Origin of the sequence: Streptomyces sp. 378 (genome assembly GCF_030124145.1) — a bacterium.
Lineage (GTDB): Bacteria > Actinomycetota > Actinomycetes > Streptomycetales > Streptomycetaceae > Streptomyces.
Genome location: NZ_JASKMS010000004.1, coordinates 339,743 through 388,301, shown reverse-complemented (window position 1 = coordinate 388,301; position 48,559 = coordinate 339,743). Strand labels below are relative to the sequence as shown.

The window sequence follows — 48,559 nt, the reverse complement described above, 5'->3', positions numbered from 1 at the left end:
GCCCGGGCCGCGGCGCCGCCCGGCGCCGGTGCGAACCCCCGCGCGCCCCGCGCCCGCACCGGGGCCCGGCGCCGCCCGGCTGCCCAACCCCCGGCTGACCGGCCTGGGCAGCGGGCTGTTCTGCGCGGCGGTGATGTTCCTGCTCGGCGCGCTCTGCGCGGCGCTGTTCGGGGCGTCCCTGACGGCGTACGGCGTGCTGTTCCTGCCGGTGTGCGTGCTGACCGCCCTCTGGGTGCGCCCGGGGGACCTGATGACCGCGCCCGTCGTCGTACCGATCGCGTTCGCCGTGGGGCTGCTGCCGGTGGCGGACGGCGAGGGCGGGACGGGCGGCAAGCTGATGGGCCTGGTGACGGGGCTCGCCACACAGGCCGGCTGGCTGTACGGAGGGACTCTCATCGCCGGTCTGATCGTGATCGTCCGGCGGATCCGGCTGGTGCGCCGGCGGCGGACGGCAGGGTCCCGGCCACCGGTGTGACAGCCCTCGGCCCGGGCACCGATGTGACAGCTCTCGATCGACCGCCGGGTGGACGGCCGAGCCCTGCGTCCGACCGCCCTGATGTCCGGGCGTCCGGGCGTCCGGGCGTCCGGGCGTCCGACCGCCCTCGTGCCCGACCGTCCTGGCGTCCGACCGCCCGGACGTCCGACCGCCCTGGCCTCCGGCCGCCCTAGTGTCCGGCCGCCCGCATCGCCGCGCCCACGATCCCCGCGTTGTTCTGCAGCTGCGCCGGGACGATCTCGGCCTTGATGCCCTCGATGGAGGGCAGGAACTTGTGGGACTTGCGGCTGACTCCGCCGCCGATGATGAACAGTTCGGGCGAGAACAGCATCTCGACATGGGCGAGGTAGGTGCGCACGCGGTGCACCGCCCAGTGCTCCCACGTCATGTCGTGGTCCTCGCGGGCCTTGCTGGAGGCCCGCTTCTCCGCGTCGTGCCCGTCGAGCTCCAGGTGGCCCAGCTCGGTGTTGGGGACGAGGACGCCGTCGACGAAGACCGCGCTGCCGATGCCGGTGCCGAAGGTCAGCAGGATCACCGTGCCCCGGCGACCGCGGCCCGCGCCGAAGTTCATCTCGGCGACGCCCGCCGCGTCCGCGTCGTTGACCACCGTCACCGGCAGTCCGCCCAGCCGCTCGCCGAGCAGCGCACGCGCGTCGGTGTCGATCCAGCTGTGGTCGACGTTCGCCGCCGTGCGGATGGTGGCTCCGTCGGTGACCACGCCCGGGAACGTGACCCCGACCGGGCCCGTCCAGCCGAAGTGGTCGACGACCTGCTTGACGCCGTCGGCCACCGCCTCGGGCGTGGCCGGGTGCGGGGTGAGGACCTTGTGGCGCTCCTGCGCCAGGTCGCCCTTGTCCAGGTCCACCGGCGCACCCTTGATGCCGGATCCGCCGATGTCCACTCCGAAGATCTGCATGGCCCTACGTTACGACGAACGACTGACGGTCACAGGCCGGACGGCGGTGCTGCCCGGCCTGTACCCGATCATTCCCCGGAACGTTCACCGGATCCGGCGCCGCCGCGCTCGGCGACCAGGGCCGTCGCTTCCTCGCGCAGGTCGCGACGCAGCTCCTTCGGCAGGGAGAAGGTGATGGACTCCTCGGCGGCCTTGACGATCTCGACGTCCTCGAAGCCGCGCTGGGAGAGGTACTCCAGGACCTGCTCGACCAGGATCTCCGGGACGGAGGCGCCCGAGGTGACGCCGACCGTGGTCACGCCCTCCAGCCACGCCTCGTCGATCTCCTCGGCGAAGTCCACGAGGTACGCCTCGCGGGCGCCCGCGATCTTGGCGACCTCGACGAGCCGCTTGGAGTTGGAGGAGTTGCGCGAGCCGACCACGATGACCAGGTCCGACTCGGCGCCCATCTGCTTCACGGCCAGCTGGCGGTTCTGCGTGGCGTAGCAGATGTCGTCGCTGGGCGGGGAGATGAGCTGCGGGAACTTGTCCTTCAGGGCGTCGACGGTCTCCATGGTCTCGTCGACGGACAGCGTGGTCTGGGAGAGCCAGACGACCTTGGACGGGTCGCGGACCTCGACCTTCGCCACATCACCGGGGCCGTCCACGAGCTGGATGTGGTCGGGGGCCTCGCCGGAGGTGCCGATGACCTCTTCGTGGCCCTCGTGGCCGATCAGGAGGATGTCGTAGTCCTCGCTCGCGAAGCGGACGGCTTCCTTGTGCACCTTGGTGACCAGGGGGCAGGTGGCGTCGATGGTGGCGAGCTTGCCGCGCTCGGCCTCCTGGTGCACGACGGGGGCGACCCCGTGCGCCGAGAACATCACGATGTTGCCCGGCGGGACCTCCTCCGTCCGCTCGACGAAGATCGCGCCCTTTTTCTCCAGGGTCTGCACGACGTACTTGTTGTGGACGATCTCGTGGCGGACGTACACCGGAGCGCCGTACTGCTCCAGGGCTTTCTCGACGGCGATCACGGCACGGTCCACACCCGCGCAGTAGCCACGGGGGGCGGCGAGCAGGACACGGCGGCCAGGCGAAGCAGACATGCGTCCCATCGTAAGGCCGCGTGCGGCGGGTCGGAGATCGCCCGGCCCGTGGAGTCCCCGGGAAGGACGCCACGTCGCGCGGCGCGTTCGCCACCGGGCGGGCCGGTTGTCGGCGGTGGCCACTACGCTCGCGGGCATGGCTGTGAACACGACTCCGGAAGCCCCGTTGCCCGTCGGTGAGGTGTCGCGGCTCATCGGGGGCTGGATCGACCGGCTCGGGGCAGTGTGGGTCGAGGGGCAGATCACGCAGTTGTCGCGGCGGCCGGGTGCCGGTGTGGTGTTCCTGACGCTGCGGGACCCGTCGTACGACATCTCCGTGAGCGTCACCTGCTACCGGCAGGTCTTCGACGCCGTCGCGGACGTGGTGAGCGAGGGCGCCCGGGTCGTCGTCCTCGCGAAGCCCGAGTGGTACGCCCCCCGGGGGCAGTTGTCCTTGCGGGCCGCCGAGATACGGCCCGTCGGCGTCGGTGAACTGCTCGCGCGTCTGGAGCAGTTGAAGAAGGCTCTGACACGGGAGGGGCTGTTCGCGCCGGAGCGCAAGAAACCGCTGCCGTTCCTGCCGCAGTTGGTGGGGCTGGTCTGCGGTCGGGCCTCGGCCGCCGAGCGGGACGTCCTGGAGAACGCCCGGCACCGCTGGCCCGCCGTGCGCTTCGAGGTGCGCAATGTCGCCGTGCAGGGCGTGCACGCCGTGCCGCAGGTCGTGCAGGCCGTGAAGGAGCTCGACGCGATCGACGACGTGGACGTGATCATCGTCGCCCGGGGCGGCGGCAGCGTGGAGGACCTGCTGCCGTTCTCCGACGAGCAGCTGATCCGCACGGTCGCGCAGTGCCGTACGCCCGTGGTGTCCGCCATCGGGCACGAGCCGGACAACCCGCTGCTGGATCATGTCGCCGACCTGCGCGCCTCCACGCCGACCGACGCCGCGAAGAAGGTCGTGCCGGATGTCGGCGAGGAGTACGAGCGGGTGCGACTGCTGCGGGACCGGGCACGGCGGTGTGTGGCGGCGCTGGTGGAGCGGGAGGAGCGGGGGCTGGCGCACGCGCTCGCGCGGCCGTCGATAGAGGATCCGCACCGGATGATCGACGAGCGCGCCGACCAGGTGGCGGACCTGCTCGACCGGGGCCGGCGCTGTCTGCGGCACCAGCTCGACCGGGCCGACTCGGAGTTGACGCACACGCACGCGCGCGTGGTGGCCCTCTCCCCCGCCGCGACCCTGAAGCGCGGGTACGCCGTGCTGCAGAGGGCGGACGGGCACGCCGTCCGCGATCCCGGCGAGGTGACGGCCGGCGAGGCCCTGCGGGCGCGGGTCTCCGAGGGCGAGTTCTCCGTACGAGTGGACACATAGGGTGGGTGGATGACCAGCGAGGTTGATGAGACACCGGGCATGAGCGAGGCGCTCGGGTACGAGCAGGCGCGGGACGAGCTGATCGAGGTCGTCCGGCGTCTGGAGGCGGGCGGTACGACGCTGGAGGAGTCCCTCGCGCTCTGGGAGCGTGGCGAGGAGCTGGCCAAGGTGTGCCGGCGCCGGCTCGACGGGGCCCGGGCGCGGCTGGACGCGGCGCTGGCGGAGGAGGCCGCGGAGGGCGAGGACGTGGAGTAGCCGGGACCGTTCGGGTCAGGGGTGGCGTACGACACTTTCACATTAGTTGAACGTTGAACTTCAATCGCGTACGGTCGACGCTGTCAGCCGATCTTCCGGACCAGACGCGAGAAAGTGCATCGATGTCCCTCGTTCTTGACCCCGCCGCCCAGGACCTCCTGTTCCGTGAGGCCCGCACCGCCAACACCTTCACCGACGAGCCGGTGACCGACGAGCAGGTGCAGGCGATCTACGACCTGGTCAAGTACGGTCCGACCGCCTTCAACCAGACCCCGCTGCGCATCACCCTGGTCCGCTCGCCGGAGGCCCGCGAGCGCCTGGTCGCGCACATGGCCGAAGGCAACCGGGCCAAGACGGCGAGCGCCCCGCTGGTGGCGATCCTCTCCGCGGACAACGAGTTCCACGAGGAGCTGCCGCACCTGTTCCCGGCCTTCCCGCAGGCCAAGGACGCCTTCTTCGCCGAGCGCCCCGCGCGGGAGAGCGCCGCCGGGATGAACGCCGCCCTGCAGGCGGGGTACTTCATCGTCGGCGTCCGTGCCGCCGGTCTCGCCGCCGGCCCGATGACCGGTTTCGACTTCGAGGGCGTCCGCAAGGAGTTCCTCGACGACGACCACACCCCGCTGATGGTCGTCAACATCGGCCGCCCCGGCCCGGACGCCTGGTACCCGCGCTCCCCGCGCCTGGACTTCGACCAGGTCGTCACGACCGTCTGACAGTCATCACGACCGCCTGAGGGTCGTCACGACCGTCTGAGCGACGAACATGACGAAGACCCCCGGCACCCGCCGGGGGTCTTCGTCATGCGCGCTCACTTCGTCTCCAGCGCCTCCGCCATCTTCGTCAGCTGCGCGAACGACGCGGTGCCCGTCACGACCGTGGTCGAGCCCTTGGTGCCCTCGAGGACCAGCGCGTCGTACCGGTCGCCCTCGTAGCGGGTCCACGTCTCGCCGTCGATCTGCTCGGTCTTCCCGGTCTCCCGCGCGCCCTGCGTCGCCTCGTCGAGGAAGACCGGGCGCCGCTGGGTGGACTGCTCGACCGCCACGTACTCCCCCTCGGGATCATGGAAGCCGAGGTGCCAGGCGTCGAACTCGTCCCCCCGGAACCGGACGGAGGTGGCCTTCCACGCGTCGGGCAGCCCCTGGGGCGCAGCCACGGGGTACGAGGCGGCGCGGCGCGCCGTGAGCAGCTCGACCCGGTAGTCGACGGCCTTGACGTCGGGTGCGCTGTCGTCGTGCGGGATGAAGAGATATATGAAGCCCGCCACCAGGGTGATGACTCCCATGGAGAGGATCATGTCCCGCGCCGTCTTCTGCTTGCCGTTCTCGCCTGCCACCCTCCCATCGTCGCAGGTCCCTGCCGCGCTCATCCGTGGGGTCCCCTGCTCATTCAGCGGGCTCGGCGATAGAGTCGGGCGAAGAACACCCTCATCCGGCCGTCGTCGTACAGAAAGGTGCGCTCCGATGACCGAGCATCATCACTTGCCGTCCGAACTCGATGTGCCCTCCGAGGCCCCCGACCGCAACCTCGCCCTGGAACTCGTCCGGGTCACCGAGGCCGCGGCGATGGCCGCGGGCCGCTGGGTCGGGCGGGGAGACAAGAACGGTGCCGACGGTGCCGCGGTGCGCGCCATGCGCACCCTCGTCTCCACCGTCTCGATGAACGGCGTCGTCGTCATCGGCGAGGGCGAGAAGGACGAAGCCCCGATGCTGTTCAACGGGGAGCGCGTGGGCGACGGCACCGGTCCCGAGTGCGACATCGCCGTCGACCCGATCGACGGCACCACGCTGACCGCGAAGGGCATGACGAACGCGATCGCGGTGCTGGCCGCCGCCGAGCGCGGGTCCATGTTCGACCCGTCCGCCGTGTTCTACATGGACAAGCTGGTCACCGGACCCGAGGCGGCCGACTTCGTCGACATCAACGCGCCGGTGTCGGTGAACATCCGCCGGGTCGCCAAGGCGAAGCGGTCCGCGCCGGAGGACGTGACGGTGGTGATCCTCGACCGGCCGCGGCACGAGGGCATCATCAAGGAGATCCGGGAAACCGGGGCGCGCATCAGGCTGATCTCCGACGGCGATGTGGCCGGCTCGATCCTGGCGCTGCGCGAGGGCACGGGCGTCGATCTGCTGCTCGGCATCGGCGGTACGCCGGAGGGCATCATCTCGGCCTGCGCGGTGAAGTGCCTGGGCGGCACGATCCAGGGCAAGTTGTGGCCCAAGGACGACGAGGAGCGGCAGCGGGCGATCGAGGCGGGGCACGACCTCGACCGGGTGCTCACGACCGAGGACCTCGTCACCGGGGAGAACGTGTTCTTCGTGGCCACCGGGATCACCGACGGGGAGCTGCTGCGGGGGGTTCGCTACCGGGCGGAGACCGCCACGACCGACTCGATCGTGATGCGGTCGCGGTCGGGCACGGTGCGCCGGATCGACTCCGAGCACCGGCTGAGCAAGCTGCGTGCCTACAGCGCGATCGACTTCGACAAGGGGAAGTAGCCCCGAGGCGGAGCGGACCCGCACAGCGAAAGGGGCGTCCCCGGTGGGCGGTTTCCAGGGGGCGCCCCTTTCGCTGTGCCTTTTCGCAGGTCCTGTGCGCGGCCGTCAGCCCGCGGCCGCTATCCGGTTCTCCGGACGGACCGCCTTCTTCAGTTCCATGTCGCGGCGGCGGCGCCGGGCGAGGACCACCCGGCGCTCCGCGGCGGTGAGCCCGCCCCAGACGCCGTAGGGCTCGGGCTGGAGCAGGGCGTGCTCGCGGCATTCGACCATCACCGGGCAGCGGGCACAGACCCGCTTCGCCGCTTCCTCCCGGGAGAGCCTCGCGGCGGTGGGCTCCTTGGAGGGGGCGAAGAACAGGCCGGCCTCGTCGCGCCGGCACACCGCCTCGGTGTGCCACGGGGCTTCTTGGTCCCTGTCTCGCGCTGGCACCCGCGGGGCCGGAACGGCAGCGACCTGCAGGGACGAATGCGGCGATTGCGGCACGGTCTACTCCTGACGACGGCTTCGCGAGCGAGAGACGATGCAGCAAGGCCTACCCGCTGTGCGCGCGCCTATGCACTGAGTTCCGAACCGCCGGTTCCGGAGACTTCGCGACTGTCAATGGCCGAGGTGTTTGCGCAAACTCCTGTCGACCTGGCGCTGCACCCGGTCCAGGATGTCCGCGACGACCTTGCCGCGCCGGGCCCGCGCCTCGACGCTGCCCAGGACGGCCCAGCCGTCGACGTAGACGATGGGGGCCTCCGGTTCGCCCGAGTCGAGGGTGGCCACCTCGAAGCTGCCGAGGACGCCGCCGCCCATGCCGCGCAGCGACACGTTCTCCGGGACGCGGATCTCGACGCTGCCGAAGACCGCGAACGACTTGACGACCACCTGCTGGTGGTCGAAGAGGGCCTCGCTGAGGTCTATCTCGACGCTGCCGAAGATCGCGTACGCGTGGATCCGGCGGCCCGCGCGCCAGCGGCCCTTGCGGACGGCGCTGCTGAAGACCGCGACCACGTTGTCGTCGGGATCGATCGGGATGGCTCCGGCCGTGGGGCGACGGGGCGCCGGGGCGTGGGACGGGCCGGGGCCCCGGCGGTGGGCCGCGGGCAGGTCCCGGATGAAGACCTCCAGCTCGCCGACCGTCTTGGCGCGCAGCACCCCCTCGACGCGCTCGGCGTGCTCGTCGGCGGTGAGGCGGCCCTCGGCCAGGGCGTCGTGCAGGATGTCGGCGATACGGTCGCGCTCGGCGTCGGAGGCGCGGAGCGCGGAGTCGGCGGGCGCGGCCTGTGGGTGAAGGTCGTGCTTCTGAAGGTCCACGGCAGCAGCGTACCGAAACACGATAGATCGCGACACCCCCGGGTGCGCGGCCGAGTGTGACGAACTGAGCCTTACCTCACAAGCCCGCCGTGGGTGGCAGGTTCTACGCTGGTGGGCGCTCGCCAATGGAGGCGGGCCGCCGTCCGTCGAGTGAGGAATGGGCTGAGATGCCTGAGTTCGCGTACACCGATCTGCTCCCCCAGGGAGAGGACACCACCCCCTACCGGCTGGTGACCTCCGAGGGTGTCTCCACGGTCGAGGGGCCGGACGGGCGGACCTTCCTCCAGGTGGAGCCGGAGGCGCTGCGCAAGCTCGCCGAGGAGGCCGTCCACGACATCCAGCACTACCTGCGCCCGGCCCACCTCGCGCAGCTGCGCCGGATCATCGACGACTCCGAGGCGTCGGGCAACGACAAGTTCGTGGCGCTGGACCTGCTGAAGAACGCGAACATCGCGGCGGCGGGTGTGCTGCCGATGTGCCAGGACACGGGCACCGCGATCGTGATGGGCAAGCGCGGGCAGAACGTGCTGACGCGGGGCCGCGACGAGGAGCCCCTCAGCCGCGGCATCTACGACGCCTACCAGAACCTGAACCTGCGCTACTCGCAGATGGCTCCGCTCACCATGTGGGAGGAGAAGAACACCGGCTCCAACCTCCCGGCGCAGATCGAGCTGTACGCGACCGACGGCGGCGCCTACAAGTTCCTCTTCATGGCGAAGGGCGGCGGCTCGGCCAACAAGTCGTTCCTCTACCAGGAGACGAAGGCCGTCCTGAACGAGTCCTCCATGATGAGGTTCCTGGAGGAGAAGATCCGTTCGCTGGGCACCGCGGCCTGCCCGCCCTACCACCTGGCGATCGTGGTCGGCGGCACGTCCGCCGAGTACGCGCTGAAGACCGCCAAGTACGCCTCCGCGCACTACCTGGACGAGATCCCCGCCGAGGGCTCCGAGCTCGGGCACGGCTTCCGGGACAAGGAGCTGGAGGAGAAGGTCTTCGAGCTGACGCAGAAGATCGGCATCGGGGCGCAGTTCGGCGGCAAGTACTTCTGCCACGACGTGCGCGTGGTGCGCCTGCCCCGGCACGGCGCGTCCTGCCCGGTCGCGATCGCGGTGTCCTGCTCGGCCGACCGCCAGGCCGTCGCGAAGATCACCACCGATGGCGTCTTCCTGGAGCAGCTGGAGACGGACCCGGCGCGGTTCCTGCCGGAGACGACGGACGAGCACCTCGACGAGAGCGACGTCGTCAGGATCGACCTGAACCAGCCGATGGACACGATCCTCGCCGAGCTCTCCAAGTACCCGGTGAAGACCCGCCTGTCCCTGACCGGCCCGCTGGTCGTGGCCCGCGACATCGCGCACGCCAAGATCAAGGAGCGGCTGGACGCGGGTGAGGAGATGCCGCAGTACCTGAAGGACCACCCGGTGTACTACGCCGGTCCGGCCAAGACGCCCGAGGGCTACGCGTCGGGTTCCTTCGGCCCGACCACGGCCGGGCGCATGGACTCCTACGTGGAGCAGTTCCAGGCGGCGGGCGGTTCCAAGGTGATGCTGGCCAAGGGCAACCGCAGCAAGCAGGTCACCGACGCGTGCCACGCCCACGGCGGCTTCTACCTCGGCTCCATCGGCGGCCCGGCCGCCCGCCTCGCCCAGGACTGCATCAAGAAGGTCGAGGTCGTCGAGTACGAGGAGCTCGGCATGGAGGCCGTCTGGAAGATCGAGGTCGAGGACTTCCCGGCGTTCATCGTCGTCGACGACAAGGGCAACGACTTCTTCCAGGATCCCGCGCCGTCGCCCACGTTCACCAGCATCCCGGTGCGGGGTCCCGGCCTGGCGTAGTGGCTCGGGCGCGGCGGGAGACGGATCTCGCCCCCGCCGCTGTTACCCGTCCCGTCCCGTACCAGGGGCTGTCGGACGAACAAGCCGAACGACTTCCTCCGAGACCTTGCTTGCCGGCCGACGTTTCACCTCCATTCCGGTACCCGGTCCCGGACTCGCCTGAGAAGGGCGGTGACGATTCGCCTCCACGGGGAACAGTGGTCGCGGCGCTGACGCTGTGACACGTGGAGGTGATCGTCGATGACCGACGAGCAGGACAGGACCCAGTACCGCACCGAGCACGACTCCATGGGCGAGGTGCGGGTGCCCGCCCACGCCAAGTGGCGTGCCCAGACCCAGCGCGCCGTGGAGAACTTCCCGGTCTCCGGGCAGCGCATCGAGCGGGCGCACATCGAGGCGCTGGCCCGCATCAAGGGCGCGGCGGCCAAGGTCAACGCCGAGCTGGGGGTCCTGGACCAGGACATCGCCGGGGCGATTCAGGACGCGGCCGGGGAGGTCGCCGAGGGCGAGTGGGACGAGCACTTCCCGGTCGACGTGTTCCAGACCGGGTCCGGGACCTCGTCCAACATGAACACCAACGAGGTCATCGCCACGCTCGCCAGTGAACGGCTCGGGCGGCCCGTGCACCCGAACGACCACGTCAACGCCTCCCAGTCGTCCAACGACGTCTTCCCGTCCTCCATCCACATCGCCGCCACCGCCGCCGTGACGCGCGACCTCGTGCCGGCCCTGGAGCACCTCGCCGCCTCCCTGGAGCGCAAGGCCGAGGAGTTCGCGGACGTCGTGAAGTCGGGGCGGACCCATCTGATGGACGCCACCCCCGTGACGCTGGGTCAGGAGTTCGGCGGGTACGCCGCCCAGGTGCGGTACGGCGTCGAGCGGCTTCAGGCCTCCCTGCCCCGCCTCGCCGAGCTGCCCCTCGGCGGCACGGCCGTGGGCACCGGCATCAACACCCCGCCCGGCTTCTCCGCCGCCGTCATCGAGGAGGTCGCCCGCACCACCGGGCTGCCCCTCACCGAGGCCCGGAACCACTTCGAGGCGCAGGGCGCCCGGGACGGCATCGTCGAGACCAGCGGACAGCTGCGGACCATCGCGGTGGGCCTGACGAAGATCGCCAACGATCTGCGGTGGATGTCCTCCGGGCCGCGCACCGGCCTCGCCGAGATCGCCCTGCCCGACCTCCAGCCCGGCTCCTCGATCATGCCGGGCAAGGTGAACCCGGTCGTCCCGGAGGCCGTGCTCATGGTGGCCGCCCAGGTCGTGGGCAACGACGCCACCGTCGCCACCGCGGGCGCCGCCGGGAACTTCGAACTCAACGTGATGCTGCCCGTCATCGCGAAGAACGTGCTGGAGTCCATCCGGCTGCTCGCCAACGCGACGCGGCTGCTCGCCGACCGGACCGTGGACGGCATCACCGCCGACCGCGAGCGGGCGCGGGAGTACGCCGAGTCCTCCCCTTCCGTCGTCACGCCGCTCAACAAGTACATCGGCTACGAGGAGGCCGCGAAGGTCGCCAAGAAGGCGCTGGCCGAACGCAGGACGATCCGTCAGGTCGTCCTGGACGGCGGGTACGTGGAGCGCGGGGACCTGACCGCGGAGCAGCTCGACGAGGCGCTGGATGTCCTGCGGATGACGCATCCGTGACAAGGGGACGCGGGCGTGTGCCCGGCGCGTGAACCGTGACACGCGCCGCAGCGTCGTATGCCTATGGCACCTAATATCTGTTCATGGCAGAGGGTGAAGCGATGAGACGCGTGGAAACGGGTGGTGCGGCGGGCTTCTGGGCGCCCGGGAGCCGGATCCTGTGGCGATACCGGGAGAACGGCGGCACGCAGGTGCACATCGCGCGTCCCGTCACCGTCGTCCGGGACGACGCCGACCTGCTCGCCGTGTGGCTGGCCCCCGGCACCGAGTGCGTCAAGCCCGTGCTCGCCGACGGCACGCCCGTGCACCTGGAGCCGCTGGAGTCGCGCTACACCAAGCCGCGGACCGTGCAGCACGACCGGTGGTTCGGCACGGGCGTGCTGAAGCTGGCCCGGCCCGGCGAGCCCTGGTCGGTGTGGCTGTTCTGGGAGCCCGGCTGGCAGTTCAAGAACTGGTACGTGAACCTGGAGGAGCCACTGGCCCGTTGGGCGGGCGGGGTGGACTCCGTCGATCACTTCCTGGACATCTCGGTGCATCCCGACCGCAGTTGGCACTGGCGGGACGAGGACGAGTTCGCCCAGGCCCGCCGGGACGGGCTGATGGACGACCGGCAGGCCGAGAGCGTACGGGCCGCGGGGCGGGACGCGGTGCGGTCGATCCGCGCCTGGGGGCCGCCGTTCTCGGAAGGCTGGCAGCACTGGCGCCCGGATCCGTCCTGGGCGGTACCGTCACTGCCGGAGGACTGGGATCGTACGCCCGCGCATGTGTCCTCATGAGACCCTTGCTGCGCCCCCGGGCAAGAAACGTAGGATCGTCCTCCGCAAGGGCGCGCGGCGGCAACTACCGGAGCACGCGCTGGGCTTGACCGATCGTCACCGAGGGGCGGCAGGACGTGAGCGAGGGGTACGAGGGCAACACCGGCAGGGCCTGCGCCACAGGCCGCAGACGGCCTGCCGGTGGCACAGGAACAACCTCTGACCACGCGGGAATTCCGTTCCTGGGGCACGTATTCCGGGTATCGGAGTTTCGGCGGGACCCACTGCGCGCGCGGCGCGCAGCCCCGGACGGATGGATTCGACACGCGTGACGGAGCAGCCGACCTCGTTCGAACGCCCCCAGGGGGGCGTCGACCCCGCGGATCCCCGCGGGGCGTTCGCGCGCATACCCCGACACCGGCGCGTGCGCCGGGCGCGGGCACCTTACCGGTACAGGGCCGCCCCGGCGGCGACGTCACCGTTCCGGTCACGACGGCACACGGCACGCCGGGCACGTCGGAGCCGGGCACCTCCACGCCGTTCGGCAAGGGTAAGGACACCGTGAGCGACCCCGCATCCGAGCACTCCCAGCCGGGTGCCGAGCAGACCGCCGAGCGCGAGACCCCTCGGCCGCGCCCCGTGACCGAGGGCATTCCGGTCCAGCCCGCGGACGAGCAGGACCGGCCCGGGGTGAACGCCGACGGGCAGGAGCGCCGCAGCGGCCAGAGCCTGCCGCCCGGCCGGCCCACGCCCATGCGGCGGGACGGCGACCGGCTCCGGTTCGTGGGGGCCGCCACCCGGCGGATCGCCCGCGGCATCGACCTCGACGAGATCGTGATGGGGCTGTGCCGGGCCACCGTGCCGACCTTCTCCGACGCGATCCTGGTCTATCTGCGCGACCCGCTGCCCGTCGGCGACGAGCGGCCCACCGGCCCGCTGCTGCTGCGGCTGCGCCGCACCGACCGGATTCCGGCGGAGCGCGACACGGAGAACGGCTTCCTGCCGGCCGCGCAGCCCGAGCCGAACGAACTGGACACCGTCGGCGCCGAGCTGTGCGAGGTGCGGCCCGGCAGCGCGCTCGCGGAGGTCCTGCGGGGGGTGCGCCCGGTGTTCACCGACGCCCCCGCGGCCCGCGCCGCCCTGCCGGAGCTGCTCGGCGAAGGCGGCGAGTTCGCCGTTCCGGACGGACAGCGGGCGATCCTCGCCCCGCTGCGCGGCCGGCGCCGGGTGATCGGCGCCGCCCTGTTCCTGCGCCGTCCCGAGCGCAACGCGTTCGAGCCGGACGACCTGCTGGTGGCCGCCCAGCTCGCCACGCACAGCGCCCTCGGCATCGACAAGGCCGTGCTGTACGGCCGCGAGGCCTACATCGCGGACGAGTTGCAGCGCACCATGCTGCCCGAGACGCTGCCCCGCCCCACGGGTGTGCGGCTGGCCTCCCGCTACCTGCCGGCCGCGGAGACGGCCCGGGTCGGCGGCGACTGGTACGACGCGATCCCACTGCCGGGCAGCCGGGTCGCGCTGGTCGTCGGTGACGTCATGGGGCACTCGATGACGTCGGCCGCCATCATGGGCCAGCTGCGCACCACGGCCCAGACCCTCGCCGGCCTGGACCTGCCGCCGCAGGAGGTCCTGCACCACCTGGACGAACAGGCCCAGCGTCTGGGCGTGGACCGCATGGCGACCTGCCTGTACGCGGTCTACGACCCGGTATCGCACCGCATCACCATCGCCAACGCCGGCCATCCGCCGCCCGTCCTGCTGCACCTGGGCGGCCGCGCCGAGGTCCTGCGCGTGCCCGCCGGTGCCCCGATCGGGGTCGGCGGTGTGGACTTCGAGGCCGTGGAGCTGGACGCGCCCGCCGGTGCGACCCTGCTCCTGTACACCGACGGGCTGGTCGAGTCCCGACTGCGCGATGTGTGGACCGGCATCGAGCAGCTGCGGGAGAAGCTCGCCGCGGTCGCGCAGCTCACCGGGCCGGACCATCCGCCGCCCCTGGAAGCGCTGTGCGACGAGGTGCTCGACATGCTCGGCCCCGGCGACCGGGACGACGACATCGCGCTGCTCGCCGCCCGCTTCGACGGGATCGCGCCCAGCGACGTGGCGTACTGGTTCCTGGAGCCGGAGGACGCCGCCCCCGGCCGGGCCCGCCGCCTGGCCCGCCGCGCGTTGCAGCGCTGGGGCCTGGAGGAGCTCAGCGACTCCGTCGAGCTGCTCGTCAGCGAGGTCGTGACGAACGCCGTGCGCTACGCGTCCCGGCCGGTGACCCTGCGGCTGCTGCGCACGGACGTGCTGCGGTGCGAGGTCGGTGACGACGTGCCGCAGCTGCCGCGGCTGCGCCAGGCGCGGGCCACCGACGAGGGCGGGCGCGGGCTGTATCTGGTCAACCGGCTGGCCCGGCGCTGGGGCGCGACCCGGCTCAGTACCGGCAAGGTGGTCTGGTTCGAGCTCAACCACGGCTGACGGAGCCGCGGGAAGCGGGGCCGTACGCACACAGCCGATGGGCGCCCGGTGTGCACCGGGCGCCCATCGGCGTCTCCTACGCGTCGTCGCCCGGCTTGATCGGGTCGAACGGGTCACCGCCGTCGCCCGGCGGTGTCGTCTGCGGGGCCGTGGGCGGGGTGCTGGTGGGCGGTGTCGTCGACGGACTCGGCGGCGGGGACGACGACGGCTTCTCGGACGTGGGCGGCGGGGACGACGACGGTTCCTCGGTCGTCGGCTCCTGCGTCGGCTCCTTGGTCGGCGTCTGCGAAGGCGTCGGCGTCCAGGTCGGCTGGACGGCCGCGCCCTGCTCGGTGTCCAGGTCGAACTTGCTGACCTCGCCCATCACACCGAAGGTGTACGCCGCCCAGATCTGTGCGGGGAAGCCACCGCCGTTGACGCGCGGTTCGCCGCCCGCCTTGTACATCGGGACGTGCTTGTACGGGGGTTTGTTGTCCTCCCCGAACAGGCCGACGGACGTGACCAGGTCGGGCGTGTAGCCGGTGAACCAGGCCGACAGGTTGTCATCGGACGTACCGGTCTTGCCCGCGACCTGCTGACCGTCGCGCTGGGGGTTGTTGCGCACGGACGCCTGGGCGGTTCCGTCGTCGACCACGCCGGTCAGCACCGAGGTGACGGAGTCGGCGGCCTCGCGGCTGATGACCTGGTCACCGACCGGGTCGGGCATGGTGACGGTACGGTTCAGGTGCTCCGCCGACTTCAGGACGGCCGGGGTGACCTTCTTGCCGTGGTTGTCGAGGGTCGCGTAGACCCCGGCCATCTCCAGAGGGCTCGCGCCCATGCTGCCCAGGGTCTGGGCGGGCACGGCCTCCATGTTCTCGGTGTCCATGCCGAGCTCGCCGGCGACCTTCACCACCTCGGACATGCCGACGTCGACGCCCATCTGCGCGAAGACGGAGTTGACGGACTTGTTCATCGCCGTCTGGACGGAGATCGGGCCGTAGTCCCGGTCGTCCTCGTTCTCGGGGGCGAAGCCGACCTTGCTGCCGTTGTCGACGACCGGGCGCTTGCTCGTGCCGTCGTAGATCGTGTTCGCCCTGATCGGGGCGCCGTCCTGGGTCTTGGCCTGCCCTTCCAGGGCAGCGGCCAGGATCACCGGCTTGAAGGTGGAGGCGGGCTGGTAGTCCGTACGGGTCGCGTTGTTCACATAGTGCTTGAGGTAGTCCCGGCCGCCGTACATGGCGACGACCGCACCGGTCTTCGGGTTCACGGACGCGGCGCCGGCCTGGACGTCCGCGTCGACCTCACGCTTGTCCGGGTCGAGCTTGCTGTTCAGCTGCCGCTCGACGGACTTCTCGAGCGCCGCCTGCTTCTTCTTGTCGATGTTGAGCGTCAGGGTCCAGCCGCCCTGTTCGATCATCGCCTCCGCCTGCTTCGCGTCCTCGGCGGTGCCCTGGGCGATGAGCTGCTTCTCCAGAGCCGCGTTGGCGGCCTTCACCAGGTAGCCGGTCTGGCCCCCCAGGCTCGGGTCGGCCTTCGGGCTCTTGGGGACCGGGAACGTCATGGCCTCCCGCTCGGACTTGCCGAGCCAGCCTTGCTGGACCATGTTGTCCAGGACGTAGTTCCAACGAGCTTTCACCAGCTTCTTACCGGTGTCGGACGCGATGGCCCAGTCGTACTGGTTCGGTGCCTGGAGGAGCGCGGCGAGGTAGGCACCCTGCTCGACGGTGAGGTCCTTGGCGTCCACGCGGTAGTAGGCCTGTGCGGCGGCTTGGATGCCGTAGGCGCCACGGCCGTAGTAGCTGGTGTTGATGTAGCCGGCGAGGATGTAGTCCTTGGACTTCTCCCGGTCCAGCTTCAGGGAGATGACCAGTTCCTTCAGCTTGCGCGAGACGGTCTGTTCCTGTGACAGGTAGTAGTTCTTGACGTACTGCTGTGTGATCGTGGAACCGCCCTGCGCGCCCTTGCCCGTGACGGTGTTGAGCAGACCGCGGGCCGTGCCCTTCAGGTCCACGCCGGCGTCCTGGTAGAAGGTCTTGTTCTCGGCGGCGACGAAGGTCTTCTGGACGGGCTTGGGCACCTCGGCCAGGTCCACGATCTCGCGGTTGCGGTCACCCGTGCGGGCCAGCAGCGAGCCGTCGCTGTACTTGTAGATGTTGCTCTGCCACTTGGCGTCGGCGTTCCCCTTCGGGATCCCGATCACCATGTACAGCACGATGAAGGCACCCATGCCGAGCAGGCACAGACCGAGGAAGGTGCCGACCATCTTCTTCCAGGTGAAGAGCCTGCGTATGCCGCTCTTCCCGGTCACGGCCGACGAACGGCGGCGCTTGGGTGCCGCCCGGCGCCCACCGCGCTGTCGGGCGCGTCTTTCTTCCGCTCGTCCCATGGGTCCGATCCGCTCCGCTTCGTTCATGTGTGCTCACATGTCACACAGGTTCGCCGCTCAGGTCAGCTCAGAAAGCTAACACCGGGAGATAAGAGATAGGGCTGCCGATCCGGCCCTTTGCGGACGTGACAATCAGCACCCATCCCAACGGAACCGACGTACGAGACACGCGCAGGGTTGCCACGACGGGGAAAAGTGATATCACTTAGCTAGACAGAAGCTATGCAGGAGTGGCTTCGACCGAAGAACGGGGGACCACCCATGTCCACGCACGACACGCAGGTCACGGCCGACGTACCCCAGATGCCGGCACCACGGGTGCGGGAGTTCGCCGCACACAGCATCGGCGGTGGGCTCGCCCTGCTGCTCGGGCTGCTGGGTCTGCTGGCCGGCGCCGGGCTGATCGCGGCCGCCACCTCGGTGGACGGCAGCGGCGCGAAGGCAGGACTGATCATCGGCGGCATCCTGGTCGCGCTCGCGGCGTTCCTCGCCATGTGCGGGCTGAACATGGTGGCGCCGGGCGAGGCCCGGGTCGTCCAGCTCTTCGGCCGCTACCGTGGCACGATCCGGCAGGACGGCCTGCGCTGGGTGAACCCCCTCACCTCGCGCACCAAGATCTCGACGCGTGTACGCAACCACGAGACGGCCGTCCTGAAGGTCAACGACGCCTACGGCAACCCCATCGAGCTCGCCGCGGTCGTGGTGTGGCGCGTCGAGGACACCGCCCAGGCCACCTTCGAGGTCGACGACTACATCGAGTTCGTCTCCACCCAGACCGAGGCGGCCGTGCGGCACATCGCCATCGAGTACCCCTACGACGCCCACGAGGAGGACGGCCTCTCGCTGCGCGGCAACGCCGAGGAGATCACCGAGAAGCTCGCCGTCGAACTGCACGCGCGCGTGGAGGCGGCCGGCGTGCAGATCATCGAGTCCCGCTTCACGCACCTCGCCTACGCCCCCGAGATCGCCTCGGCGATGCTCCAGCGGCAGCAGGCCGGAGCGGTGGTCGCGGCGCGGCGGCAGATCGTGGACGGCGCGGTGGGCATGGTGGAGGCCGCGATCGCCCGCATCACCGAGCGGGACATCGTGGAGCTGGACTCCGAGCGGAAGGCGGCGATGGTCTCCAACCTCATGGTCGTGCTGTGCGGTGACCGTGCCGCGCAGCCGGTCCTCAACACCGGGTCCCTCTACCAGTGACGGTCCCTCCCGAGGGTCCGGGCCCTCAGCGCCGGCCGCAGCAGCAGCGCAAGCAGGTGCTGCTGCGGCTGGACCCGGCGGTGTACGAGGCGCTCGCGCGGTGGGCCGGGGACGAACTGCGGTCGGCCAACGCGCAGATCGAGTTCCTGCTGCGCAGGGCGCTGGCGGAGGCGGGCCGGCTGCCGCGGGAGACCGGGCCGCTGCCCCGGCGGGGGCGGCCGCCCGGGTCTCCGGGAGGCTCGCCCCCCGGCCCCCCACCGGCCTGAACGGACCGGCTCCGGGCTGTTGCGGAACCGTGACAACCCGGCCCGACCTGCACGGCGGTACCGCCCGCCATGATCTACACACTCGGTGTATACACCTTGCGTATACACAGTATGTAGAGTCATCGGCATGTCCATCGGTCACACTCTTCTGGGACTCCTGGAGTCCGGCCCGCGGCACGGTTACGACCTGAAGCGGGCCTTCGACGAAAAGTTCGGTCACGACCGGCCGCTCCACTACGGCCAGGTCTACTCGACGATGTCCCGCCTGCTGAAGAACGGGCTCGTCGAGGTCGACGGCATCGAGGCGGGCGGCGGGCCCGAGCGCAAGCGCTACGCCATCACCGAGGCCGGCATCACCGACGTCGCGCGCTGGCTCGCCACGCCGGAGAAGCCGGAGCCGTATCTCCAGTCGACCCTCTACACCAAGATCGTCCTCGCGCTGCTCACCCACCGCGACGCCGGCGACATCCTCGACACCCAGCGCTCGGAGCACCTGCGCAGCATGCGCATCCTCACCGACCGCAAGCGCAAGGGCGATCTGGCCGACCAGCTCATCTGCGATCACGCGCTGTTCCACCTGGAGGCGGACCTGCGCTGGCTGGAGCTGACCGCGGCGCGTCTGGACAAGCTCCGTGCGGCGGTGACCCGGTGACGATTCCCGCTGGTTCGCTCCTCACCGCCCAGGACCTGCGCAAGGCGTACGGGCCGACGACCGCCCTCGACGGCGCCGGGTTCTCCATCCACCCCGGCGAGGTCGTCGCCGTGATGGGCCCGTCCGGGTCGGGCAAGTCGACGCTGCTGCACTGCCTCGCCGGGATCGTCATGCCCGACTCGGGCTCGATCACGTACCACGGGCGCGAGGTGACCGCGATGAGCGACGCCGAGCGCAGTGCGCTGCGGCGCTCGGAGTTCGGGTTCGTGTTCCAGTTCGGGCAGCTCGTGCCGGAACTCACCTGCGTGGAGAACGTCGCGCTGCCGCTGCGGCTGAACGGGTCGCCCCGCAAGGAGGCCGAGCGGACCGCGCTGGCCTGGATGGAACGGCTGGAGGTCGACGACCTGCGCAAGAAGCGGCCCGGTGAGGTCTCCGGCGGTCAGGGACAGCGGGTCGCCGTCGCCCGCTCGCTGGTGACCGACCCGCGGGTGGTCTTCGCCGACGAGCCGACCGGCGCGCTCGACTCGTTCAACGGCGAGCGCGTGATGGAGCTGCTCACCGACGCCGCCCGGTCGGCCAACGCCGCCGTGGTACTCGTCACGCACGAGGCGCGGGTGGCCGCGTACTCCGACCGCGAGATCGTCGTACGGGACGGCAGGTCGCGGGACATGGAGCGCGTCGTATGAGCGTCAGACAGTGGAGCCGGGACCTGGGCATGGGGGCCCGGTTCGCCTTCGCCGGCGGACGCGAGGGGTGGACCCGGGCGCTGCTCACGGCCGTCGGCGTCGGGCTCGGAGTGGCGCTGCTGCTGCTCACCACCGCCATCCCGAGCGCCCTGGCGGAACGGGACCGGCGCGAGGAGGCGCGCAGCGACCACACCTTCAGCCAGCCGAAGATACCGAAGGCCGACGACACCCTGATCGTCCTGGACTCGGACACCACGTTCCGCGACCAGGACGTGCGCGGCCGGATGCTGGAGGCGGAGGGCCCGCGGGCTCCGCTGCCCCCGGGCATCGCGCGGTTCCCGGCCGCGGGCGAGATGGTCGTCTCCCCCGCGCTGAAGGAGCTGCTCGCCTCCGACGACGGCAAGCTGCTGCGGGAGCGGCTGGACTACCGGATCTCGGGCACCATCGGCGAACAGGGCCTGGTCGGCTCGCGGGAACTCGCCTACTACGCGGGCGGCAAGGGACTCGCGGAACGGCTGGAGGGCTCCGCCAACGGGGCCCGGATCGACAGCTTCGGCAACCCGGACCTGAGGTCGCCCGACCCCTGGGACCCGGTGCTGCTCCTGCTGATCCTGGTCGTCTTCGTGGTGCTGCTGATGCCGGTCGCCGTGTTCATCGCCGCGGCCGTGCGCTTCGGCGGCGAGCGGCGCGACCGCCGGCTGGCGGCGCTGCGGCTGGTCGGCTCCGACAGCCGGATGACCCGGCGGATCGCCGCCGGCGAGGCGCTCGCCGGTTCGGTGCTGGGGCTCGTCCTCGGAGCCGGCTTCTTCCTGCTGGGGCGGCAACTGGCGGCATCGGTCGAGGTGTTCCGGGTCAGTGTGTTCCCGAGCTATCTGAACCCCTCGCCCGTGCTGGCCGTCCTGGTCGCGGTCACGGTGCCGGCGGCCGCGGTCGTGGTGACGATCCTCGCCCTGCGCGGGGTGGTGATCGAGCCGCTCGGCGTGGTCCGCACGGCCAGGCCCGCGCGGCGCCGGCTGTGGTGGCGGCTGCTGCTGCCGCTCGGCGGGCTCGCGCTGCTCTTCCCGATGATCGGGCAGGGCGACGACGGCGGGGAGTTCAATCAGTACCTCGTCGTCGGCGGCGTGATGCTCCTCCTGGTCGGCGTCACCGCCCTGCTGCCCTGGGTGGTGGAGACGGTCGTGGCCCGGCTCGGCTCGGGCGGGGTCGCCTGGCAACTGGCCGTGCGCAGGCTTCAGTTGAGCAGCGGCGCGGCGGCCCGGATGGTCAACGGCATCGCGGTGGCGGTGGCCGGGGCGATCGCGCTGCAGATGCTGTTCGCCGGGGTGGAGGGCACCTACACCAGGGCGTCGCAGTACGACATCACCCGGGCCCAGATGAGCGTGGACGTGCCGGACGGCAGAGACGCCGCCCCCGTCGCCGCGCAGTACCGCGACACCGAGGGCATACGCAAGGTCACCGCCCTGTCCGACGTCCATCTCGGCGACCGTCGCGGCGAGGACGAGTCCCTCATCCAGATCACCGTTGCCGACTGCGCTTCGCTGCGCGAAGTGGCCACGCTCCCCGGCTGCCGTGACGGTGACGTCTTCGCGGCCAAGGGCTCGGAGTACGACAGCGAGAGCGAGCGCCTGGCCAAGCCCGGCACGACCCTGTGGACCGAGTCGGAGGACTCCGGCCGCCCGGGCGACCGCGCGGTCTCCTGGACCGTGCCACAGGACATCCGGCAGGCCGAGTCCCGCGAGGACCCCACCGGCTACGAGCGCGGGGGCATCCTGATCACCCCCGGCGCGCTGCCCGAGAAGCTCAAGGGGCTCATCTCCACGCGGCTCTTCCTGAGCGTGGACACCTCGGTGCCGGACGCCTACGACCACGTGCGCAACACGGCGGCGCGGCTCGACCCGACGTCCCAGCCGATGACCTGGCACAGCATCGAGACCAACGACCGCTACGCCGCCATCCGCACCGGTCTGTCCGTCGGAGCGGCGTGTGTGCTGGCCCTGATCGGGGCGAGTCTGCTGGTCTCGCAGCTGGAGCAGTTGCGCGAACGCCGCAGGCTGCTGTCGGCCCTGGTGGCCTTCGGCACCCGGCGCCGCACCCTCAGCCTGTCGGTGCTGTGGCAGACGGCGATCCCGATCGGGCTGGGCCTGCTGCTCGCCGCGGCGGTGGGCATGGCACTGGGCGCGGTCCTGCTGCGGATGACGAACACGTCGGTCCGGGTGGACTGGCCGAGCGTGCTGTCGGTGACCGGCATCGGCGCGGGCGTCGTCCTGGCGGTGACGCTGCTGAGCCTGCCGCCGCTGCTGAAACTGATGCGGCCGGACGGGCTGCGGACGGAGTAGGTCCTCCTACGGGGCGTCAGGCGTCCCGGTCGACGACCCGGACGGGCAGCGGCCGCAGCGCCTGGCGCAGGGCGGCCGCCAGCTCCTCGTACTCCGCGCCGCGCGCGGCCCCCACCCGCATCGCCAGGGCGATCCGCCGGGTGGGGGCCGGGTCGGCGAAGTACCCCGTGAGGAGCTGGTTGCTGCGGGAGATCTCGACCTTCAGGGCGGTGCGCGGCAGCAGCGTGACGCCCAGCCCGCCCGCGACGAGCTGCACCAGGGTGGACAGCCCGGCGGCGGTCGTGGTGACCGGCACATCGTCGCGGCCGGCCTCCCGGCAGATGTCGAGGGCCTGGTCGCGCAGGCAGTGCCCCTCGTCCAGCAGCAGCAGGTTCAGCTCGCGCAGCGCCCCGCGCGGAATGCCCTCGCGTCCGCCGAGCCAGTGGTCGAGCGGCGTGACGAGCACGAAGTCCTCGTCGAACAGCGGCAGTTCGGCCACGCCCGGCACGCCCAGCGGCACGGCGAGCAGCAGCAGATCGAGTCGGCCGCCGGCGAGGCCGTCGAGGAGGCTGGCGGTCTGCTCCTCGTGCACCTGGAGGTCGAGGTGCGGATACCGCTCGTGGACGAGCCGCAGGACCGTCGGCAGCAGATAGGGCGCGACCGTCGGGATCACTCCGAGCCGCAGCACCCCGGTGAAGGGCGCCCGCACCGCCTCGGCCTCCTCCATGAGGGCGCCCACCTCCCCCAGGACCGCTTTGGCCCGTACGGCGATCCGCTCACCCTCGGGTGAGAGCAGCACCTTGCGCGTCGTACGCTCGAGGAGCGTCACTCCGAGTGTCTCCTCCAGGGCCGACACGGCACCCGAGAGGGCGGGCTGGCTCATGCCGATCGCCGCGGCCGCGTCCCGGAAATGAAGGTGCTCGGCCACCGCCGCGAAGGCCCGGAGCTGGGCGAGGCTGGGCTGTCTGCGCTGATTACCGACCGTCACTGATAACTACCTCCGATCAACCAGACCGAGTGTAGCTATTTCTGTAATCAATCGAGCCTGTGCCAACATCAACACCGTCCAACCCATGGGAAACGCCCGCGATCCGGGAGTTTCTTCGCTGCAAGGAGTGTGTGTGCTCACCGTCGGTGACAAGTTCCCCGAGTTCGACCTGACCGCCTGCGTCTCGCTGGAGAAGGGCAAGGAGTTCCAGCAGATCAACCACAAGACCTACGAGGGTCAGTGGAAGGTCATCTTCGCGTGGCCCAAGGACTTCACCTTCGTGTGCCCGACCGAGATCGCCGCCTTCGGCAAGCTGAACGACGAGTTCGCCGACCGCGACGCCCAGGTGCTCGGCTTCTCCGGCGACTCCGAGTTCGTCCACCACGCCTGGCGCAAGGACCACGACGACCTGCGCGACCTGCCGTTCCCGATGATGGCCGACTCCAAGCACGAGCTGATGCGCGACCTCGGCATCGAGGGCGAGGACGGCTTCGCCAAGCGCGCCGTGTTCATCGTGGACCAGAACAACGAGATCCAGTTCTCGATGGTGACCGCGGGCTCGGTCGGCCGTAACCCGAAGGAGGTCCTCCGGGTCCTGGACGCGCTCCAGACGGACGAGCTGTGCCCCTGCAACTGGTCGAAGGGCGACGAGACCCTCGACCCGGTCGCGCTGCTCTCCGGGGAGTGATCTGACATGTCGCTGGATGCCCTGAAGTCCGCCGTACCGGACTACGCCAAGGATCTGAAGCTCAACCTGGGCTCGGTCATCGGCAACTCCGACCTGCCGGCCCAGCAGCTGTGGGGCACGGTGCTGTCGACGGCGATCGCCTCGCGCTCCCCGATCGTGCTGCGCGAGCTGGAGCCGGAGGCGAAGGCGAACCTGTCGGCGGAGGCGTACACGGCGGCCAAGGCCGCCGCCGCGGTGATGGCGATGAACAACGTCTTCTACCGCACCCGCCACCTCCTGACGGACCACGAGTACGGCAACCTGCGCGCGGGCCTGCGGATGAACGTCATCGGCAACCCGGGCGTCGACAAGGTCGACTTCGAGCTGTGGTCCTTCGCCGTCTCGGCCATCAACGGCTGCGGCATGTGCCTGGACTCCCACGAGCAGGTGCTGCGCAAGGCCGGTCTCGACCGCGAGGTCATCCAGGAGGCGTTCAAGATCGCTTCCGTGATCCAGGCGGTCGGCGTCACGCTGGACGCCGAGGCGGTCCTGGCCGGGTAATCCCCGGCCGCACGCCTCGCACCGCAGGGCCCCGCCCACCTGACACCGGTGGACGGGGCCCTGCTGGTGTGTCGGGTGCCGACTACTCCGGCGGCGTCCCGGGGGCGGGCTCCGCACTCACCGCCGTGGCCCCGCGGGGCCGCACCGAATGCCGGAGCGCCGCCTTCTGCGCGGAGGAGCGCAGATATCCGGCGACCGTGTTGGTCACCGCCACCAGCGGCACGGCGACGACCGCACCGCCGATCCCGGCCACCATGCCGCCCGCCGCGACCGAGAGCACGACCGCCAGCGGATGCACCCGCACGGCCCGCCCCAGGATGAACGGCTGCAGGATGTGCCCCTCGATCTGCTGCACCGCGAGCACCACCACCAGCGTCATGACGGCCGTGAACACCCCCTGGGTGACCAGCGCGACGACCACGGCGAGCGCACCGGAGACCACCGCACCGACCAGCGGGATGAAGGCGAACAGGAAGATGAACACGGCCAGCGGCACCGCCATCGGCACATCGAGGAAGTAGATGCCGAGCCCGATGAAGATCGCGTCGATCAGCGCGACGATGACCGTGCCCCGCACATACGCCGTCAGCGTCCGCCACGCCGCCGGACCGGCCCCGGCCACCCCCGGCCGCGCCGCCGCCGGCACCAGCTTCAGCGTCCACTCCCAGACCCTCTTGCCGTCGTAGAGCAGGAACAGCGTCGAGAAGACCGCCAGCAGGATTCCGGCGAGCGCCTCGACGACGACCGTCACGCCTTCCAGGCCCGCCGAGGTGATCTGGTCCGTGTTCGCCCCGACCGCTTCGCGCAGGTTCTTGGCGATCTCGTTAATCTGTTTGTCCGTGACGTGGAAGGGGCTGTTCAGCAGCCAGTTCCGCAACTCGTCGATGCCGTCCTGGATCTGGCCCGAGAGGTCGTCGATGTTCTCCATGACCTGCCAGGTCACGAACCAGCCGATGAGGCCGATGACGACGAAGCCGAGGATGGCCGTCAACGCCGTCGCCGGCCCGCGCGGCACGCCGTGGCGCCGCAGACGCGCCACCGTCGGCTGCAGGATCGCCGTGATGAGCAGCGCGATCACGAACGAGAGCACCACGAGCTGGACGGCGCTGATGATCCGCATCAGCACCCAGACGGTGCCCGCGAGGATGAGGAACCGCCAGCCGACCTCGGCGGCGACCCGCACCCCCCACGGCACGGCCAGCGCCGGATCGGGCCGGGGGGCGACGTCGGGCGCGTAGTCCGGGGGCGGCGGAACGTACTCGCCGGGGAGGGCCGGGGATTCGGGGTCGTCCCGCTCCCGCTCGGCCTCGGCACGGCGTTCGTTGTAACGCTCGCTGATCTCGGTCAGCCCGGCACCGAACCGGCCGAGCCACCCTGGCACTCGCGACATGATCCGTCCTCTTCCCCCGTCTCAGCGCACCACTCCCCCGGAGTCGGTCCCGTCCGACCGTACAGGGCGAGAGCCCCGCACCGGACGACGGTGCGGGGCTCTCGTGAGGCAACGGGATCGGCCGTGGGGCCGGTCGGCTCAGTACCAGCGGTTGGCCTGCCAGAACGACCAGGCCTCACAGGGGCTGCCGTAGCGGTCGTTCATGTAGCTCAGGCCCCACTTGATCTGGGTGGCCGGGTTGGTCCGCCAGTCGGCGCCTGCGGACGACATCTTGGAAGCGGGCAGCGCCTGGAACATGCCGTAGGCCCCTGAAGAGGGGTTGACCGCCTTGTAGTTCCAGTCGGACTCGTGGTCCACGATGTTGCTGAAGCACTGGAACTGACCCGACGGCACCATCTGCCGTGCCATCGCCTGGAGCTGGGCGATGCTGTAGGAGCTCGCGACGGGGAAGTCGGAAATGTCCTTGGAGCGGCTGGCGGCGGCCTTGGCCTCCGCACGCTCCTTGGCTGCCGCCTCGGCGGCCTTGGCGGCCTTCTCGGCGGCTTCCTTCTTGGCGATGGCCGTCTCGGCGGCGGCCTTGCGGGCGGCCTCCTCGGCGTCCTTCTTGGCGCTCGCGTCCGCCTGGATGGCCTGCGCGTCGGCCTGCTGCGTCAGGGACGCGGTCTGCACCTGGGCCTGCTGGCCCGCGGGGATGTCCGCGAGCAGGGTGGTGCCGCTGGCCGTCGCTTCGGCGTCGTTGTTCTGCGCGGTGCTGCCCGAGGCAACTCCGACGACGCTTCCGACAGCGGTGACCGCCGTGGCCGAAGCCACTGCGAATCCCCGGACCGAGATCCGGCTCACACGGTTTTCCTTCCAGCATCGCCCGCTTCGGTGACCCTCGCGGACGCAATCGTGCCCCTGGCACTGGCCTCCCCAACTGCGGGGTCACGGGAGGCGCGGGCCCGGTGGGCAACTCCCGCGAGGGGAGCGCCGCGTATTGCTCGGGCGGCATACGACAACGCTATGCAGTTGGTGCTGTTGCTTCGGTGGTGCCGTACCGCTGGGGATACAGGTGTGTCGTATGCGGGGCCTGACAGGACTGAGACTCTGCCGTAACCCGACGGGGCAAGGCAATTCCGAGTTGCGTGTGAAAGCTCACATCCCGTTTGGCGCGGGAGATTCACAGGAACACCCACATGCGAAGGCGCCGCCCGGCTAGGCTCTTCGCCTTTTCCGGACGGCGCCAACTATCGCATAACCGGCCCTACTTACCGGGGACGGTCAGACCTGCCCGTCTTCGAGCATTTCGGTCACAAGAGCGGCGATCTGGGACCTCTCGGACCGTGTCAGGGTCACATGCGCGAAGAGCGGATGCCCCTTCAGCTTCTCGACGACGGCGACGACACCGTCGTACCGGCCGACCCTGAGGTTGTCCCGCTGGGCCACGTCATGGGTGAGGACCACCCGCGAATTGGCCCCGATCCGGGACAGAACGGTGAGAAGCACATTCCGTTCCAGCGACTGCGCCTCGTCCACGATCACGAACGCGTCGTGCAGCGAGCGGCCGCGGATGTGGGTGAGCGGCAGGACCTCCAGCATCCCGCGCGCGGTGACCTCCTCGATGACCTCGCGGGACGTGACGGCCGAGAGGGTGTCGAAGACCGCCTGGGCCCAGGGGCTCATCTTCTCGGCCTCGGAGCCCGGCAGATAGCCCAGTTCCTGCCCGCCCACCGCGTACAGCGGACGGAAGACCATCACCTTCTGGTGCTGACGGCGCTCCAGCACCGCCTCCAGGCCCGCGCACAGCGCCAGCGCCGACTTGCCGGTGCCGGCCCGGCCGCCCATCGACACGATCCCGACGTCCGGGTCGAGCAGCAGGTCGAGCGCGATCCGCTGCTCGGCGCTGCGGCCCTTGATGCCGAACACCTCACGATCCCCGCGCACGACACGGATGGTGCCCTCCGCGGTGACCCGCCCGAGCGCCTTGCCGCGCTCCGACTGGATCATCAGGCCCGTGTGCACCGGCAGGTCGGCGGCCTCGGGGACGTAGACGTGGCCCTCCTCGAAGAGGATGTCCACCTGCTCGCCGGGCAGGGTCAGTTCGGACATGCCGGTCCAGCCGGAGGAGTCCGTGATGGCGAGTTCCGCGCGGTACTCCTCGGCGAGGAGTCCGACGGAGGACGCCTTGATCCTGAGCGGGAGGTCCTTGGACACGACGGTGACGTCGAACCCCTCGGCCTGCAGATTGCGGGCGACCGCGAGGATGCGGGAGTCGTTGTCCCCCAGGCGGTAGCCGCTGGGCAGCACACTGGGGTCCGAGTGGTTGAGCTCGACACGGACGGTCCCGCCGAGATCCCCGATCGGGATGGGGGCGTCGAGGCGACCGTGCCGGACCCGGAACTCGTCGAGCAGGCGCAGCGCCTGCCGGGCGAAGTAGCCGAGCTCGGGATGGTGCCGCTTGGCCTCCAGCTCCGTGACCACGACGATGGGGAGCACGACCTCGTGCTCGTCGAAGCGGTTCAGGGCGTTCGGGTCGGCCAGCAGGACGCTGGTGTCGAGAACATAAGTGCGCCGGTCTGGCTTGTGGCGCTTTGTGCTGGTCACCACGGAAGGACGTACCCCCTCGGATGAGGTCGGGGAGCGACGGTATGGAGCTGGACCGGTCGTCGGCCGCCCTGCGCGGGCCGAAAACCGGCCCTCCGCCTCTTCGTCCGTGCGGTGACCGCACGATCGGGCTGGTGCAAAGGGCCTCCCGGGCGGACGGCCCCGTGCCGTCCGCTGAGATCCGACACCCGTGGTTCGGGCGTCGACCTGACTGGGTTATGCCCTCGAACGAGCGTCGCCATGCCACGGCATATGACGGCGAGCCGGTGAACTCCGTGTTACGCGCGCCCTCGGCGGGGTACCGGGAGGTGTTGTGACGTGGGACGTCCCGTGTCCGCGGGGTCCGGTGGCGGGTGCGTCAGCCGCCGAACCGGCGGTGGCGGGCCGCGTAGTCCCGCATGGCGCGCAGGAAGTCCACCTTGCGGAACGCCGGCCAGAACACGTCACAGAAGTAGTACTCGGAGTGCGCGGTCTGCCAGAGCATGAATCCGGACAGGCGCTGCTCGCCGCTGGTGCGGATCACCAGGTCGGGGTCGGGCTGGTCGCTCGTGTAGAGGTGACGCCCGATCATGTCGGTGTCGACGGCCTCGGCGAGCTCCTCCATCGAGGTGCCCTTGTCCTGTGCGTCGAGCAGCATCGACCGCACGGCGTCGGCGATCTCCTGGCGACCGCCGTAGCCGATGGCCACGTTGACCATTATCCCGTCGACGTGGGCGGTGGCCTCCTCGGCCTCCTTGAGGACCGTCTGCATCCCGGCGGGCAGCAGGTCGGGCGTGCCGACGTGGTGGACGCGCCAGCGGCCGTCGGCGGCCAGGGTGCGGACGACGTCCTCGATGATGCCGAGCAGCGGGCCGAGTTCCTCCTGCGGCCGGTCGAAGTTGTCGGTGGACAGGAGCCAGAGGGTGACGACCTCGACGTCGGTCTCACTGCACCAGCCGAGGAATTCCCCGATCTTCTCGGCACCGGCCCGGTGGCCGTGGACGGTGCTGGAACCGGCGGCCTTCGCCCAGCGCCGGTTGCCGTCCATGATGACGCCGATGTGCTTGGGCACCTGAGCGTGGTCCAGGTGGCCTTCCACCCGGCGTGCGTACAGCCTGACCAGCAGGCTACGCAGCTTGTCGCGCAGGTTCACGTGATTGTCAGCCCCTCCGTACGGATCGGACAGGCCGCGGCGTGCGGCCCGGTCGTGGCCCGCGGGCGGTCCCTGCCCGTATGGCGGTCCCCGGAGGCGAAGCCTACCCCCGCTGCGGCCGTGGGCCGCCGACAAGGGCGGAAGGAACGGTTCCGGCCGATGGTTCGAGCCGCCCGGCGGGCAAAGAAAAACGGGCCGGTCCGTGGGGGGGGAGACGGACCGGCCCGAGGGGGGGTTTCCACCATAACCCTTTGTAAGTGATGCTGCGTGCATCGGCGTGCCACAACTACTCTCCGGAGCCACCCGGCGACGCGGCGGTGCCCACGGAAGCCTTCATTCATGGCGGGCTTTCGGCCGAAACATGGCCTCTGTACAGGGGAAATCGGATGCTCCGGGACACAAACCGGAGGGATCACCGCCCCTTGAGGGCCACTCGGGTGACTTGTCCCGGCATCCCCCCGATGGGTGAACCGGCCACACAACGGCCACGCTTGACCCGGAGCCGTCGCCCGGATCGCCCTTTGCGGCCGGGTCGCCGTCCGGGTCGCGCCTTTGCCACGGGTCGCCCCGCGGACAGCGCCTTGCCACCGGATCGCCGTCCGGGTCGCGCCTTTGCCACGGGTCGCCCCGCGGACAGCGCCGCCGCAGCGGCTCGACGGGGACCGGAGATCGGGGGACCGGGCACCGCGCAGCCCCCTCCACTGCGCGGTACCTCCCGCGCAGCTTTGCTCACGCGAATTCCCCGGTCCGAATTTACGTGAGCGGCGGCTGAGAGGCGAGCCGCATGCGATAACGATGTGAAAACTCTCGTCGGATGATGCGCAAGTGTGAAGAGGGAGACGAGTGACCTGCAGCGTCCCGAGGTGCGGGCATCCGCGCTCACGTCCGGATCCAGATCGGCCATGAGGACAGAACCTGTCCTCATTCCCCTCTACCGTCGCATCATGACGACGACGCTGAGGATCACGTGGGACGCGGCGAGCGCGCGCCGGGCGGAGCGGCAGTTCCTGGCAGGACCGGCCGGACCCGGCACTCCGGTCGCCGAGGTGGTCGGGGCGATGCGGGGCGCCCACGCGCAGGTCCTCTCCGCGGCCGAGGTGTCGGTGGGGATGCGGACGGACGGCGTAACGCGGGCGGACGTACGGGCCGCGCTCTGGGAGGAACGGTCTCTGATCAAGACGTACGGCCCACGCGGGACGGTTCATCTTCTCCCCGCCTGTGAACTGCCTCTTTTCTCTGCCGCGTTGAGCGCGGTCCCGAGCGGGCCGAGCCCGTTCCCGCCCGACGTGCGGCTCAGCGAGGAACAGGCCGGCCAGGTCGTGAGGGCGATCGGTGACGCGCTCGACGGCAGGTTCCTGACCCTCGACGAGCTGTCGAAGGAGGTCGTCGCCCGTACGGGCCCATGGGCCGGCGACCGCGTGATGCCGGCCTTCCAGGACCTGTGGCCGCGCTGGCGCCAGGTGATGCACCGGGCCGGTTGGGCGGGCACGCTGTGTTTCGGCCCGGACCGCGGCCGCAAGGCGACGTACACCCGCCCGCCGCGGGGGGACGGCGGGACGGAGGAGGCGCGGCCCGTACCGGGCGCCGAGCGCGGGGAGAGCGCGGACGGGGTACGGCCCGTACCCGGCGCCGAGCGCGGGCAGAGCGCGGAGGGCGTACGGCCCGTACCCGGCGCCGAGCGCGGGCAGAGCGCGGAGGGCGTACGGCCCGTACCCGGCGCCGAGCGCGGGCAGAGCGCGGAGGGCGTACGGCCCGTACCCGGCGCCGAGCGCGGGCAGAGCGCGGAGGGCGTACGGCCCGTACCCGGCGCCGAGCGCGGGCAGAGCGCGGAGGGCGTACGGCCCGTACCCGGCGCCGAGCGCGAGGAGAGCGCGGAGGGCGTGCCGGTCGCTTTCGTCCATCGCTATCTGTACGCGTACGGCCCCGCCACCCCGCAGCACTTCGCCCGCTGGCTGGCGGCGCCGCCCGGCTGGGCGACGGCCCTGTTCGGCGAATTGGCCGCCGCGGGCCACATCGAGGAGGTCGACTTCGCAGGCACACCGGCGTGGGTGGCGGCGGGTGACACGGACTTCCCGGGCGGTCCGCCGCGGGGCGTGCGCCTGCTGCCCTACTTCGACGCGTACGTCGTCGCCGGGCAGCCCCGCGAGCGGCTGTTCCCCGGGACGGCGTACCAGCGGGCCCTCAGCGGCGGCCAGGCGGGCAACTACCCGGTGCTGCTGGTCGACGGCGTGGTGGCGGGGGTGTGGCACCAGCGGCGCCGCGGGCGTCGTACGACCGTCACGGTCGAGCCGCTCGTCCGGCTGACGGCACGGCAGAAGCGGGAGCTGGGCGAGCAGGCGGAGCGGGTGGGTGAGGTGCTGGAGGCGGCGGCGGAGCTGGTGGTGGGAGAGGTGACGGTGGGGCCGCACGCGTGATCAGGCGGACGGCGTGCGTCCGCCCGGCTTGCGTGCGTCGACGAGGTGGCGCGTGCTGTGGGCGACGAAGGGGCCTTCTGCCTGGATGAGCTCGTGCAGCTCCCGGAGCCGCGGTTCGTACGCCTCGACGGTGAAGCCGGGGACCATCCAGACCACCTTGCGCAGGAAGTGCACGACCGCTCCGATGTCGTGGAACTCCATGCGCAGCCGCTCCGCCCGCAGACCGACGACGTCGAGCCCGGCGGCCTCCGCGTCGGCACGCTCACGGTCGGGGTGGCGGGCTCTGCGGACGTCGTCCGGCTGGGGCCCGAGGAAGTACTCGACGAGTTCGAAGACGCTTCCCGGGCCCACGTGCTGGGCGAAGTACGTCCCGCCGGGCTGGAGGACGCGGGCGATCTCGTGCCAGTGGGGGCGCACGGGATGGCGGCTGACGACCAGGTCGAAGGCACCGTCGGCGAAGGGCAGCGGATCGTCCTCGGCAGCGGCCACAACGGCGACGCCGCGCGGGTGGAGCAGATCGGTGGCCTTGGCGACGTTGGGGGGCCAGCCTTCGGTGGCAATGGTGAGCCGGGGTGGCTCGAGGGCGTTGGGGGCGGCGGCATCGGGGCCGGCTGGGGCCTCGCCGGTGCCGGTGATCCTCGCGAGGGCGAAGTCCAGCACCTCCCCTCCCCCGGTCTGCACGTCCAGCACCGCACGCGCCCGGCCCAGCCGCTGGGCCATGGACACGGCGTAGCCCCAGGAGGGGCGTGCTTCCGTCGCCCGCCCTTCGAACCAGGAGAAGTCCCAGCCTTCCGTCGGGACGGAGGCGCCCTCGGCGAGGAGTTCTTCGAAGGTGGCGGCGTGTGGGGGGTGTGGTTCCTGATGCACTGCCATGGGGAGATGGTGGCAGGGGGCCGTGCGGGGCCGCTCGGCATTTACACGCCGGTGGTGGGGTGCGGGCTTCCTCTACGAACTTTCCCGCTAAGGGCGGTCGCCGGCCCGGGGAGGAGAAGGAGCGCTCCGAAGGGACGGCGCCCTCGCCCACGCCTACCGCCCGATTGGCTCCCAGCCGTTTGACGACGACAGGAGCCTCGACGGGCCTCAGGGAACGAGGGGGCGTACCTCCTCGGCAGTGAACCGTACGAACTCCTCCGGGTCGGGCTCGTCCGCGGTCGGCTGCAGTACGACGGTGTCGGCGCCGGCCTCGACCAGCCGCTGGACGGCCTTGGCCACAGCGCCGGCGTCCCCGGCGACCCCGAGGTCCGGAACGGAGTCGAGCCCCTCGGCGACCAGCTCCGCGCGCAGCCGGGCGGCGGCGTCGGGCCCGGTGGCGGTGAGCAGATAGACGACAACCCGGTGCGGCCCCGCTGTGCGACCGGCCGCCGTCCGCCCCTCCTCCACGAGCCGGCGCGCCTCGCGCACCCCGTCGGCGTTGGTGGAGGCCGTGAGAATGGTCCCGTCGGCGGCCTCACCGGTGAGCCGCAGCGACCGCGGGCCGGTGGCCCCGGCCAGCACCCCGCCCTGGGCACCCTGAGGCGGCCAGTCGAGAGCGACGTCGTCGAGCTTGACGTACCGCCCGTCGACAGAGAGCCGCTCCCCGTCCAACAGGGCGCGCAGCGCGCAGAGATGCTCCCGCAGCAGGGTGACGGGCGACTCGACCCGGGCGCCCACCTGCCCCATCCAGTCCTGCACGCCGTGCCCCACGCCGACGATCGCCCGCCCCGGGAACATCCGGTGCAGCGAGGCGATCTCCATGGCCGTGATGGCGACGTTCCGCAAGGGCACGGGCAACAGCCCGACCCCGACCCGCACGCGCTCGGTCCACGCGAGGGCAGCGGCGGCGGTGGAGATGCCTCCCTCTCGGAAACAGTCCTCCCAAAGCCAGAGCTCTTCGAGCCCGGCCTCTTCGGCGACTTCACAGACCGACCGCAGACGCTCGGGGGCCAACTGGGGGCGGAAGACTGCACCTAGTGGGGTCATGGGATCTTCCTACCCAGGACTGCAGGCGCCGGACAACACCTTTTATGCGCTGCGCCGTCGCCGGCCTCGCCCTGCCCGGTGATCTGGGCAAGGCCCTCGGGCGGGGCGACCATCCTCACGAGTGGTCGCCCCACCGATCGGCTTGGACGCGCAGTCAGCGGTTGACGGCCTGGATCTCCTGCACGGTCACGTTCTGGGTGGCGCCGAAGGTTCCGTCGGGAAGGTCGCCGCCGGTACCGCCGGTGCCGGTCCACCTTATTTCCCACGTGACGGTGGCCTGGAGCGGGTACGTGCCGTCGCCGGAGGAGCGCAGGTATCTCACTCCGCAGGGCGGCGTGCGGTTCGCCTTGCCCTTGGCGTAGGGCTCGCCGATGCGGCCGTTGTCGATGGCGCAGACGCCGGAGGCCGGGTAGGTGACGGCGTCCTTCGTGCCCGGTTCGATGCGGAGCGACACGGGTTCCGCGGTCGCGGTCGCCGAGATGCCGATCACGGGCACGGAAGCGGTGACGGAGACCGGCTTGAAGTCGGCGGCGTCCAGCCAGGCCCACGTCGGGAGGTTGACCTTGGTCTGCGCGGCGGGGGCCAGGGTCACCTTGGTGCTGGGGACACGGACCTCGGCGTAGGCCAGTTCGGCGAGGATCTCGGGCGTGACGGCGTTCTGGATGTCGGCGGGCGGCGGGTCGCCCTGGTCCACCCAGAAGGGCTCCTTCGTGCAGGCGTCCCAGCCCGGGGGGAAGTCCTCGTCGATGAAGGAGTCCCAGAAGTAGCCCTCACCGGCCTTGTCCTTGTTGAAGTCCTTGTACGGCTTCCCGTTGACGTACCGGTCGCGCTGCTTGGCGTCCCACTCGTAGCCCGTCGAACCGGCCTCCCAGACCGGCTCCATGGCCTTCTGGAGCTGTTCCGGGGTGTATTTCGGGGCGTACCAGCAGGGGGGCGGGGTCCAGGAGGTGGCTGAAGTGAGTGCGCCGGCGGAGTCGCCGCTGCCGTTCTTGGAACGGTCGAAGACGACGCCGCCTACGGTGACGGAGACGGTGCCGTCTTTGCCTGCGTTGGCTTCTTGATTGGTGCCCTGGGTGGCGCCACCCAGGGTGTCGTCGGCGTGCGCCACTCCAGTGAGGGCTAGGAGCGACCAGCATGTGCCGGCTATGACCACCGAAGAAAACGTCTTCACCGGACGCTTCAGGGCTGGCACTTGGGGCTCCCACTCTGCGAAACCATCTTCTGGATCACCCAGACACCTTTGTCGTTCTTCTTGAGCGACGTGTGGTAAATGACGTAGCTCTTGGCAGTGACCTCGGTCTTCTTGGCCTTGTTGGTCTTGAGGTCCTTGACATACGCCTTGCCCTGGTCCTCGCAGTAGCTGAGGGACGCAGTGCCGTCCTTGCTGACAGCCACCTGCGGAGCGTAGAAGCGGTAGGCCCCTGTGATGGCCGCCTTGTGGTCGATGTAGTTCTGGACGAACTTCTGTGTACTGGCCGCGGCCTCACCCTCGTAGTAGAAGAGGTACGGCTTGTCGAGCGCGTTCTGGTTGACGATCGCGAGGTCTACAGCCTTGATCGACTGCTCGCCGTCGGCCAGGATCGCGTCCTTCTCCTCGTCTCCGGTCTTGGGCCAGTCGAAGGTGTAGGAGAGGTCGGACGGCAGGTCGATCTTCGGCCGTGCGGCCGATGCAGGGTCGGAAGCAGTGGGGGATGCCGAGGCCTCACTCCCCGTGTCGGCTCCCGCGATCTTGTCGTTGTCCTTGCTCTTGGAGCTGTCGTCGCTCCCGCACGCGGACAGCGTCAGGGCCGCAGCGGCGGTCAGCGTGAGCGCTGCGAGGAGGGTGGGGCGGCGGTTCACGGTCGGCTCCCGGTCAGAGGCGAGGCTTCTCTTGAGCGAACCAAAGCTATACAGCGGCGTGCGGCCGCACCAGCGTGATGGTTGTCAACAGGCGGGGTGTATGGGGAGGAATCGGAGATCCACCGACCCGTTCGAGCCGTAACGGTTGCATAACGCGCCAATGGGGCGGACAACACGGGTGCGGCATCGGGCCGTTCCAGTCAGGAACGAGCAAACGTAGGTTCCTCGCCGCGGACTTGGCATGGGCCCCTGGGCCCATGTGACGGGCTGCCCGCTGCGGATACGTTCGGACGGAGAGCCATGGGGCAGGGCACGGTCGGAGGGGGTCCGGATGGGGCGGCGTTGGCGGGACGGGCTTGGGGAACTGGTGGTGCACGCGGGTGGTGACGAGCCGTCCGTGACAGTGCCCTTGGAGATCGCCACCTCGTACCGGGCCCGCACGAAGGGGCTGCTGGGGCGGGCCTCCATCGACGGGGCGATCCTGCTCTCCCCCGCCAACAGCGTGCACACCTTCCGGATGCGCATGCCGATCGACGTCGCCTATCTCGACCGGCACCTTCGCGTCATCGCCATCCACACCATGCGGCCCGGCCGGCTGGGAATGCCTCGGCTGCGCGCCCGGCATGTCGTGGAGGCGGGGGCCGGGGCGCTGGGTGAGTGGGGGGTTCGGAAAGGGGCCCGGCTGGAGGTCGTCGTGTCGGCGGACGGGGACTGAGACCTCGGCAGGCCACCCCTACGGCGAGTCCGGGTCGAAGCGCGCCCTCTGTGCCGCTTTCGCGTTCTCCCAGCCCGTCGGCCCGCCAGGCTTCACCGACAAGCGCTCCACCGTCGTGTCGGCGAAGCGGTCGGGGTCGGGTCAATAACCAGCCAATAGCACACTCAGCGACCGCATTGGATAGAGTCGTTATTATGAGTACCGACCTGTATGGATGGCTGGAATGCAGGCCCAGGCCTGGGCGCTATGGCACTGAACACGTGATGTGGGAGTCCTTTTCCGAACTCAGGCACCTTTACTGGGCCCGTGATTACATGTCATGGTCAGCACTCTTCGACGTCCGGAGCGTGGAGCCTGTCAGAGCTCTCTTCCCTGACCGCGGAGCCCCCGTAGATATCTCGGACACGGTACGAAGAGATGTGGACGAATTCGAGGGCCACAGTCATTCGTGGTTCTCGTGGCGTGAACTGTCGGCGATCGACTGGAACGCTCCCTGCACCGACGGCCCGTCTCGGTACTGGGTCCGCCGCTGGTCCCGTGCCCCTGAAGGATCCCTCGTGCCCGGGGGATTGGCCGCACTCCCGGACGCGCTGTACGACTCGGCCGCCGCGAAGTTCGGAGAAAGCAACATCGCTCCCTCCCGGTGGCCCGCCAACGGAGAGCTCCTGCTGGGCGACGAGGTGTACCGACCTGTCTCCCCTGCCTATCGCGACCTCGTGCCGGCCGACGGACCATGGCAACCTGTGTGGAATGTGATGGGCACGCTGTCCGAACTCCATGGTGAGGACAACGTCCGCCTCCTCGTCTGGTTCGGCGGCTGACGGAAATCTGGGGTATCAGTTGTGCGTCACGGGGTGACGGCTTGCGAGCCGTCACCCTCATTCTCGTCTGCGCCCCGGCCTACTGTCATTCCAGACCCAGGTACTCCAACGCCCCCTTGGGGTTGTCGTTCAACCGGTTCCAGTCGATTTCCTCGCCTCGGCTGTACTTCGCCTCCAGCGCCCGCTGCATGTCGCCCAGCTGCTTGGCCGTGAAGTCCGCATCACCGATTCGAGCGTCAACTCCCTTTTCGTTCATGAGCTGGGCGGGAGAGACCTTCTGCCCCTTGATGGGCCGGAAAACCTCAGTCCACTTATCAGGCTTGTCGATCTCGACTCGGGTCGTTCTGCCCGGATTCGCCTTCTTCCACTCGGAGAGTGTGTTGATCTTCCCGACGAATTCCGGCTGCCGCGTCGGGTTCACCGTGTTCTTCACTTCGACCAGGTGCACCCTGCCGTCCCGCCCCTTGTACAGGACATCGGCGTCCGGCACGTCCGACACATCCACGGCTTCTCCGGGTGCGACCTCGACCTGACGCCGGTTGTGCTCCGAACCGACGGCGGTGTGCACGGTGCTGTCGGGTGCCGCGTCCTCCGAGGCGCGCCGCACGCCGCGCACCTCAGCCAGCATTTCCTCGAGCCTGCTGGCGGTACGCGCGTTGGTCACTTCGGAGCCGAGCTTGCTCGCGCCCGCCCGGTCGACGTTCTTGCGTCCTGCGAGATCAGTGAGCTCGGCGAGCGCGGCCGCCGCCTGCTCCTTGCCGATCTCCTTCTTGCCAGGGTTGTCCTTTGCGTTCCTGACGAAGTCGTCGATGTTGCGCTCGTCAATACTGAGCCTGCCCTGCTTGATGGCGGCCTTCGACGCCTCCGCCTGAGCCTCCAGGGCCAGTTGCTGTGCCTCGTCCGCCTTCTCCCGGGCATCCTGGGCCTGCTGCTTGGCCTCCTCGTCGCAGCCGTCCTCGGCGAGGATGACGTACGGAGAGTCGGACGGGCCGGCGGCGAGGAGCGTGGTGTCTGTGCCGGAGGAGCCGGTGAGGAGGCCAGGGGTGGTCCCGGGTGGGTTGCCGCCGTACGGGATCCGGCGAGCCGGCGCCGCGATGGTGCAGCCCGACTCCCGGGCCTGCTTCTCGGCCGTGTCCGCGGCCTCGTCGGCGTCCTTCGCCGCCTTCCGAGCGCCCTCGGCATCACCCGCCTCCGCAGCCTTGCGCGTCTTCTCCGCCGCGTCGGTCGCCTTGTCGAGGGATTCGCCTACCTCGGCCAGATTCTTGAACTTGGTGAACTTCGTGATGGTCTTCGGGCTGAAGATGCCGATGACGTTGATCACGGTGTTGCCGGCGGAGGCTCCGTAGTTGCCCTTCTCCCAGTTCTCCTTGTCGACGAACGTGTCGGTCGCCAGGTCGGACACGAAGTCCTCGGGCGAGTTGACCCAGCCCCATACGGAGGAGACGTAGTTCCCCTTGTCCCACTCCTCGCCCAGTTCGTCGGCCTTGTCGCCCCACCAGTTGGTGGTGTAGCCCGTCAAACCGTTCCAGGTGTCCTTGACCGAGCCGACCGGGTCGCTGACGACATCCATGGTGCTGGCCAGGAAGCTCTTGGCCGGGGCTACGAAGAAGCCCCGGACATGGTCCATGAACGTCCTGTCGTGGCGTTCCTGGTCATGTACCTCGTCCCAGAGCGACCTCTCGTCGAACGGCCCCGGAGCGAGTGGGACCGTGTCGTTCGTCCCCGCGCCCTCATAGGTGATGATCCGAGTCGACCACGCCGGGCCACCGTCGTTGGTGTTGCCGCCTGCATCACCACCGCCGCTGCCTGTGCCTGTGCCTGCCTGGTCACTTGCACCGCCCTGGGTGGGCGGGTCGCCTTCGGCCTCCGCCTCGCCATCCGCGCCCGAACCACCGTCTTCCCCCGCGCCGCCGTCCGCGTTCGCGCCGCCGTCCGGGCCCGCGCCACCGTCCAGGTCCGCAGTACCGGCCGGTCCCGCGCCATTGCCGCCGTCGGTGCCGTTGCCGCCCTCGGCGCCGTCGGCCGAACCGCCTTGCTGTGTACCGTCGCTGTCCCCGGCCGCACCCGTCTCCGTACCATCGCCCTGCGGAGCGGGGCAGGCCGTGCCCGTCACCGAGCAGACCGCCGACTGGATGCCGTCGGCGATACGCCCGCCGAGGCCGCCCACCGACAGTGCGACGATGATCGCCGCGACCACCGCGATGAGCCCCGCGTACTCCACCGCGGTCTGGCCCTCGTCCCGCCGCCAGCGGATCATTCTCCCCAGGCTGAACGCCCGCCGCTTCTCCCTGTCCTGAGGAGCGCTCTCGAACCACTCACGCGACCGGGCCCGGCGCAACAGCACGATGACCGCCACCGGCATCGCCGCCTGCGTGACGCCCCGCAGATCACCGTGCAGCAGCGTGCCGAACGACAGCCACACGATCCACGCCTGTACGGCGATCAGTGCACGACTCGTCCACACCCCGCCCCGCCACATGCGCCGGGCGAGGTAGATCCCGGCCACGCTGGGCAGCGAGTCGTACACCAGGATCCCGACGATCTCCCCGGAGTAGTACGTCACCACCGACAGCACGGTGACCACGTACAGCGCTGTCAGCGCGAACTGCACCCACAGCACGACCTGCGCCCAGCCCACCTCCCTTGGCATCGGCGAATGCCGGTTCCAGGACGGGCTGTTCTGTGCGCCCCACATCCCGCCCGGGGGTATCGGGTCACCGGCAGTGGACATGCGCGACCTCGGCTCGGTTCGATGAACGGCTGTTCAACACGGACACCGAGCCGAGGCTAAGGAACGTCGATCACCCGCGCATGGGCCCGTGGCCCCAACCCCGGGCCCACTTTTCGGTGGCTCAGCTCTCCGTGCGCGGGAACGAGACCTCGACCCGGCGGTTCTTCTTGCGGCCGGTTTCCGTGGAGTTGTCGGCGATCGGGTACTGCTCGCCGTAGCCGCGCACCTCGTACGTGACGTTGGAGTCGGTCAGTTCCTGGTCGAGGACGTTCTGGACGGCGTCGGCCCGTTTCCTGGACAGGACGTCGCCGTGAGCGGAGGAGCCGAGATTGTCCGTGAAGCCGAAGACACGGATCTTCGTCGCGTTCTGTGTCTTGATCTCGGTGGCGATCGCGGAGATGCGGGCCTTCGCCTCGCCGCTCAGTTTCGCGCTGTCCTTGCCGAAGAGGACCTCGGCCTGGAGGGCGAACTTGACGCGGGCGTTGGTGTCTTCGCGGCGTTCGTCGCCGCTCTGGTCTTCGACGACCTGTTTGATGTCGAGGACCTTGGGTTCGGCGAGGGTGGCGCCTTCGGGGATCTTCAAGTCGGGGTCGTTGGAGTCGACCTCGACGGGGGCGGAGGCGGAGGCCTCGGTGCCGGGGGGTACGCCGGGGGTCTCGTCGGCGTGGGCCGAGACGGCTCCGTAGAGGTTCGCGGCGACCATGAGGCCGGCGGCGGTGAGGACCAGGGCGAGGCGTGGAGTCGCCGCTCGCCTGCGCGGTGGGGTCTTCATGGGCGGCCTCACCCGGAGATCTTGATGGGGGCGCTGGAGAACGTCGGGACCTGGAGAGTGACCTCGGTTGCGCTCTCCGGCGGGGTGGGGAACTGGATGAAAACGGGGATGGTCTGGCCGGACTCGATCGTGGTGAGGCCCGTGGTCGTAAGCGGCCGCCCGTCGGTGTCGCGCAGCACGTAGTAGCGCTTCTTGCCCTTCGAGTCCACGAGGGTCGCGCCTCCGAGCGATGTGCCGTGTTTGAGGATCTCCGTCTCGTCGCCGCGCAGTGCGGCTGGGATGACCAACGAGCCTGAACCGTCGTTTTTGAACTGGCCGTTCACGGTGAGGAATCCGCCCGTGTCCCGCTGGGTGGACGTGATCTGAAAGAGCAGGCCGTCCTTGCCCTTTAGTTCAGCCAGCGGCGTCTCCGACTTTCCCTCCTGGGCACTCGGTGCAGAGCCACGGTCCTTGGAAGCGGAGGCCGATGTGTCGGGCTTCTTGCCGTCGTCGCCACCACCGCCACAGCCAGCCATCCCCAAGGCAAGTCCGGCCGCCAGGGTCAACGCGACCGTCCTCCTGCGGGCCCTCTCAGTGAACCGCATGCTCATCTCTCCGCTTCCTTCATCGCTCGTCGTTCGCTTCTCAGTCGGCCAGGTGGACGTCGAAAAGATCCTCGGGTTCTGGGAGCTCGGTGAGGTCGTCCGGTTTCAGGTCCCAGTTCCTGCCGTCACAGGTGAGGCGAGGGAGCACGTCGTCCCCCGCGTCCTCGGCAAGAGGCTTGAAATCGCAGAGGGACTGGATGACGGCCGTGGCGCTGGCCCTCGACCTCTTCTGCGCTGTGACGGGGACGATGGACTCCCCCATGGGCTTCCGGGTCTGCACAACGACCTCGTATCCGAGGGGCAATCCGGTGGCCGAGCATCCCTGGACATCGGCGTCGTTCCGGCCCGCCAACTGATCGGCACGTGCGCACGGGTCACCGACCAGTTGTACGTCGCCGTCGAAGATGTCCTGCCACTTGGCGGGGTCGAGAACAGCCTCGACCCACTCGCCCGCAAGCTGGTCCCTCGCGTCCTGGGCCGCCGCGAGCGCCGCGGCGTCAGCCGCCGTCTGGGCACCGCCCCGATTCACCGTCGCCTGGCCGACCGCGAAGTAGGCGAGCGCAAGGAAGAGCAGGCCCCCCACCACCGTGATGTAGATGGGGAAGGCCTGCCCTGCGTCGCCGTACTTGCGAGATCGTGTCAATTCCCGACCCGGTTGACCAGGTTCGTGATCCTGTCGAGGATCGTCGAGCCGATGCTGGTGCCCGTAATCGCCAGCACGATCGCCACCACCACCGCGATGATGCCCAGATACTCGACCGCCGTCTGTCCCTTGTCGTCGGCGCGGCGCTGCATCGCGTCGACCGTCGTGTTCTTCCAGCCGTTCACACGGACCTTGGTCGCGACGGCGGTCTTCAGCATCAGGTCGCTCATGGTGTTCCCCTCCGGGTTCGGCTGTGTCGCTTTCGACATGAGGAACGTACGGCGGTACGACCCGTCCGCCAGAGGGCCCCTGGGCCCAATTCCGGGCCCAATCGCTTGTGCCCAACCGGCTGTTCCCCCACGGTGTCACCGACGATCACCCCCGTCCCCGGTGTGCGTCCGGCGCCGTGCCGATCCACTTTGCGGCGGCCTCGGAGCGGCTGGTGCTGTGGAGCTTGGCGAAGATGCGGTTGATGTGGTTCTTGACGGTCTTCTCACTGATGAAGCAGGTGGCGGCGATCTGCTGGTTGTTCATGCCGGACGCGATGAGGTCCATGATCTCCGCCTCCCTCGTGCTCAGTTCGAACCGCGACCTGTCGGGAGCGGCCGGACGGCCACTCGTCCACCCAGACGAAGACTGTCCCACATGCGGTTGCACTTGCGAAAGGTTTTCTGACGAAGAGAGTGGTGGAGTGGTGAACTGTGCTGGTGAGGGCAGGATCTGAGTTTGCGTATACGGCTGGGCGGAAGTGGAAAGTCCGTATGCAGTCGCACTTGATGTTTGCCCCAAGCCCTCCGGGAGGGGTGGTGCCGGGGCCCGGCCCTGGCGGAGTTGGGCCAGCAGGGCGCCCGCCGCCGTGTGGGTGAAGTGGGCCCGGCCCTCCTTGATGTCCCGTACGGCCTCGACCAGCTGGTCGGCCGTGAACTCGCCGTGGACCAGGTAGCCGCCCGCCCCTCGTCGCAGGGCCTCCTGGACGACCTCCGACTCCCTGCTGTAGGTGAGCATCACCACCGGGGCGATCTGCACCAGGTACGGCAGGGCCGAGATGCCGTCCACGCCGGGCATGCGGACGTCGAGGAGCACGACGTCCGGGCGGTGCTGGTGGGCGGCCTCGTAGGCCTGGCGGCCGTCGGCGGCCTCCGCCACGACCTCGATGTCCGCGCGGCCGGAGAGCAGGGCGGTGAGGCCGGCGCGGACGACGGGGTTGTCGTCCGCCACGACGACCCGGAGACGGCGGGTCGGCCGGTCCGGTTGCGGGAGGTCGGCGAACGGGTCGTGCGGTGGCGGCTGCGGGGCGCCGGTGGGGTGGGGTGTGTGGTCCGGCATCAGGGGCCTCCTCTCGGGTCGTACGGTCGTCATGTGGTGGGGGTGGTCAGGGCGGCCAGGGGGAGTTCCAGGCGGACCTCCGTGCCCTGGGAGTGGCCGCCGCGGCCTATGCGGATACGGGCGCCGACCGAGGCGGCGCGTTCGACCATGCCGACCAGGCCGAAGTGGCCCGCTCGGCGCAGTTGTTCGAGGGTGGTGCCGGGCGGGAGGCCGCGGCCGTCGTCGTAGACGCTGATGCGGAGCAGGTCTCCGTGGACCCCCGCGCGGACGTCGACGCGGGTCGGGTGTGCGTGGCGGTGGGCGTTCTCCATGGCTTCCGACGCGATGGTGAGGAGCTGGCGGGCCACGGCCGGCGGGACGGGTGGCACGGCGTGGGCGCCGGTGGGGCGGTAGACCGCGGGGAGGCCGGTGCGGGTGCTGAAGTCGCGGGTTCGGGCGGCGAGTTCGACGAGGACGTCCGTGGCCTGGGACGGGTCCGATTCGCGGCGCAGGTCGGCCAGGAGTTCCCGGGATTCCGCGGCGGCCCGGCGGGCCGAGCGGGCGACCAGGGCTGCCTGCCGTCTCACCAGGGCCGGGTCCATGCGGTCGGCGCCGGCCGAACCGGTCAGGCCGTCGGCGGCCAGGGCCACGCCGTGCAGGGTCTTGGCGACGGAGTCGTGCATCTCGCGTGCCAGTCGGGCACGTTCGGCGCTGACCGCCTCCGTCACGGCGAGACGGGCCTGGACGGTGGTGAGGGCCTGGGTGGCCGCGCCGAAGCGGAGCATGAGGTTGCGGAGGCTGGAGCCGACGGCTCCGGCGATGACGCAGAGGCCGGGGAGGAGGGCGGACTCGGTGATGCCCGGGGCCGGGTCCTCCTGTGCCGCGTGGATGAGGAGCAGGAGGAGGGCCTGGAGGGAGGCGAAGACCGCCGCGCCGCGCCAGCCGTAGACCAGCCCTGCCAGGAGCGGGGTGCAGACGCTGACGTAGGCGAGGGTGCTGTCGGGGCCTGCGGCGATGAGGAGGAGTGCCCCGAAGAGGGTGTCCACCGCGAGGAGGGAGGGGTGGCGCAGGAGGAGCGGGCCGAAGCGCTCCCAGTCCCTGAAGAGGACGTAGGAGGTCATGAAGGTGATGACGACGGCTGCGCCGACGAGGCGGGTGGGGAGGCCGTCGTTCGCGTTGACCAGGGCGGTGGGGGTGGCCAGGGCGATCATGGCCAGGCGGAAGCCGAACACCTGCCGGCACATGGCCTGGAGGGCGTTGACCTGGATGTCGATCGCGGGGTGGGCGGGCCTGCCTGCCGTACCGGGTGCCCTGACTTCAGCGGGGATCGGGTTCCCGGCCGCACCGACCGCGCCGTCGCCGTCGGGTGCTCTGCCTTCGGCCGGGATCGGGCTCCCGGCCGCACCGACCGCGCCGTCGCCGTCGGGTGCTCTGCCTTCGGCCGGGATCCGGTTCCCGGCCGCACCGACCGCGCCGCCATCGTCGGGTGCCCTGCCTCCGGCCGGGATCCGGCTCCCGGCCGCACCGACCGCGCCGTCGCCGTCGGGTGCCCTGCCTCCGGCCGGGATCCGGCTCCCGGCCGCACCGACCGCGCCGCCATCGCCGGGTGCGGTCGGCCCCTGCGGGGTCGCGGCGCCGGCCCATCGGCCGTCCGCAGGACCTTGCGGCCCGGAGTCGGCCCGCGGTGCCCGATCGTCCTTCGGCCGTCCCGCCGGACCACGTGTCCCGTTCCCGGCCGGTCCGCCGTTCCTGGCCGGTCCGCCTCCCCCGGCTGGCCCGCCGTCCCCAACCGGTCCACCGTCCCCGTCCAGCCCACCGCCCCGGGCCAATCCGCCGCCCCCGGCCATCGGCACCGCGCGCTGCCCAGGGGATGCCGCCTCCGCGCGAAGCGGCGCCTTCCGGCGTCCGCCCCCCTTGATCCGCAGGGTCGGCTCCCCGCCGGCAAGGGCACCGGCGGCCTCCCAGCCGGGCGGCAGCGCGGGCGTCACCGACGTCACCGGTACGTCCGGCGCGCCCGTGCGGACATGCGCCGGCAGCACCGTCCCCGCCGGAGGTGTGGTGATCTCCGGTGTCCGCTCGGCCCGGCGGCGTCGACGGCCCAGCAGCCCCGTCCGCTCCCCTGTCATCGGCATACCGTCGCCCCCTTCCCTACTTCCCCGTCACCGAGCCGAAGTCCGTGCCCGAGCCGAGGATCAGGCCCGCGCCGAGCAGAAGCATCGTGGCCGGGACCATGAAGGTCGTGATCATCATCGTGGCCTTGGGGACGGCCCGGGCGGCTTTGCGGCGGGCGTTCTGGGCGTCCGTGCGGCGCATGTCCTTGGCGAGGGACACCAGCGTGTCGACGATCGGCGCGCCCAGTTCCTCCCCCTGCTGGAGGGCTGTCACGAACATCGCCACCTGCTCGGAGTCGTTGCGGCGGCGCAGTTCCGCGAAGGCCTGGCGGCGGCTCACGCCGAGGTCCATCTGGCGCAGGGTGATGCGCAGTTCGTCGGCCCAGGGGCCCTCGTACCGGGAGGCGACCCGGTCCAGTGCCTGGCGGAAGCCGAGGCCGGCGCTCACCACGACCGCCAGGACGTCCAGGAAGTCCGGCAGGGTCCGTTCGATGACGTCCTTGCGGATGCGGATCGCCGACCAGATGCCGACCTCCGTCCAGAACGCGCCGAAGGCCAGCAGGAGCAGGGCGACGAACAGCTGGCCGCGCATGAGGAAGACCAGGAAGCCCACGGCCCCGAGGAAGCCGTAGACCGCCCGTCGCGCCGCGTACCGGTCGATCGTCAGGCCGCCGGGGTTGCCGGCGAGGTCGATCTTGCGGCGGTACCTGGCCACCTGCTTGGGGCCCATCAGGCGCAGCACCGCGGGGGCGTAGCGCATGCCGAGGCGGTCGACGAGCGAGTCGACGGCGCCGGTGCGGGTGGAGCCGACCTCCAGGGCCAGGGCGAGGTCGCCGGGCAGTTTGGCCTCCGCGCGGTACATGCGGAGGCCGGCGAACACGCCCCAGACGCTGAGGCCCATCAGCAGGGCGAGGAGCAGTCCCATGGTTGCCTCCGGGCTCTCAGACGTCGATGCGGGACAGGCGGCGGATGAGTACGAAGCCGACGGCGTAGAGCGAGAAGGCGATGATGACCGCCGCCTGGCCGAAGGCGGATCCGGTCATGCGGTCCAGGGCACCGTCCTTCACCCCGTTCATCAGGAACAGGGAGCCGACGCCCAGGACCGGCACCGCGTACGACGTCATGTTCACCTGTGACAACTGCGTCCGCACTTCCCGCCGCGTCTCCTTCCGCTCCTCCAAGGTCTCCGTCAGGTTCCGCAGCGCGCTCACGACCTGCCCGCCCGCCCGGTTCGACAGCACCAACGTGGTGACCAGCACCACCAGCTCACGGGACGGGAGGCGGTCCGCCAGTTCCCCCAGCGCATCGTCCATCGAGGCGCCGACCGCCAGCTGGTTGGACACCTTGCCCAGTTCCTCGCCCGCCGGGGCTTCCATCTCCTCCGCCGCCATGCCGATCGCCGTGCGCAGGGCGAGGCCAGCCTGGGTGGCGTTGGCGAGGATCCGGGCCATTTCGGGGAGCTGGTTGATGAACTTCTCGATGCGTTTCTGGCGTTGCCAGTTGAGGAACTGGACGGCGACGCCGATGCCGAGCAGACCCGCCAGCGGCCCGAAGAACGGCGCCAGGGCCGCCTGGCCGATCAGCCACAGGCCCGCGACCGTGGCGAGCATGTAGACGAAGAACTCGCCGGGGGTGATGTCCAGGCCGGTGGCCGCCAGGCGGAGTTCCAGTTTCTTGCCGAGCTTGGTGCGTCGCAGACGGCGGTCGATCCCGCGGAAGTTGCGGCGCCGGCCGCCGGTCGGGATCTGGCCGGTGGCGGACAGGCGGTCGACCAGGGCCTGCCGCTGTGCCTTGCCCATGGCGTAGGAGTGCAGGCCGACGACCACGAGGACGCAGGTCAGCAGTGTGACGCCGGTGGTGAGCGTGATGAGCGATTGCAGTTCCATCGGTCGGTCCTACCTGGCTTCTCGGGTGGCTAGCTGGTCCGCCGACCGGGCGATGCCGAACGCCTGTGGGAGGGGCTGGCTCGCCATGTAGAGGCGGTCGGCGGTGCGGCGCGGGAGCGGGAAGTACTCGAAGGCGCCGTGGATACGGCCGTCGGAGGTCATGGGCTGTGCGGCGAAGCGGGCGACCGTGACCAGGCGGTACGGGTCGCTGCCGTGGCTGTCCATCAGCGCGACCTCGGTGATGCGGCGGGCGCCGTCGGCGAAGCGGGTCAGCTGCACGATGACGTCGACCGCGCTGTTGATCTGGTCGTGCAGCGCCACGAAGGGGATCTCCACGTCCGACATGGACGCCAGGGTCTGGAGCCGCATCAGCGCGTCCTCGGCGCTGTTGGCGTGGACGGTGGCGAGTGAGCCGTCGTGGCCGGTGGACATCGCCTGGAGCATGTCGAGCGACTCGCCGCCGCGGACCTCACCGACGACGATCCGGTCGGGGCGCATGCGCAGGGAGTTGCGCACGAGGTCACGGATGGTGATCTGGCCCTTGCCCTCGACGTTCGGCGGGCGGGACTCCAGGCGGATCACGTGGGGCTGCTGGAGCTGGAGTTCGGCGGAGTCCTCGATGGTGATGATGCGTTCGCCCTCGGGGATGAGGCCGGAGAGGGCGTTGAGCAGCGTCGTCTTGCCGGTGCCCGTCGCGCCCGAGACGATGATGTTGAACTTCGCCTGCACCAGGCCCGCCAGCAGGTACAGCATGTGCTCGTCGAGCGAGCCGAGGCCGATCAGCTCCTGGAGCGTGAAGGAGCGCGGGAAGCGGCGGATGGTGAGGGTGGCGCCGGTCAGGGACAGCGGCGGGATGATGACGTTGACGCGCTCCCCGGAGGGCAGACGGGCGTCGACCATCGGGTTCGACTCGTCCACGCGGCGGTTGACCGTGGAGACGATGCGCTCGATGGTCTGCATGAGCTGGTCGTTGGAGGCGAAGCGCAGGGGCAGTTGCTCGACCCGGCCGCCGCGCTCCACGAAGATCGCGTCCGGGCCGTTGACCATGATCTCGGTGATGGACGCGTCTTCGAGGAGGGGCTCCAGGATGCCCAGGCCCAGTGCCTCGTCGACCACCCTGCGGATGAGCTGCGAGCGTTCCACCGTCGACAGGACCGGGCCCTCGCGGCTGATGATGTGCCCGAGCACCCGCTCCAGCCGGGCCCTGCGCTCGGCGGCGGCCAGCGAACTCATCTCCGCGAGGTCGATCTCCTCCAGGAGCTTGGCCCGGTAGGAGGCGACCATGTGGCCGTCCTCGCCCCGGTTGCCGTTCTCCTCGGGGGTGTTGATGCGTGCTCGCAGGCTCATGAGTGCGGTGCTCCTCGCTCTGGCTCAGTGGTCGCGCGGCAT

At 70.4% G+C, this 48,559-nt stretch carries 45 protein-coding genes (1 of these 45 only partly in view); 19 read left to right on the top strand and 26 right to left on the bottom strand.

Annotation, left to right across the window (positions count from 1 at the left end):
- Nucleotides 1-475, top strand: a 475-nt coding sequence (locus tag QNO09_RS08785; protein ID WP_283969494.1) for a DUF6542 domain-containing protein, incomplete at its 5' end; no start/stop codon positions are given.
- Between the two features lie 190 nt (nucleotides 476-665).
- On the opposite strand, the gene ppgK is transcribed toward QNO09_RS08785, so the two are convergent.
- Both ppgK and QNO09_RS08775 read right to left on the bottom strand, forming a co-directional pair.
- The gene (gene ppgK / locus QNO09_RS08780; protein WP_283969493.1) at nucleotides 666-1,412 is read right to left on the bottom strand and encodes a polyphosphate--glucose phosphotransferase; all 747 of its coding nucleotides are present in this window, start codon (nucleotides 1,410-1,412) and stop codon (nucleotides 666-668) included.
- A gap of 68 nt (nucleotides 1,413-1,480) precedes the next feature.
- Nucleotides 1,481-2,506, bottom strand: coding sequence for a 4-hydroxy-3-methylbut-2-enyl diphosphate reductase (locus QNO09_RS08775; protein ID WP_283969492.1), 1,026 nt, complete (start codon nucleotides 2,504-2,506; stop codon nucleotides 1,481-1,483).
- 127 nt (nucleotides 2,507-2,633) lie between these two features.
- Between QNO09_RS08775 and xseA the strand changes: the two genes are divergently transcribed.
- The 3 genes from xseA to QNO09_RS08760 all read left to right on the top strand — a co-directional run bounded on the left by xseA (nucleotide 2,634) and on the right by QNO09_RS08760 (nucleotide 4,810).
- Entirely contained in the window at nucleotides 2,634-3,842 is a 1,209-nt protein-coding gene (gene xseA, locus QNO09_RS08770; RefSeq protein WP_283969491.1) for an exodeoxyribonuclease VII large subunit, read from the top strand.
- 9 nt (nucleotides 3,843-3,851) lie between these two features.
- The gene (locus tag QNO09_RS08765; protein ID WP_283969490.1) at nucleotides 3,852-4,097 is read left to right on the top strand and encodes an exodeoxyribonuclease VII small subunit; all 246 of its coding nucleotides are present in this window, start codon (nucleotides 3,852-3,854) and stop codon (nucleotides 4,095-4,097) included.
- Between the two features lie 122 nt (nucleotides 4,098-4,219).
- Nucleotides 4,220-4,810 carry a malonic semialdehyde reductase gene (locus QNO09_RS08760; RefSeq protein WP_283969489.1) on the top strand — a complete coding sequence of 197 codons (591 nt, stop codon included), beginning with the start codon at nucleotides 4,220-4,222 and terminating at the stop codon, nucleotides 4,808-4,810.
- A gap of 95 nt (nucleotides 4,811-4,905) precedes the next feature.
- On the opposite strand, the gene QNO09_RS08755 is transcribed toward QNO09_RS08760, so the two are convergent.
- Complete coding sequence (locus QNO09_RS08755) at nucleotides 4,906-5,430, bottom strand: DUF4245 domain-containing protein (protein WP_283969488.1); 525 nt, start codon at nucleotides 5,428-5,430, stop codon at nucleotides 4,906-4,908.
- 127 nt (nucleotides 5,431-5,557) lie between these two features.
- Between QNO09_RS08755 and glpX the strand changes: the two genes are divergently transcribed.
- Nucleotides 5,558-6,592, top strand: coding sequence for a class II fructose-bisphosphatase (gene glpX, locus QNO09_RS08750; protein WP_283969487.1), 1,035 nt, complete (start codon nucleotides 5,558-5,560; stop codon nucleotides 6,590-6,592).
- A gap of 105 nt (nucleotides 6,593-6,697) precedes the next feature.
- On the opposite strand, the gene QNO09_RS08745 is transcribed toward glpX, so the two are convergent.
- Both QNO09_RS08745 and QNO09_RS08740 read right to left on the bottom strand, forming a co-directional pair.
- A complete protein-coding gene (locus QNO09_RS08745; protein WP_283969486.1) occupies nucleotides 6,698-7,075 on the bottom strand; it encodes a WhiB family transcriptional regulator in 378 nt (125 codons plus the stop codon).
- A 114-nt stretch (nucleotides 7,076-7,189) separates the two neighbouring features.
- The gene (locus tag QNO09_RS08740) at nucleotides 7,190-7,891 is read right to left on the bottom strand and encodes a DUF1707 SHOCT-like domain-containing protein (RefSeq protein WP_283969485.1); all 702 of its coding nucleotides are present in this window, start codon (nucleotides 7,889-7,891) and stop codon (nucleotides 7,190-7,192) included.
- 167 nt (nucleotides 7,892-8,058) lie between these two features.
- Here QNO09_RS08740 and QNO09_RS08735 point away from each other — a divergent pair, with 167 nt between their 5' ends.
- From QNO09_RS08735 to QNO09_RS08720, 4 genes are all read left to right on the top strand, one after another.
- A complete protein-coding gene (locus QNO09_RS08735; RefSeq protein WP_283969484.1) occupies nucleotides 8,059-9,726 on the top strand; it encodes a fumarate hydratase in 1,668 nt (555 codons plus the stop codon).
- 240 nt (nucleotides 9,727-9,966) lie between these two features.
- Nucleotides 9,967-11,370, top strand: a complete 1,404-nt coding sequence (locus QNO09_RS08730; protein ID WP_283969483.1) for a class II fumarate hydratase — start codon at nucleotides 9,967-9,969, stop codon at nucleotides 11,368-11,370.
- Nucleotides 11,371-11,453: 83 nt separating this feature from the next.
- A complete protein-coding gene (gene fomD, locus QNO09_RS08725; RefSeq protein WP_283969482.1) occupies nucleotides 11,454-12,146 on the top strand; it encodes a cytidylyl-2-hydroxypropylphosphonate hydrolase in 693 nt (230 codons plus the stop codon).
- Nucleotides 12,147-12,344: 198 nt separating this feature from the next.
- Complete coding sequence (locus tag QNO09_RS08720; protein WP_502962267.1) at nucleotides 12,345-14,585, top strand: SpoIIE family protein phosphatase; 2,241 nt, start codon at nucleotides 12,345-12,347, stop codon at nucleotides 14,583-14,585.
- 76 nt (nucleotides 14,586-14,661) lie between these two features.
- On the opposite strand, the gene QNO09_RS08715 is transcribed toward QNO09_RS08720, so the two are convergent.
- A complete protein-coding gene (locus QNO09_RS08715) occupies nucleotides 14,662-16,953 on the bottom strand; it encodes a transglycosylase domain-containing protein (RefSeq protein WP_283969481.1) in 2,292 nt (763 codons plus the stop codon).
- Nucleotides 16,954-17,214: 261 nt separating this feature from the next.
- Here QNO09_RS08715 and QNO09_RS08710 point away from each other — a divergent pair, with 261 nt between their 5' ends.
- The 5 genes from QNO09_RS08710 to QNO09_RS08690 all read left to right on the top strand — a co-directional run bounded on the left by QNO09_RS08710 (nucleotide 17,215) and on the right by QNO09_RS08690 (nucleotide 22,090).
- A complete protein-coding gene (locus QNO09_RS08710; protein WP_283969480.1) occupies nucleotides 17,215-18,150 on the top strand; it encodes an SPFH domain-containing protein in 936 nt (311 codons plus the stop codon).
- Nucleotides 18,147-18,416 (top strand): type II toxin-antitoxin system antitoxin, encoded by a 270-nt coding sequence (locus QNO09_RS08705; protein ID WP_283969479.1) that lies wholly within the window; start codon nucleotides 18,147-18,149, stop codon nucleotides 18,414-18,416. Before QNO09_RS08710 ends, QNO09_RS08705 begins: the two co-directional genes overlap by 4 nt.
- Nucleotides 18,417-18,543: 127 nt before the next feature.
- Nucleotides 18,544-19,068 (top strand): PadR family transcriptional regulator, encoded by a 525-nt coding sequence (locus QNO09_RS08700; RefSeq protein WP_283969478.1) that lies wholly within the window; start codon nucleotides 18,544-18,546, stop codon nucleotides 19,066-19,068.
- Nucleotides 19,065-19,754, top strand: coding sequence for an ABC transporter ATP-binding protein (locus tag QNO09_RS08695; protein WP_283969477.1), 690 nt, complete (start codon nucleotides 19,065-19,067; stop codon nucleotides 19,752-19,754). The genes QNO09_RS08700 and QNO09_RS08695 overlap by 4 nt, the downstream gene beginning before the upstream one ends.
- The gene (locus tag QNO09_RS08690; RefSeq protein WP_283969476.1) at nucleotides 19,751-22,090 is read left to right on the top strand and encodes an ABC transporter permease; all 2,340 of its coding nucleotides are present in this window, start codon (nucleotides 19,751-19,753) and stop codon (nucleotides 22,088-22,090) included. Before QNO09_RS08695 ends, QNO09_RS08690 begins: the two co-directional genes overlap by 4 nt.
- Nucleotides 22,091-22,106: 16 nt before the next feature.
- Here the strand turns inward: QNO09_RS08690 and QNO09_RS08685 are convergent, their stop codons facing one another.
- Nucleotides 22,107-23,057 carry a LysR substrate-binding domain-containing protein gene (locus QNO09_RS08685; RefSeq protein ID WP_283969475.1) on the bottom strand — a complete coding sequence of 317 codons (951 nt, stop codon included), beginning with the start codon at nucleotides 23,055-23,057 and terminating at the stop codon, nucleotides 22,107-22,109.
- Between the two features lie 133 nt (nucleotides 23,058-23,190).
- On the opposite strand from QNO09_RS08685, the gene QNO09_RS08680 reads away from it, so the two are divergent.
- Nucleotides 23,191-23,745, top strand: a complete 555-nt coding sequence (locus QNO09_RS08680; protein ID WP_190195680.1) for a peroxiredoxin — start codon at nucleotides 23,191-23,193, stop codon at nucleotides 23,743-23,745.
- 6 nt (nucleotides 23,746-23,751) lie between these two features.
- The gene (locus QNO09_RS08675) at nucleotides 23,752-24,285 is read left to right on the top strand and encodes an alkyl hydroperoxide reductase (protein ID WP_283969474.1); all 534 of its coding nucleotides are present in this window, start codon (nucleotides 23,752-23,754) and stop codon (nucleotides 24,283-24,285) included.
- A gap of 82 nt (nucleotides 24,286-24,367) precedes the next feature.
- Here QNO09_RS08675 and QNO09_RS08670 read toward each other — a convergent pair whose 3' ends face one another.
- The 4 genes from QNO09_RS08670 to QNO09_RS08655 all read right to left on the bottom strand — a co-directional run bounded on the left by QNO09_RS08670 (nucleotide 24,368) and on the right by QNO09_RS08655 (nucleotide 29,390).
- The gene (locus QNO09_RS08670) at nucleotides 24,368-25,675 is read right to left on the bottom strand and encodes an AI-2E family transporter (protein ID WP_283969473.1); all 1,308 of its coding nucleotides are present in this window, start codon (nucleotides 25,673-25,675) and stop codon (nucleotides 24,368-24,370) included.
- Nucleotides 25,676-25,813: 138 nt separating this feature from the next.
- Nucleotides 25,814-26,515 carry an aggregation-promoting factor C-terminal-like domain-containing protein gene (locus tag QNO09_RS08665; protein ID WP_283969472.1) on the bottom strand — a complete coding sequence of 234 codons (702 nt, stop codon included), beginning with the start codon at nucleotides 26,513-26,515 and terminating at the stop codon, nucleotides 25,814-25,816.
- Between the two features lie 420 nt (nucleotides 26,516-26,935).
- The gene (gene phoH2, locus QNO09_RS08660) at nucleotides 26,936-28,261 is read right to left on the bottom strand and encodes an RNA 5'-3' helicase PhoH2 (protein ID WP_283969471.1); all 1,326 of its coding nucleotides are present in this window, start codon (nucleotides 28,259-28,261) and stop codon (nucleotides 26,936-26,938) included.
- A gap of 355 nt (nucleotides 28,262-28,616) precedes the next feature.
- On the bottom strand, nucleotides 28,617-29,390 hold the full coding sequence (locus tag QNO09_RS08655; RefSeq protein WP_283969470.1) for an isoprenyl transferase: 774 nt from the start codon (nucleotides 29,388-29,390) through the stop codon (nucleotides 28,617-28,619).
- A gap of 944 nt (nucleotides 29,391-30,334) precedes the next feature.
- Here QNO09_RS08655 and QNO09_RS08650 point away from each other — a divergent pair.
- Nucleotides 30,335-31,804 (top strand): DNA glycosylase AlkZ-like family protein, encoded by a 1,470-nt coding sequence (locus QNO09_RS08650; RefSeq protein WP_283969469.1) that lies wholly within the window; start codon nucleotides 30,335-30,337, stop codon nucleotides 31,802-31,804.
- Here QNO09_RS08650 and QNO09_RS08645 read toward each other — a convergent pair whose 3' ends face one another.
- The 4 genes from QNO09_RS08645 to QNO09_RS08630 all read right to left on the bottom strand — a co-directional run bounded on the left by QNO09_RS08645 (nucleotide 31,805) and on the right by QNO09_RS08630 (nucleotide 35,602).
- On the bottom strand, nucleotides 31,805-32,677 hold the full coding sequence (locus QNO09_RS08645; RefSeq protein WP_283969468.1) for a methyltransferase domain-containing protein: 873 nt from the start codon (nucleotides 32,675-32,677) through the stop codon (nucleotides 31,805-31,807). It lies immediately after the preceding gene.
- Nucleotides 32,678-32,884: 207 nt separating this feature from the next.
- Nucleotides 32,885-33,763, bottom strand: coding sequence for an LLM class flavin-dependent oxidoreductase (locus tag QNO09_RS08640; RefSeq protein WP_283969467.1), 879 nt, complete (start codon nucleotides 33,761-33,763; stop codon nucleotides 32,885-32,887).
- 154 nt (nucleotides 33,764-33,917) lie between these two features.
- On the bottom strand, nucleotides 33,918-34,955 hold the full coding sequence (locus tag QNO09_RS08635; protein ID WP_502962265.1) for a hypothetical protein: 1,038 nt from the start codon (nucleotides 34,953-34,955) through the stop codon (nucleotides 33,918-33,920).
- Nucleotides 34,943-35,602, bottom strand: a complete 660-nt coding sequence (locus QNO09_RS08630; RefSeq protein ID WP_283969466.1) for a hypothetical protein — start codon at nucleotides 35,600-35,602, stop codon at nucleotides 34,943-34,945. Before QNO09_RS08630 ends, QNO09_RS08635 begins: the two co-directional genes overlap by 13 nt.
- A gap of 331 nt (nucleotides 35,603-35,933) precedes the next feature.
- Between QNO09_RS08630 and QNO09_RS08625 the strand changes: the two genes are divergently transcribed.
- Nucleotides 35,934-36,317 carry a DUF192 domain-containing protein gene (locus tag QNO09_RS08625; RefSeq protein ID WP_283969465.1) on the top strand — a complete coding sequence of 128 codons (384 nt, stop codon included), beginning with the start codon at nucleotides 35,934-35,936 and terminating at the stop codon, nucleotides 36,315-36,317.
- A gap of 557 nt (nucleotides 36,318-36,874) precedes the next feature.
- A complete protein-coding gene (locus QNO09_RS08620) occupies nucleotides 36,875-37,138 on the top strand; it encodes a hypothetical protein (protein ID WP_283969464.1) in 264 nt (87 codons plus the stop codon).
- 85 nt (nucleotides 37,139-37,223) lie between these two features.
- On the opposite strand, the gene QNO09_RS08615 is transcribed toward QNO09_RS08620, so the two are convergent.
- The 11 genes from QNO09_RS08615 to QNO09_RS08565 all read right to left on the bottom strand — a co-directional run.
- Nucleotides 37,224-39,788: a hypothetical protein gene (locus QNO09_RS08615; RefSeq protein WP_283969463.1), complete on the bottom strand. Its 2,565-nt coding sequence runs from the start codon at nucleotides 39,786-39,788 to the stop codon at nucleotides 37,224-37,226.
- Between the two features lie 202 nt (nucleotides 39,789-39,990).
- Complete coding sequence (locus tag QNO09_RS08610; protein ID WP_283969462.1) at nucleotides 39,991-40,641, bottom strand: OmpA family protein; 651 nt, start codon at nucleotides 40,639-40,641, stop codon at nucleotides 39,991-39,993.
- An 8-nt stretch (nucleotides 40,642-40,649) separates the two neighbouring features.
- On the bottom strand, nucleotides 40,650-41,231 hold the full coding sequence (locus tag QNO09_RS08605) for a hypothetical protein (protein ID WP_283969461.1): 582 nt from the start codon (nucleotides 41,229-41,231) through the stop codon (nucleotides 40,650-40,652).
- 34 nt (nucleotides 41,232-41,265) lie between these two features.
- Nucleotides 41,266-41,868 (bottom strand): pilus assembly protein TadG-related protein, encoded by a 603-nt coding sequence (locus tag QNO09_RS08600; protein ID WP_283969460.1) that lies wholly within the window; start codon nucleotides 41,866-41,868, stop codon nucleotides 41,266-41,268.
- Entirely contained in the window at nucleotides 41,865-42,098 is a 234-nt protein-coding gene (locus tag QNO09_RS08595; RefSeq protein ID WP_283969459.1) for a Flp family type IVb pilin, read from the bottom strand. The genes QNO09_RS08600 and QNO09_RS08595 overlap by 4 nt, the downstream gene beginning before the upstream one ends.
- 145 nt (nucleotides 42,099-42,243) lie before the next feature.
- Nucleotides 42,244-43,194: a response regulator transcription factor gene (locus QNO09_RS08590; RefSeq protein WP_283969458.1), complete on the bottom strand. Its 951-nt coding sequence runs from the start codon at nucleotides 43,192-43,194 to the stop codon at nucleotides 42,244-42,246.
- Nucleotides 43,195-43,223: 29 nt separating this feature from the next.
- The gene (locus QNO09_RS08585) at nucleotides 43,224-44,621 is read right to left on the bottom strand and encodes a sensor histidine kinase (RefSeq protein ID WP_502962266.1); all 1,398 of its coding nucleotides are present in this window, start codon (nucleotides 44,619-44,621) and stop codon (nucleotides 43,224-43,226) included.
- A gap of 700 nt (nucleotides 44,622-45,321) precedes the next feature.
- Nucleotides 45,322-46,209: a DUF5936 domain-containing protein gene (locus QNO09_RS08580; protein ID WP_283969457.1), complete on the bottom strand. Its 888-nt coding sequence runs from the start codon at nucleotides 46,207-46,209 to the stop codon at nucleotides 45,322-45,324.
- A gap of 16 nt (nucleotides 46,210-46,225) precedes the next feature.
- Nucleotides 46,226-47,170 (bottom strand): type II secretion system F family protein, encoded by a 945-nt coding sequence (locus QNO09_RS08575; RefSeq protein WP_283969456.1) that lies wholly within the window; start codon nucleotides 47,168-47,170, stop codon nucleotides 46,226-46,228.
- A 9-nt stretch (nucleotides 47,171-47,179) separates the two neighbouring features.
- Nucleotides 47,180-48,517 carry a TadA family conjugal transfer-associated ATPase gene (locus QNO09_RS08570; protein ID WP_283969455.1) on the bottom strand — a complete coding sequence of 446 codons (1,338 nt, stop codon included), beginning with the start codon at nucleotides 48,515-48,517 and terminating at the stop codon, nucleotides 47,180-47,182.
- A gap of 24 nt (nucleotides 48,518-48,541) precedes the next feature.
- Nucleotides 48,542-48,559 carry the 3' portion of a TadE/TadG family type IV pilus assembly protein gene (locus tag QNO09_RS08565; RefSeq protein WP_283969454.1) on the bottom strand. It continues 339 nt past the right edge of the window, so only the last 18 of its 357 coding nucleotides appear in the window; its start codon lies beyond the right edge, outside the window; its stop codon occupies nucleotides 48,542-48,544.

Excerpts from the sequence above, each read along its gene's own strand:
- fomD (WP_283969482.1), top strand. The coding sequence starts at position 11,454 with ATGGCAGAGGGTGAAGCGATGAGACGCGTGGAAACGGGTGGTGCGGCG.
- QNO09_RS08605 (WP_283969461.1), bottom strand. The coding sequence starts at position 41,231 with ATGAGCATGCGGTTCACTGAGAGGGCCCGCAGGAGGACGGTCGCGTTG.
- glpX (WP_283969487.1), top strand. The coding sequence starts at position 5,558 with ATGACCGAGCATCATCACTTGCCGTCCGAACTCGATGTGCCCTCCGAG.
- QNO09_RS08595 (WP_283969459.1), bottom strand. The coding sequence starts at position 42,098 with ATGAGCGACCTGATGCTGAAGACCGCCGTCGCGACCAAGGTCCGTGTG.
- QNO09_RS08625 (WP_283969465.1), top strand. The coding sequence starts at position 35,934 with ATGGGGCGGCGTTGGCGGGACGGGCTTGGGGAACTGGTGGTGCACGCG.
- QNO09_RS08615 (WP_283969463.1), bottom strand. The coding sequence starts at position 39,788 with ATGCCAAGGGAGGTGGGCTGGGCGCAGGTCGTGCTGTGGGTGCAGTTC.
- QNO09_RS08735 (WP_283969484.1), top strand. The coding sequence starts at position 8,059 with ATGCCTGAGTTCGCGTACACCGATCTGCTCCCCCAGGGAGAGGACACC.
- QNO09_RS08715 (WP_283969481.1), bottom strand. The coding sequence starts at position 16,953 with ATGGGACGAGCGGAAGAAAGACGCGCCCGACAGCGCGGTGGGCGCCGG.
- QNO09_RS08650 (WP_283969469.1), top strand. The coding sequence starts at position 30,335 with ATGACGACGACGCTGAGGATCACGTGGGACGCGGCGAGCGCGCGCCGG.
- xseA (WP_283969491.1), top strand. The coding sequence starts at position 2,634 with ATGGCTGTGAACACGACTCCGGAAGCCCCGTTGCCCGTCGGTGAGGTG.
- QNO09_RS08775 (WP_283969492.1), bottom strand. The coding sequence starts at position 2,506 with ATGGGACGCATGTCTGCTTCGCCTGGCCGCCGTGTCCTGCTCGCCGCC.
- QNO09_RS08570 (WP_283969455.1), bottom strand. The coding sequence starts at position 48,517 with ATGAGCCTGCGAGCACGCATCAACACCCCCGAGGAGAACGGCAACCGG.
- QNO09_RS08760 (WP_283969489.1), top strand. The coding sequence starts at position 4,220 with ATGTCCCTCGTTCTTGACCCCGCCGCCCAGGACCTCCTGTTCCGTGAG.
- QNO09_RS08730 (WP_283969483.1), top strand. The coding sequence starts at position 9,967 with ATGACCGACGAGCAGGACAGGACCCAGTACCGCACCGAGCACGACTCC.
- QNO09_RS08690 (WP_283969476.1), top strand. The coding sequence starts at position 19,751 with ATGAGCGTCAGACAGTGGAGCCGGGACCTGGGCATGGGGGCCCGGTTC.
- QNO09_RS08590 (WP_283969458.1), bottom strand. The coding sequence starts at position 43,194 with ATGCCGGACCACACACCCCACCCCACCGGCGCCCCGCAGCCGCCACCG.
- ppgK (WP_283969493.1), bottom strand. The coding sequence starts at position 1,412 with ATGCAGATCTTCGGAGTGGACATCGGCGGATCCGGCATCAAGGGTGCG.
- QNO09_RS08765 (WP_283969490.1), top strand. The coding sequence starts at position 3,852 with ATGACCAGCGAGGTTGATGAGACACCGGGCATGAGCGAGGCGCTCGGG.
- QNO09_RS08580 (WP_283969457.1), bottom strand. The coding sequence starts at position 46,209 with ATGGGACTGCTCCTCGCCCTGCTGATGGGCCTCAGCGTCTGGGGCGTG.
- QNO09_RS08670 (WP_283969473.1), bottom strand. The coding sequence starts at position 25,675 with ATGTCGCGAGTGCCAGGGTGGCTCGGCCGGTTCGGTGCCGGGCTGACC.
- QNO09_RS08610 (WP_283969462.1), bottom strand. The coding sequence starts at position 40,641 with ATGAAGACCCCACCGCGCAGGCGAGCGGCGACTCCACGCCTCGCCCTG.
- QNO09_RS08640 (WP_283969467.1), bottom strand. The coding sequence starts at position 33,763 with ATGACCCCACTAGGTGCAGTCTTCCGCCCCCAGTTGGCCCCCGAGCGT.
- QNO09_RS08645 (WP_283969468.1), bottom strand. The coding sequence starts at position 32,677 with ATGGCAGTGCATCAGGAACCACACCCCCCACACGCCGCCACCTTCGAA.
- QNO09_RS08575 (WP_283969456.1), bottom strand. The coding sequence starts at position 47,170 with ATGGAACTGCAATCGCTCATCACGCTCACCACCGGCGTCACACTGCTG.
- QNO09_RS08710 (WP_283969480.1), top strand. The coding sequence starts at position 17,215 with ATGTCCACGCACGACACGCAGGTCACGGCCGACGTACCCCAGATGCCG.
- QNO09_RS08700 (WP_283969478.1), top strand. The coding sequence starts at position 18,544 with ATGTCCATCGGTCACACTCTTCTGGGACTCCTGGAGTCCGGCCCGCGG.
- QNO09_RS08675 (WP_283969474.1), top strand. The coding sequence starts at position 23,752 with ATGTCGCTGGATGCCCTGAAGTCCGCCGTACCGGACTACGCCAAGGAT.